The sequence below is a fragment of the Oceanobacter antarcticus genome (assembly GCF_044962685.1).
In the GTDB taxonomy this organism is placed as follows: domain Bacteria; phylum Pseudomonadota; class Gammaproteobacteria; order Pseudomonadales; family Oceanobacteraceae; genus Oceanobacter; species Oceanobacter antarcticus.
The window spans coordinates 1-56,341 of the sequence record NZ_JBBKTX010000028.1 but is presented as its reverse complement, the minus strand read 5'-3'; the positions used below and the strand labels follow the sequence as shown (position 1 = coordinate 56,341).

General features: G+C 52.8%; 46 protein-coding genes, 1 tRNA gene and 3 pseudogenes. 29 read left to right on the top strand and 21 right to left on the bottom strand.

The window, feature by feature from the left end:
* Positions 1-117: 117 nt before the first annotated feature.
* A complete protein-coding gene (locus WG929_RS18320) occupies positions 118-1,356 on the bottom strand; it encodes a dipeptidase (protein ID WP_416207230.1) in 1,239 nt (412 codons plus the stop codon).
* A 477-nt stretch (positions 1,357-1,833) separates the two neighbouring features.
* Between WG929_RS18320 and WG929_RS18315 the strand changes: the two genes are divergently transcribed.
* The 6 genes from WG929_RS18315 to WG929_RS18290 all read left to right on the top strand — a co-directional run bounded on the left by WG929_RS18315 (position 1,834) and on the right by WG929_RS18290 (position 9,733).
* Positions 1,834-2,433 carry a YceI family protein gene (locus WG929_RS18315; RefSeq protein ID WP_416207229.1) on the top strand — a complete coding sequence of 200 codons (600 nt, stop codon included), beginning with the start codon at positions 1,834-1,836 and terminating at the stop codon, positions 2,431-2,433.
* A 57-nt stretch (positions 2,434-2,490) separates the two neighbouring features.
* Entirely contained in the window at positions 2,491-4,101 is a 1,611-nt protein-coding gene (pvdP, locus tag WG929_RS18310) for a pyoverdine maturation tyrosinase PvdP (protein ID WP_416207228.1), read from the top strand.
* A gap of 131 nt (positions 4,102-4,232) precedes the next feature.
* Complete coding sequence (locus WG929_RS18305) at positions 4,233-5,573, top strand: lysine N(6)-hydroxylase/L-ornithine N(5)-oxygenase family protein (protein WP_416207227.1); 1,341 nt, start codon at positions 4,233-4,235, stop codon at positions 5,571-5,573.
* A 48-nt stretch (positions 5,574-5,621) separates the two neighbouring features.
* Entirely contained in the window at positions 5,622-6,455 is an 834-nt protein-coding gene (locus WG929_RS18300; protein WP_416207226.1) for a formyltransferase family protein, read from the top strand.
* 168 nt (positions 6,456-6,623) lie between these two features.
* On the top strand, positions 6,624-8,984 hold the full coding sequence (gene pvdQ / locus WG929_RS18295) for a bifunctional acylase PvdQ (protein ID WP_416207225.1): 2,361 nt from the start codon (positions 6,624-6,626) through the stop codon (positions 8,982-8,984).
* Positions 8,972-9,733, top strand: a complete 762-nt coding sequence (locus WG929_RS18290; protein ID WP_416207224.1) for a 4'-phosphopantetheinyl transferase family protein — start codon at positions 8,972-8,974, stop codon at positions 9,731-9,733. The genes pvdQ and WG929_RS18290 overlap by 13 nt, the downstream gene beginning before the upstream one ends.
* Before the next feature lie 24 nt (positions 9,734-9,757).
* Here the strand turns inward: WG929_RS18290 and WG929_RS18285 are convergent, their stop codons facing one another.
* Entirely contained in the window at positions 9,758-10,786 is a 1,029-nt protein-coding gene (locus tag WG929_RS18285; RefSeq protein WP_416207223.1) for a FecR family protein, read from the bottom strand.
* Positions 10,787-11,128: 342 nt separating this feature from the next.
* Here WG929_RS18285 and WG929_RS18280 point away from each other — a divergent pair, with 342 nt between their 5' ends.
* Positions 11,129-12,241, top strand: a complete 1,113-nt coding sequence (locus WG929_RS18280; RefSeq protein ID WP_416207222.1) for a histone deacetylase family protein — start codon at positions 11,129-11,131, stop codon at positions 12,239-12,241.
* A 228-nt stretch (positions 12,242-12,469) separates the two neighbouring features.
* A pseudogene (locus WG929_RS18275) lies at positions 12,470-12,739 on the top strand (helix-turn-helix domain-containing protein); the annotation flags it as partial.
* A 31-nt stretch (positions 12,740-12,770) separates the two neighbouring features.
* On the opposite strand, the pseudogene WG929_RS18270 reads toward WG929_RS18275, so the two are convergent.
* The 3 genes and pseudogenes from WG929_RS18270 to WG929_RS18260 form a co-directional block, all read right to left on the bottom strand.
* A pseudogene (locus WG929_RS18270) lies at positions 12,771-12,977 on the bottom strand (hypothetical protein); the annotation flags it as partial.
* A 266-nt stretch (positions 12,978-13,243) separates the two neighbouring features.
* The gene (locus WG929_RS18265) at positions 13,244-16,501 is read right to left on the bottom strand and encodes an efflux RND transporter permease subunit (RefSeq protein ID WP_416207221.1); all 3,258 of its coding nucleotides are present in this window, start codon (positions 16,499-16,501) and stop codon (positions 13,244-13,246) included.
* Positions 16,502-16,506: 5 nt separating this feature from the next.
* On the bottom strand, positions 16,507-17,583 hold the full coding sequence (locus WG929_RS18260) for an efflux RND transporter periplasmic adaptor subunit (protein WP_416207220.1): 1,077 nt from the start codon (positions 17,581-17,583) through the stop codon (positions 16,507-16,509).
* A gap of 345 nt (positions 17,584-17,928) precedes the next feature.
* On the opposite strand from WG929_RS18260, the gene WG929_RS18255 reads away from it, so the two are divergent.
* Positions 17,929-18,165 carry a GrxA family glutaredoxin gene (locus tag WG929_RS18255; RefSeq protein WP_369857900.1) on the top strand — a complete coding sequence of 79 codons (237 nt, stop codon included), beginning with the start codon at positions 17,929-17,931 and terminating at the stop codon, positions 18,163-18,165.
* 109 nt (positions 18,166-18,274) lie between these two features.
* Here WG929_RS18255 and nhaA read toward each other — a convergent pair whose 3' ends face one another.
* Positions 18,275-19,480, bottom strand: coding sequence for a Na+/H+ antiporter NhaA (gene nhaA / locus WG929_RS18250; RefSeq protein ID WP_416207219.1), 1,206 nt, complete (start codon positions 19,478-19,480; stop codon positions 18,275-18,277).
* A gap of 257 nt (positions 19,481-19,737) precedes the next feature.
* Here nhaA and WG929_RS18245 point away from each other — a divergent pair, with 257 nt between their 5' ends.
* The 5 genes from WG929_RS18245 (at position 19,738) to WG929_RS18225 (ending at position 27,963) form a co-directional block, all read left to right on the top strand.
* Positions 19,738-20,649, top strand: a complete 912-nt coding sequence (locus WG929_RS18245; RefSeq protein ID WP_416207218.1) for a methylenetetrahydrofolate reductase — start codon at positions 19,738-19,740, stop codon at positions 20,647-20,649.
* An 84-nt stretch (positions 20,650-20,733) separates the two neighbouring features.
* Positions 20,734-22,248 (top strand): Wadjet anti-phage system protein JetA family protein, encoded by a 1,515-nt coding sequence (locus WG929_RS18240; RefSeq protein ID WP_416207217.1) that lies wholly within the window; start codon positions 20,734-20,736, stop codon positions 22,246-22,248.
* Positions 22,249-22,251: 3 nt separating this feature from the next.
* On the top strand, positions 22,252-23,121 hold the full coding sequence (locus tag WG929_RS18235; RefSeq protein ID WP_416207216.1) for a DUF4194 domain-containing protein: 870 nt from the start codon (positions 22,252-22,254) through the stop codon (positions 23,119-23,121).
* A gap of 2 nt (positions 23,122-23,123) precedes the next feature.
* Positions 23,124-26,789, top strand: coding sequence for an ATP-binding protein (locus WG929_RS18230; RefSeq protein ID WP_416207215.1), 3,666 nt, complete (start codon positions 23,124-23,126; stop codon positions 26,787-26,789).
* Positions 26,790-27,639: 850 nt separating this feature from the next.
* On the top strand, positions 27,640-27,963 hold the full coding sequence (locus tag WG929_RS18225; RefSeq protein WP_369857906.1) for a rhodanese-like domain-containing protein: 324 nt from the start codon (positions 27,640-27,642) through the stop codon (positions 27,961-27,963).
* 100 nt (positions 27,964-28,063) lie between these two features.
* On the opposite strand, the gene dusA is transcribed toward WG929_RS18225, so the two are convergent.
* From dusA to WG929_RS18200, 5 genes are all read right to left on the bottom strand, one after another.
* Positions 28,064-29,044, bottom strand: a complete 981-nt coding sequence (dusA, locus tag WG929_RS18220) for a tRNA dihydrouridine(20/20a) synthase DusA (RefSeq protein ID WP_416207214.1) — start codon at positions 29,042-29,044, stop codon at positions 28,064-28,066.
* Positions 29,041-29,676, bottom strand: a complete 636-nt coding sequence (gene hflD / locus WG929_RS18215; protein WP_369857908.1) for a high frequency lysogenization protein HflD — start codon at positions 29,674-29,676, stop codon at positions 29,041-29,043. Before hflD ends, dusA begins: the two co-directional genes overlap by 4 nt.
* Complete coding sequence (gene mnmA / locus WG929_RS18210; protein ID WP_416207213.1) at positions 29,673-30,794, bottom strand: tRNA 2-thiouridine(34) synthase MnmA; 1,122 nt, start codon at positions 30,792-30,794, stop codon at positions 29,673-29,675. Before mnmA ends, hflD begins: the two co-directional genes overlap by 4 nt.
* Position 30,795: 1 nt before the next feature.
* Positions 30,796-31,245 (bottom strand): NUDIX hydrolase, encoded by a 450-nt coding sequence (locus tag WG929_RS18205; protein ID WP_369857910.1) that lies wholly within the window; start codon positions 31,243-31,245, stop codon positions 30,796-30,798.
* A gap of 102 nt (positions 31,246-31,347) precedes the next feature.
* On the bottom strand, positions 31,348-32,007 hold the full coding sequence (locus WG929_RS18200; protein ID WP_369857911.1) for a pseudouridine synthase: 660 nt from the start codon (positions 32,005-32,007) through the stop codon (positions 31,348-31,350).
* Between the two features lie 253 nt (positions 32,008-32,260).
* On the opposite strand from WG929_RS18200, the gene WG929_RS18195 reads away from it, so the two are divergent.
* Positions 32,261-34,495 carry an NADP-dependent isocitrate dehydrogenase gene (locus tag WG929_RS18195; protein WP_416207212.1) on the top strand — a complete coding sequence of 745 codons (2,235 nt, stop codon included), beginning with the start codon at positions 32,261-32,263 and terminating at the stop codon, positions 34,493-34,495.
* Between the two features lie 167 nt (positions 34,496-34,662).
* On the opposite strand, the gene WG929_RS18190 is transcribed toward WG929_RS18195, so the two are convergent.
* Positions 34,663-34,926, bottom strand: a complete 264-nt coding sequence (locus tag WG929_RS18190) for a cold shock domain-containing protein (RefSeq protein ID WP_369857913.1) — start codon at positions 34,924-34,926, stop codon at positions 34,663-34,665.
* A 188-nt stretch (positions 34,927-35,114) separates the two neighbouring features.
* Here WG929_RS18190 and clpS point away from each other — a divergent pair, with 188 nt between their 5' ends.
* Complete coding sequence (gene clpS, locus WG929_RS18185) at positions 35,115-35,441, top strand: ATP-dependent Clp protease adapter ClpS (protein ID WP_369857914.1); 327 nt, start codon at positions 35,115-35,117, stop codon at positions 35,439-35,441.
* 11 nt (positions 35,442-35,452) lie between these two features.
* Positions 35,453-37,717: an ATP-dependent Clp protease ATP-binding subunit ClpA gene (gene clpA / locus WG929_RS18180; RefSeq protein ID WP_369857915.1), complete on the top strand. Its 2,265-nt coding sequence runs from the start codon at positions 35,453-35,455 to the stop codon at positions 37,715-37,717.
* Between the two features lie 58 nt (positions 37,718-37,775).
* Here the strand turns inward: clpA and infA are convergent, their stop codons facing one another.
* The 3 genes from infA to aat form a co-directional block, all read right to left on the bottom strand.
* Positions 37,776-37,994, bottom strand: a complete 219-nt coding sequence (infA, locus tag WG929_RS18175) for a translation initiation factor IF-1 (RefSeq protein ID WP_028292799.1) — start codon at positions 37,992-37,994, stop codon at positions 37,776-37,778.
* A gap of 66 nt (positions 37,995-38,060) precedes the next feature.
* The gene (locus tag WG929_RS18170) at positions 38,061-38,762 is read right to left on the bottom strand and encodes an arginyltransferase (RefSeq protein WP_369857916.1); all 702 of its coding nucleotides are present in this window, start codon (positions 38,760-38,762) and stop codon (positions 38,061-38,063) included.
* Complete coding sequence (gene aat, locus WG929_RS18165) at positions 38,759-39,502, bottom strand: leucyl/phenylalanyl-tRNA--protein transferase (protein WP_369857917.1); 744 nt, start codon at positions 39,500-39,502, stop codon at positions 38,759-38,761. The genes WG929_RS18170 and aat overlap by 4 nt, the downstream gene beginning before the upstream one ends.
* Positions 39,503-39,552: 50 nt before the next feature.
* Between aat and WG929_RS21345 the strand changes: the two genes are divergently transcribed.
* From WG929_RS21345 to cysG, 6 genes are all read left to right on the top strand, one after another.
* Positions 39,553-42,357, top strand: coding sequence for a DNA translocase FtsK (locus WG929_RS21345; protein WP_435873326.1), 2,805 nt, complete (start codon positions 39,553-39,555; stop codon positions 42,355-42,357).
* 133 nt (positions 42,358-42,490) lie between these two features.
* Positions 42,491-43,150, top strand: coding sequence for an outer membrane lipoprotein periplasmic chaperone LolA (gene lolA, locus WG929_RS18150; protein ID WP_416207211.1), 660 nt, complete (start codon positions 42,491-42,493; stop codon positions 43,148-43,150).
* Positions 43,150-44,505 (top strand): replication-associated recombination protein A, encoded by a 1,356-nt coding sequence (locus WG929_RS18145; protein ID WP_369857919.1) that lies wholly within the window; start codon positions 43,150-43,152, stop codon positions 44,503-44,505. Before lolA ends, WG929_RS18145 begins: the two co-directional genes overlap by 1 nt.
* A 22-nt stretch (positions 44,506-44,527) precedes the next feature.
* Positions 44,528-44,914: a fluoride efflux transporter CrcB gene (gene crcB, locus WG929_RS18140; protein ID WP_369857920.1), complete on the top strand. Its 387-nt coding sequence runs from the start codon at positions 44,528-44,530 to the stop codon at positions 44,912-44,914.
* A gap of 98 nt (positions 44,915-45,012) precedes the next feature.
* A complete protein-coding gene (serS, locus tag WG929_RS18135) occupies positions 45,013-46,296 on the top strand; it encodes a serine--tRNA ligase (RefSeq protein ID WP_369857921.1) in 1,284 nt (427 codons plus the stop codon).
* Positions 46,293-47,666 (top strand): siroheme synthase CysG, encoded by a 1,374-nt coding sequence (gene cysG, locus WG929_RS18130; protein WP_369857922.1) that lies wholly within the window; start codon positions 46,293-46,295, stop codon positions 47,664-47,666. Before serS ends, cysG begins: the two co-directional genes overlap by 4 nt.
* A gap of 43 nt (positions 47,667-47,709) precedes the next feature.
* Here cysG and WG929_RS18125 read toward each other — a convergent pair whose 3' ends face one another.
* From WG929_RS18125 to tusD, 5 genes are read right to left on the bottom strand one after another with little or no spacing between them, the layout of a single operon-like run.
* Positions 47,710-48,732 (bottom strand): glycosyl transferase family protein, encoded by a 1,023-nt coding sequence (locus tag WG929_RS18125; RefSeq protein WP_369857923.1) that lies wholly within the window; start codon positions 48,730-48,732, stop codon positions 47,710-47,712.
* Complete coding sequence (locus WG929_RS18120) at positions 48,729-49,082, bottom strand: TusE/DsrC/DsvC family sulfur relay protein (RefSeq protein ID WP_369857924.1); 354 nt, start codon at positions 49,080-49,082, stop codon at positions 48,729-48,731. Before WG929_RS18120 ends, WG929_RS18125 begins: the two co-directional genes overlap by 4 nt.
* Entirely contained in the window at positions 49,079-49,357 is a 279-nt protein-coding gene (locus WG929_RS18115) for a DsrH/TusB family sulfur relay protein (RefSeq protein ID WP_369857925.1), read from the bottom strand. Before WG929_RS18115 ends, WG929_RS18120 begins: the two co-directional genes overlap by 4 nt.
* Before the next feature lies 1 nt (position 49,358).
* Positions 49,359-49,715 carry a DsrE family protein gene (locus WG929_RS18110; RefSeq protein WP_369857926.1) on the bottom strand — a complete coding sequence of 119 codons (357 nt, stop codon included), beginning with the start codon at positions 49,713-49,715 and terminating at the stop codon, positions 49,359-49,361.
* Positions 49,715-50,167: a sulfurtransferase complex subunit TusD gene (tusD, locus tag WG929_RS18105; RefSeq protein WP_369857927.1), complete on the bottom strand. Its 453-nt coding sequence runs from the start codon at positions 50,165-50,167 to the stop codon at positions 49,715-49,717. The genes WG929_RS18110 and tusD overlap by 1 nt, the downstream gene beginning before the upstream one ends.
* Before the next feature lie 318 nt (positions 50,168-50,485).
* Between tusD and proV the strand changes: the two genes are divergently transcribed.
* The 6 genes and pseudogenes from proV (at position 50,486) to WG929_RS18075 (ending at position 56,062) form a co-directional block, all read left to right on the top strand.
* A complete protein-coding gene (gene proV / locus WG929_RS18100) occupies positions 50,486-51,715 on the top strand; it encodes a glycine betaine/L-proline ABC transporter ATP-binding protein ProV (RefSeq protein ID WP_416207210.1) in 1,230 nt (409 codons plus the stop codon).
* Complete coding sequence (gene proW, locus WG929_RS18095) at positions 51,712-52,833, top strand: glycine betaine/L-proline ABC transporter permease ProW (RefSeq protein WP_369857929.1); 1,122 nt, start codon at positions 51,712-51,714, stop codon at positions 52,831-52,833. Before proV ends, proW begins: the two co-directional genes overlap by 4 nt.
* A gap of 11 nt (positions 52,834-52,844) precedes the next feature.
* The gene (proX, locus tag WG929_RS18090; RefSeq protein WP_369857930.1) at positions 52,845-53,843 is read left to right on the top strand and encodes a glycine betaine/L-proline ABC transporter substrate-binding protein ProX; all 999 of its coding nucleotides are present in this window, start codon (positions 52,845-52,847) and stop codon (positions 53,841-53,843) included.
* Between the two features lie 389 nt (positions 53,844-54,232).
* Positions 54,233-54,847 carry a peroxiredoxin gene (locus WG929_RS18085; RefSeq protein ID WP_369857931.1) on the top strand — a complete coding sequence of 205 codons (615 nt, stop codon included), beginning with the start codon at positions 54,233-54,235 and terminating at the stop codon, positions 54,845-54,847.
* A gap of 293 nt (positions 54,848-55,140) precedes the next feature.
* A pseudogene (locus WG929_RS18080) lies at positions 55,141-55,773 on the top strand (transposase); the annotation flags it as partial.
* A gap of 198 nt (positions 55,774-55,971) precedes the next feature.
* Positions 55,972-56,062, top strand: a tRNA-Ser gene (locus WG929_RS18075).
* A gap of 99 nt (positions 56,063-56,161) precedes the next feature.
* On the opposite strand, the gene WG929_RS18070 is transcribed toward WG929_RS18075, so the two are convergent.
* Positions 56,162-56,341 (bottom strand): hypothetical protein (locus tag WG929_RS18070; protein WP_416207209.1); only part of this gene is annotated, 180 nt, incomplete at its 5' end.

The following is a 56,341-nucleotide window of genomic DNA, read 5'->3' as shown; positions in this document are numbered from 1 at the left end:
TCAGTGATGTCGAGCACTTTGACTGGTCGTCCCATGGTTTGCCTCTGCCTGAAAATGCACTCCTCAAAGTAGACTATAACCACTCATATAAATTCTATTTATTTTTGTTAAGGGACACTAGTTGGTGCCTGAGATATCAACGGTTTTCTGGTGTGCCTGCACCTGTTTCCAGACACGAAAGAAATTACCGCCCCAGAGTTTTTCGATATCGTTATCCGAGTAGCCACGCAGCATCAGTTCGGCGGTCAGGTTACGAATATCACCCACATCCTCCCAGCCCACTACGCCACCACCGTCGTTAAAATCGGAACTGATGCCTACATGGTCGATGCCGATTTTTTTGACGGCATAGTCGATGGTGTTGGCAAAATCATTCAGTGTGGCTTTTGGTTCTTCCTCGACAATACCGTAAAGGGCGCTGGCGTACTCCGCGAATTTCTGTTCCGGCCAGATGGTAATGACCGGGTCGCCGGGCATATGGGCATAGGCGAGGTTTTCCAGGGTTTCCAATGGAGGGAGTTCAAATTTTCCCCGTAGTTGATTGAGTTTTTCCAGAGTTTGATTGCTTAAGGGTTTTAAATAGGTCGAAAAGCCCACAATTTGCACTACGCCTCCAGTATCTTTAATCAGGTGCAGCTCGCGATCACTCAGGTTGCGGGGAATATCCACGATGCCACGCACGGCGGAATGGGAGGCGACGATGGGGGCCTGGGTGAGCTGGGCAACCTGTTCCACCGCGCTAGTGGACATTTGTGATACATCAATGATGACGCCCAGACCATTGAGACGTTTGACCGCTTGCTTTCCCAGTTCTGAAAGCCCGCCCAGAGCGTCGGGCGTGTCGTTAAAAAATGCCATTGGCCGGGACGAGTCCGCCCAAGCGTTGTTGCCGGTAAAACTGAAGCCGAACATACGCATGCCGCGGGCGGCCCAGTGGTCGAGCAGGGAGATATCCTCACCCAGGGGATAGGCATTGAGCATGCTGATAACGATGGCAAATTTACCTTCATCCACCAAGCGATAGAAATCTTCTGGGTTATAGGCGATACCCGCACGGTTGGGGTAGTCGCGGGCGATGTTTTGAATGATGCGGTAACGCACTTCTTGTTCGTGGCGTGCGCTTTCTACCATGCCGGGAGTGGGGCGGTGGGGGCCGTTGGGGCCGTTCCACATTTCCGGCCAGGCAAAAATAGTCAGTGCCGCGCCGGACAGTCTTCCCTTGCCAGCTTTAACCAGGTCGAACTGATAAGGGCCGTCGGTATCAGCCTCCTTACCTTCAGTATTGAAGTCTGTGGGTATGTCGATATGACTGTCGAAAGCAAGTATTCGCTCATGCAATGCTTCGGCGCGATCCATAATCTCCTTCGGGTATTGGACTTCGCTCCATGGCCACCTATAGTGCCCGGTTGTCCAGGCGGTGCCAGCGGCTGCTAATACCAATAAGATCAACCAAAACCAGAGAGATTTTATGATATGGAGTGATTTCATTGGGGCCTCATATGTGCTCGTAGTACCGATGGTAACGAGTGGTTGTGGCAGAAATTTACTCGATGCCATCAACCCTGCAAAGAGTGGTGTGGATTGGTGGGTTTTGGATGGGTTCAAGGTTGTATCTGAAACTGTGGCTGGGGCCTGTTGACGCCGATGCAGGGATAAAATTTCCGCTGGTTTTAAATTCTCGTCAATTCTCTACGTTTACCCTTAATAACGTGAACTGAATAGTTGTGTCGGTTTGTTTGTGTGTGACGCGCTCATGCACTCGGCGATTCGGGATGCCAATATTGTGTTGATGTTAACGGGTCAAATTTTAAAGGCTATTAGGAGAGCAGAGCTATGTTAAGAAGCACCATAAGCAGTGGATGGAGAAGCGCACTGCAAAAATTATCTTTTGTGCTGATTGGTTTTTTCGGTTTTTCAACCCATTTGTTTGCTTCGGATTACATCATTGATCCGACGCATTCTTTTGTGGAATTTAGAGTTCAGCATTTGGGTTACAGCTGGTTGTATGGTCGCTTTAATACGTTGCAGGGGTCGTTCTCGTATGATTCGAACAAACTCGAACAGAGTTATATAAAAGTGGAGATAGCGGCCGATAGCATTGATACCAATCATGCTGAGCGAGATAAACACTTGCGCAGTGATGATTTTCTGGATGTTGCGCGTTTTCCCAAGGCTGTATTTACGGCGGCTAGCTATGAAGGCGATGCCAGTGAAGGAACAATAATGGGGAATTTGACGCTGCATGGTGTGACTCGCCAGGTTGTTATTGAGGTCTCTAAAGTGGGTGAAGGAAAAGACCCGTGGGGTGGGTATCGCGCGGGGTTTTGGGGGCGATTGATATTGACGCCGGGCGAATTTGGCATTGACTACGATTTAGGATCGGCTTCGGCCAGCTTGGAAATGGAATTGAGTATAGAAGGAACAAAGAACTAGAACCTTATCGGAGATTTGATGAATGCAATTTTTGTTATGCGTTGAGGTTCTGTCCGGATGAAGTTTTCCCGTAGAAAGTTTCTGGCGTCTATTTCTGCTGCCGGCTTGGTGATTCCAGGTATCTATTATGGCCAGCGGGAAATCAGAAGCAGGCTCATTAGCAATGATAAGGAGGTGACTCCTGGTGAAGCGGTAGTTGAGCCTGCCACTGACAACGGCGAGCGGTTGGCCGGTCGGCTGCGTGGTATTTGGGATTTTCGCTTGTTGGGTGGATCGGGGAGTTTGGGAAGTCTGTCGCAAGATGATCTGGAAATGGTGTTGGATGTGGGAGCTACGGGGCGAGCTTTGCGTGGTTATCTGGGGACGGCGGTAGCATTGCGTGGTGACAGTGAGCCTGATTACCGTATAACGGGAAGCCTGATCAATATAGAGGGTGCCAAACTTCGCTGGCTGATCTGTGAGAGCGATACTCCTCGGTATGAATGTGATGTCATCCTGGATGAGGTGTGGAGTAACTGGAGTAATGCAGGGGATGGTACTTTAAGTGGCAAAATGCGCGATCTCAATCGTTCTCTGCAGCTCCCGGACCGGCAATATGCCTTTATTGCTCGGAAGCATCGCTTCCCCGAGGCGAAGGAGCGTATCACTTACACGCCTGTTTTACAGGAATGGCTGGTGTCGGCGGAACATCGTTTGTTTCACCAAGTCTGGCATGCCTCTCGTGATAAATGGCACAGGCTGCCTGAGGAAAAGCGTGAAGCGTTGCGTGGATTGAACTGGCAGCCGGGGCCAGTCGGTAATGAGCGTGATGCCAGAGGAAAGAACAAGCATCGCAACGGTTCCGGTGAGGATTTTCTGTTTATGCATCGGGATATGGTGCGGCGGGCTCGGGCGTTGCAGCCGGATCTGATGTGCTGGTCCCGACTCCCGTCACCAGTACCGTTTATTGAGTGTGATCGCCAGGAATTTATTCGTTACTACGAAAACAGTGACGGCTGCTCCGTACCGCCGGCCTGGGAGCCGCAGAATGACGCGGAATACGCTCAGTGGTTACGTGGGGTGAAGGGTAGTGCAAGTTTTTATAGCAATTACCAAGTGTGGGAGTCGCTGTATCAGGACCCCGAGTATCTGAGTAGGATGACTCTGGGGGAGTTTGGCTCAGAGTTGGAATTGGGCATTCACGACTGGTTGCATATGCGCTGGGCTACCGTGACCCGCGACCCAAGCAATGGTATGCCGCTGTTTTGGGACCGTAACTATACAGACTTTTCCTCTCGTTGGTTTCTGCCGGAAAACGATTATCTCGGTGATCCTTTTTCCTCTCATGTTAACCCGGTGTTCTGGATGTTCCATGGCTGGATCGATGATCGCATTGAGGACTGGTTTCGGGCCCATGAGCGTGTTCATCCCGGTGAAGTGAAGCGACAAATAGTTAAAGGGGTGCCCTGGTTTGCCCCAGGTCGCTGGGTGCAGGTGGGAGATCCCTGGCTTGGAGCTGTGTTATATGGTTGCGTGCCGCCTGGTGAAGGAGGTGGTGCTGTGGCATTGAATACAGGGGAAATGAAGCTTGCATTGCGCATTGCGTTCAGTGGCGAGGAGGATGTGTCTAATTTATTGAAACGTACTCCGCGCAGGCCATGGTACGCCAGAAATTTAAAACTGGCTTAAATTTACGGGGAAACAGTTCGTTTCCTAGTTTATTAGAGGTGTTGACGACTCCTAGGAAAAAACACGCAATAGAAAGGAGAGTTGTGCTTCATCTCCCTAACTTAAAAAGTGGCTTAATAGAGGTATGACGCATGACACAAAAAACTGATCGCACGCTATACGATATGGTTGGCATAGGTTTTGGCCCGTCTAATTTGGCCTTGGCGATTGCTATGGAAGAACAGAGCGCCTCTTGCGGTTCAATGCGTGCATTGTTTTTGGATAAGCAGGAAGATTATCAATGGCATGGGAATACACTGGTTAGTCAGTCAGATTTGCAAATTTCATTTTTGAAAGATCTTGTCTCACTGCGTAATCCTGAAAGCCCTTACTCCTTCATTAACTATTTGCACAAGCACCAGCGTCTAGTGAATTTTATAAATTTGGGAACTCTTTATCCGTGTCGTATGGAGTTCAATGATTATTTGCGTTGGGCTGCCGGACACTTCAAATCATTGTGTCAATATGATCAGGAAGTGCGGGCCGTTGAGCCCATTGAGCGAAACGGTATTGTAGAGGCTTTACGAGTTGTAGCACAGGGTAAGGATGGTGTGGAACAATGTCACGAGACCCGCTCGGTTGTTATAAGTACGGGAGGCAAACCGCATATTCCCGAGCCTTTCAGGCATCTTGGTGGCAACCCGAAAATTTTCCATCATGCTAACTATAAGCCTTTTGTTAAGGCGCTGGAGATAACGCCTGCTGTACCGATGCGTATCGCAATCATTGGTGGAGGGCAGAGTGCGGCGGAAGCCTTTATTGATCTCAATGACTGTTATCCATCGGTGTCGGTGGACTGGATTATCCGTGGGTCTTCTGTGAAACCGTCGGATGATACGCCCTTTGTGAATGAGATATTTGATCCAGAATTCACAGACTTGATTTATCGGCAGGACCCCTCCGAGAGAGCTAGATATATACAGGAATACCAGAATACCAATTATGCGGTTGTTGACTTGGCGCTTATAGAACGTATTTACGGCATTTACTATCTTCAAAAAGTCGATGGTCAAGCGCGTCATCGCTATCGTCGTCTAATGGAAGTCGTACAAGCAGAGGCGGGCAGTGAAGGTGTAAGTATCGAGCTAAGAAATAAAGCAAGCGGTGAAGTTTGCAGGGATCACTATGACGCAGTGATTCTCGCAACTGGTTACGACCGGGATCTTCGTCATGAATTGTTGTCCGGGCTCGATCAGTATCTTGGTGAATATACCGTTGGTCGGGATTATCGCCTCCAGACCGACTCACGGTTTAAGCCGGCTATCTATATGCAGGGTTTTTGCGAGCTAACGCACGGTTTGAGTGACACGCTATTATCCGTCTTACCATACCGATCTGAGGAAATAGCAACTTCATTACATAATTACCTATATCATCAATATGCGCCTACGGAGGATAATGAAATGGCCATAGAGGCTGAAAAATTTGAATAACAAAAGTTGTGTTTCTTTTATTGGCGGAATGATGGGTGTGAAATTGTAATGAAAAATAAAAACCTTGTTTATATATGGTCATTGAGGAACGCTGCAGCGGATAGGGCTGGGCAGCACATAGATTATCGTGGTGAACGCCGCTATATGATGTCGCCGCTGGAGTATCTGGTTGGTCAACTGAATGATACAGCTTTGGGGGAGCAATACTCACTGAAAGCGATTATTCATGATGACGATGAACTCTCAGCAACGGATTGTAAAAAGCTTGAGGGTTATGGGTTTTCCCCTGATGAAAGAACGCAGTGGGTTTTCCCGCAAGATTTGTCTGTGTGGGGAGAGAAGTTGTGCGACAAGCTTTGTTCTATCCCCTCAGCTTACCGGCGTTACCCGGTGGGTGCGCCTGAGCGGATAGCGGGAAAACGGATTTTTGAAAAAAACTTGCAGGATAAGCTGGTCGAATTGGAGGCAGACGTGGTGGTGTTGGACGGCCTTTTGGTTATTCTTGATGAGCTGGTCCGGCCAGGCGGTCTGTATCGAGGCAAAATCGTTAATATCCATCCGGGTATTACTGCCCCGGATTCCCTGTATCAGCGCCGTGGTGCCTATGCAACACTGGATGCCCTGTACGGGGCGCGAGGGGAAAAGGTGGTGAACTGGGAAACAATGGAAAAGATCTCTGTTCCTCCGTTACTAAAAACCGGAGCGTCATTTCACTACGTTGATAACGGAATTGATTCCGGCAAGGTGATCATGGATATGCTCAACACAACCATTTCACCGAAAGACACCATATTCGAGTTGCGTTGGAATAATTTCCACAATAGTTTATTCCCAGCGCTTAGTCGTGGTCTTGAAATTATGGCTCAGGTGGGTGGAGCGTGAAACGTTGCCGGCGTTTGAAACGACCGATTGATCCTTATTGTGGATATAAAGTATCAGGTAAAACGTTATTCTGGGTGGCATTGTTCCCCCCGGGAAAGCAAGTCATAAATTTCTTTTCTGCTTGCTCGTTATCTGCCACAACGATGTCAGGAGAATAAGGGGACAAAAATGCCGATTAGTTCTTCTGGCTTTTATCGTTTAAAAACATTTCTTTCATTAATCATTGTCGTACTTCTAGCGGGATGTGCCGTCAATCCCACCACAGGTCAGCGGATAGCGGATATCCGCTGGACAACACACGGCATACCTCACATTCAGGCTAATAACGAAGTCGATTTGGGCTATGGCATCGGTTACGCGTATGCCCGTGACAACGCTTGCCTGCTGGCGCAGGAGGTGGTGACTGTGCGAGGAGAGCGCTCCCGTTTTTTTGGTGCCGAAGGAAAGTCATCCGCTGGTCTGAATAATCTGGCTTCTGACATCTTTTACACCTGGTTGAATACCGACGATGAGATCGATACCTTCTGGCGGGAACAGCCGGAACCTATCCAACAATTGCTTACCGGCTATGCTGAGGGTTTCAACCATTATCTGGCAGAGCTGACAACGGACACTATCAGTTGTCAGGGTGAAGCGTGGCTAAAGTCCATTGCTACTCATGATCTGGTCCGTCTTGTTCGCAGCCTGTTGGTTGAAGGGGGGGTGAAGCAGTTTGTTGGGCCTTTGGTCACGGCGAGGCCACCAGAGCCACAGCAAAACTTGTCTGGCCGAGCGGATGCCACTCAAATGCCTGGGCTTGTCGGATTTGATAAAGAGGCATTATGGGATAACAAAGCTTTCGGCAATACGTTCTTTGGCAGTCAATCCGTCTCGTCGCTCGGCAGTAATGCGATCGCTGTGGGCAAGGCGCGTTCAAGCAATGGCAACGGTTTGTTGCTGGCCAACCCGCATTTTCCTTGGGGAGCGGGAGCGCAGCGTTTTTATCAAATGCATCTAACTATTCCTGGGGAGTTGGATGTGATGGGCGCTGCATTGCCGGGACTGCCATTGATCAATATCGGCTTTAATCAGCACGTTGCCTGGACCCATACAGTCGATACTTCCAGTCACTTTACACTTTATCGATTGATGCTCGATCCTGACAATTCCATGCGTTATATCGTGGACGGCGAGTCTCGTCCGCTTAGGAAAAACACGCTGGAAGTTACGGTAAAGGGTGAAAAGGGCTTGTCCACAGTCAAGCGTGATATTTATGAATCGGAGTACGGACCGGTCATTGTTATCCCCGACATGCTCGAGTGGAACAAGGCAGTCGCTTTTGTGTTGCGTGATGCCAACCGGGAAAATACTCGCGTGTTGGCACAGTGGTATGCGGTAAACCAGGCACAAAGCAGCGATGCGTTACGTGAAAATGTGGCGTGGTGGCAGGGCATTCCCTGGGTTAATACGGTGGCAGTTGATAGCGAGGGCAAAGCGTTGTATATGAACCAGTCCGTCGTTCCCAATGTGACTGTCAACCAACTAAGTCGCTGCGCCGATCCGGCACTGCTTAATCACGGACTGGTGGTGCTCGACGGGTCAGTGCGGCAGTGCGATTGGGTCGTTGACGAGCGAGCAGTCCAACCTGGCATCGTGCCGACAGAAGAATTGCCGGTATTGATGCGTGAGGATTATGTTCAGAACTCCAACGACAGTGCCTGGCTAAGCAATCCCTCCAGCCCGCTGTCAGGTTTTTCGCCATTGGTTAGTCGGTCGATATTACCACTCGGGTTAAGAGCACGATTTGCCCTCAGCCGACTTCAGCAACCAGAAAATATAACTCCCTCCGAATTACAGGGATTGGTGATAGACAACCAAGTGTACTTGGCCGATTTGATTATGGATGATCTTCTTAACGTGTGCCGGTCACAAAATGACGGCGAAGCATTTGCGCGTGCCTGTGCCCGGCTGGCTCAGTGGGATGGTAAAGCTAATCTCAACAGTGGATCTGGCTTGTTGTTGTTTATGCAATTTGCTGAACATTTTGTGCAAATAAAAAATAGCTGGCGTGTTCCGTTTGATTCTAATGACCCGGTGAATACGCCGCGTGGTATCAACCTGAATAATCCCGCTGTGGTGAAAGCCGTGATCACTGAATTGGTTGCTGTGGAGAAAAAATTAGAAGAAAGTGGTCTGCGTGACAATATCCGTTGGGGGGATATTCAGGTCGCCGGGAATAACGATCACAGCATTCCCATTCCCGGGAGTTATGGTGAACTGGGTGTCTACAATGTCATTGAGTCCAAGCGCGAAGGTGAATATTACAGGGTGAAAAGTGGCAGTAGCTATATTCAACTGGTTGAGTTCACTGATGGCGGGCCGCAGGCCCAAGGGCTATTAACCTATTCCCAGTCCAGTGATCCGCTGTCTGAGCATTTCTTGGATCAAACTGAACTCTTCTCCCGACAGTATTGGCCCAAGCTGCCGTTTACCGAGGCGCAGATCAGGGCCGATCCAGCGCTTGAAAGTAAAACCCTGTGGAAGCAGTAAATTTGTCCGGGAGTAGCAGGGAGAATTTTATTACCCCGCTAGATCTGGTGGGCGGATGGCCGGGTGACGATGCGATTGTTCGGTCAGCCTGTTTCTATGATGTCGAACAATATGACGAATCGCTGTTTGATACGTTAGGAATTGTAAAACCGAAACAATTGCTGCGGGCAGTTACTAAGCGCAAAGCGGAGTTTTTGGCGGGGCGTTATTGTGCACGACGAGCGCTTGGCCAGTCAGGATTACCTAGTTACTGCATCGGTATCGGCCGTCACCGGCAGCCGATCTGGCCGGAGGGTATGTGTGGGGCAATCAGCCATGCCCGGCAGCTTGCCATTGCTGTGGTCACACGAGATACGGATATTTATGGTGTAGGAGTTGATGTGGAAGAAGAGATGACATCGGCTGCGGTGCTACAGATACAACCCTTTGTGCTGAATGCAGATGAGTATTCACTGCTGTCCCAGCACTTATTGCCCCCTGAACAACTCACCACTTTAATCTATTCCATTAAGGAGAGCTTTTTTAAGGCCGCGTTCCCGCTGGTGCAGCACTATTTTGACTTTGACGCCATTTCGTTGTTGGAAATAGATATCCATCAAGGCGTGTGTTGCTTTCGGATCAATGTGTCACTGCATCCTGTATTGCCGCAAGGGAAGCGTTTGCGAGGACAATTTAGCTTTCCTCGGGTTCGGGGGCTGGACACCTGTACTATCGCGACACTGGTCATTTTGACCAGGGAAACACGGTAACAGGATAAACCGTAGTGTATGTTGCTATTGGTGGCGGCTTGAGAGTACCAGACCGCCGAACAGTCGCTTCTCGACCGTTAGTGGCAATGCCTGGGGAAGGGAGTCAACAAGGCCATCCAGGTTGTCCGTATTATAAATGCCTCCAATGCGCAAATTGGCAACGGCGGCGTCATTCAGGGTGATCGAATGGTCGAGATAGCGATCAATCTGCGGTATGGCAACGGAGAGAGGCTGGTCGTCCAAGACCAATTTACCGGATTGCCAGGCTAGTGCCTGGTCGATATTGCCTGGTTCTGACTGAGGTGAATCGTGACCAGAGTATTCAGCTTGCATGCCGGGGGTCAGGTGAAGATCAGACGCGTTGTTGCTGACAATAACGGAGCCTGCTGCAACCGTGACGACAACGTCTTGCTGGTATTTCCAGACGTTAAATGCTGTCCCTGTGACCGTGATTGTGCCATTGGCGGCACTGATTTCAAAAGGATGTGTAGCGTTGTGAGCGACCTTAAAGAAAGCTTCTCCATTGCCACTGATATCGACGTGACGCCTATCCCGAAAATTGGCGTAAGTGATGTGGGTGTTGAGATTCATCTCTACCTGTGTGCCGTCGGGTAAGGTTACTTCCTGACGGACTTGATCAGTACTGTAACGATGGTATTCGTTGGGCAGCCAATTTAGTAGCCATCCCCCATACCCGAAGGGGATGAGAAGCAGGGCCGCGAGCGATAGTAGCCTTGCATTCTGTTGCCATTGCCAGCGAGGAGGTTGTTGATAGGGGGGGAGCTGGACGATACCCGACGTCTCGGCAGGGGGGTTCTCCTCTTGCCTCGCCTCGACAGAGGAGGGAACCAAGTGCTCGCTCAGCAACCAGACCCGGAGAATTTTGTTATAGGCCTGTTCATGTTCCGGATTCTCTTGAAGCCACTGTTCGAAGGCTGCTCGGTCCAGTGGGCTGCACTCATCTGATTGTATGCGCATGCACCAATCTGCTGCGGCCATCTTTATGGTGCCAGTATTGTCAGCTTTCTGTGGGGTATGTGTCTGCGTGTTCATGATCGTGATTTTACCTTAAAGCCCCCGTATTAGCACAGCGATTACATGTTGCCGTTTCCTTTTGGGTAGTTATTGGTATTCTATAAGTAATTGAAAATATTACAGTTTTTAGTGATTTTAAAGTTGTTTTTAGACACGGATTTTGTTGATCCTGAGCATGGGGGTGGGGTTAATCGCGTCTGATTTCAGCGGTAGTTTCCGCAGTTAGACCCCCATATCCACTTGTGTGTTCCGTGGAGTTTGGACGGGCTTCCCTGGGCTGTCTAAACCTGACCGGCTTTCGTGCGTTACCCACAGGGTAGGTTGATACTGGGGGTTACAGCCATGTGACTATACATATGGTTGTCGTACCAACTGATGAATAGAATGTTTTTTGAGGGACAGATTCCCGCTATGATCACTTTTTTCAATCCAAATCACGTAGCGCATGCAGGCCAATTGGAAATGTACCGTGGTGAACTGGTGCCGTGTTTTGAGGTGCCATCAAGAGCGGATAGGGTGCTGGCCGAACTCGAGCATCGCCAGTTGGGATCCATCCAACCGGCATCCTTAATTGACGGTTCGCTACGCAGTGTACTGGAAAAAGTACATTCATCGCGCTACCTGCAGTTTCTGGAACGGGCTTGGGGGGAGTGGATAAAACTGGCTCCAGAGAATAGTGAGAGGGATGCTCTGCCATCGGTGTGGTCGGTACGCGGTATGCGCAGCGACAGATTACCGTCGAACTTCGCGGCTCGTATGGGGTTATTTTCCTTTGATATGGGGACGCCGCTGACGGCGGGTACCTGGCAAGCTGCGATTGGCGGCGCCGGCTGTGCTTTGTCTGCGGCCAATCGGTTGTTGGCCGGTGAGCGCGGGACGTTTGCATTGACGCGGCCGCCGGGGCATCACGCCGGAGCGGATTTCTTTGGTGGGTACTGTTTTATCAATAACGCTGCGGTCGCAGCCCAGGTGCTGCTTGATGGTGGTATGGCTCGAGTAGCGATACTCGATATCGACTACCACCATGGCAATGGTACACAGGCGATTTTCTACCGACGCTCGGATGTCATGTTTGCCAGTATTCATGGTGATCCTTCGTCAGAGTATCCTTTCTTTCTCGGTTACGCTGATGAAACGGGCGAGGGTGATGGGGTGGGGTATAACCATAACTTGCCTTTACCAAAAGGTAGCGATTTTGACGTTTGGGGGCAGGCGCTAACGGAAGGGCTGGATAGCATTTTCGGCTTCAAACCGGACGGTTTGGTGGTGTCGCTGGGTGTGGATACATTTATCGATGATCCCATTTCAGGATTCAGATTTCTTGAGGAGGATTATTTGGCTGTGGGGCGCCAGATTGCCAATATAGGACTGCCGACCGTGTTTGTTATGGAAGGGGGCTACGCTCTGGAGGCTATTGGGCGCAACGTGGCCAACGTATTACAGGGGTTTGATACGGGGAAATCTACGGTCTAGAGGTGGCTGTGCGCCTTAAATTTCGATATTGAGTTCAGCTTTCCTGCCGATCAGCTACACGAATATCAGGGGCCAGAGGGCAGTGCCCCGATTCCGGTTGTTAACGGCCATTTAAAGTGACTCACCTCTGGCCATTAAATTTGATCCACCTTTGCGTGGCCTTCGGGCCACTTTAACCCTAACGTTCCCGGTTTTCTCTGGCCGGGGATTCACGTGAAGGACTGGATTGTGATTCATAAAATCAAAGCACTGCACGACAACGGCAATGGCCTGTCCAAACGAGCCATCGCCAAGGAACTCGGAATTGCCCGCAGCACCGTTCGCAAGTACCTCAGAATGGATGAGCAGGCGATTGATCAGCAGCAACAAAACCCGGAGCGTTCAAAGTCGCTCGATCACTACCGCTGGTTACAGCGTTATCCCAACCTCCGTGCCGTCAAACTGATGCGCCGACTGCGGGATCCGGTACCCGACCTGGCGGTGTTGGATCGCACCATCCATCACTAACGGCCTCAGCATGACGACGGTCTCAGGCCGAGTATCTGAAGGACGCCGGATAGCTGTGGCAATGGCACGTCCCCTCTGCTCCGATGCGAATAGCGACGGTGACTGTCGACGCTGAGGGGCTGTTTGAGGACATCAGAGTAATAAAGGCGACTGCCTGCTGATTGGCGGTGCTGACGCCCCGCAGACGTTTGGGCCAGTACTGGAACGTGGCGAGTTTGAGGTTATTGGGCTGACAGAATACTTTTTAGGTCAGGCTAAAAGCCTGCCAGGTCTCGAGGTGTTACTGCCGGAGTGTCTGTTTGTCGAGAGAAGTCATGGAGTCTCCCAAACCGTGAAACTGGAATCAGGATGCGTGGCCAGAGAATGGGGTTATAGATGGGGTTAATGGAGCGGTTACTAATGGTGGAGTGCGGCTCGAAAAACTCGTGATTTTAGCTATTAGACCCCAAGCATGGGGCCTAATAGCTGGTTGACCGTGTCATAACGCGATGACGTTTATGATGTTGCCACTTCTCCCCGCAGTTGTTCGCCCAGGTTTTTGGGCATCAGCGAGAAGTACAGCAGTGGAATTACGATCAGGGTCAACAGCGTTGAAATCATGATGCCGAAAATCAGTGAGATCGCCAGGCCATTAAAGATTGGATCATCCAGAATAAAGAATGCGCCAATCATGGCGGCGACGGCGGTCAGTACAATAGGCCGTGACCGTACTGCGGCGGAGGTGATTACGGCGTCTTCAAAACGCATGCCTTCTTCCAGCTGCTGATTGATGAAGTCGACCAGCAGGATGGAGTTACGCACGATGATGCCCGCCAGTGCGATCATGCCGATCATGGAGGTGGCAGTAAACTGGGCACCAAACAGGGCGTGGCCCGGCATGACGCCAATCACGGTCAGTGGAATCGGGGCCATAATGATCAGCGGCACCAGGTAGCTGCGAAATTGGCCAACCACCAGCAGGTAGATCAGGATCATGCCGACGCCGTAGGCAATACCCATATCGCGGAAGGTTTCGTAGGTAATCTGCCATTCGCCATCCCATTTTATGCTGATGTCGTCAGTGAGAGCAGGTTGCTGAATAAACCATTGTTGCCAGTTGAGTCCGGCATCTTCCATTCCAAGCGAGATACCAAACAGGCCGTAGAGCGGGCTGTCGAGTTCTCCGGCCATGTCGGCGGTGACAAACACCACCGGTTGCAGATTTTTGTGGTAGATGCTCTTGTCGGTGATGGTTTTGCGGATGCTGACTACGTCGGCTAACGATACCAGGCTGCCGTCGGCGGCTTTGACTTTCATGACCAGCAGCTGGTTCAGGCCGACCTTGTCGCCTTCGTTGAGTTCAAGTCGAATGGGCAAGGGGTATTTGCTGTTGGCGCCGGGGTGGTCTTCGGCATCGGCGTGGGTGTGTAGATAGCTGACGTCTTCGCCACCCAGGGCGGTGCTGATGGCCTGGACGATGCTGGCCTGGGCAACGCCGAGCAGGGAAGCGCGCTGGCGGTCGATATTCACAATCCACTTTTGCTGATCGGCTTCAATGTAGTCGTCGACATCAACAATATCGGTGGTGGTTTCAAACAGGCCACGCAATGCTTTGGCGGCAGTGATCTGGCGACTGTATTCCGGGCCGTAGACTTCGGCCACGATCGGGGCCATAACTGGTGGGCCAGGTGGCACTTCAATGATCTTGACGTTGGCATTCAGTCTGTTGCCAATGGCTTGTAGCGGTTCCCGTACCGAGCGGGCAATGTCGTGGCTTTTACGGTCACGATGATGCTTGTCGACCAGGTTTACTTGAATGTCGCCCTGATTCGGTAAGCCCCGCAGGTAGTACTGACGCACCAGGCCATTGAAGTTGATCGGCGCGGCCGTACCGGCATACAGCTGGACGTCGCGGATTTCCGGTACTTGCATCAGTTCGTCGGTCAGTTCATCCAGCACCCTCAGGGTTTGTTCTACGGGGGTGCCTTCCGGCATGTCGACGACTACCTGGAATTCTGATTTGTTGTCGAACGGCAGCATTTTCAGTACCACCAGTTCTGTTGCCGGTAACGCGACGGCAACCACGATCAGGCCGGTAATACCAACGAATAACAGGATGCGTTTTTTCGTCGCGCCAGCGCCTTCAAGAAACGGTGACATCAGCTTCTGGAAAAACCGGTGCAGCTTTGAGATGGTGGGTTGTTCTTCATCATGAGCGGCAGTGCCTTCCGGTAAATGGCGCTTGAGCAGCTTGTAAGACAGCCAGGGGGTTACTACAAAAGCCACCACCAGCGAGATCAGCATGCCGGTTGAGGCGTTGATCGGGATGGGGCTCATATAGGGGCCCATCAGGCCGGAGACAAACGCCATGGGCATCAGGGCGGCGATGACGGTGAAGGTGGCGAGAATGGTCGGGCCACCGACTTCGTCAACGGCGCAGGGGATGGCTTCCAGCAGTTTTTTGCTGCCCATGTGCAGGTGCCGGTGAATGTTTTCTACCACCACAATGGCGTCGTCAACCAGAATGCCGATGGAGAAAATCAGCGCGAACAGCGACACCCGATTCAAGGTAAAGCCCCAGACCCAGCTGGCAAATAGGGTGATCGCCAAGGTGATAAAAATAGCGCCGCCAACAATGATGGCTTCGCGCCAACCCATGGTGGCCAATACCAGAATCACGACGGCGGTGGTGGCAAACAGCAGCTTGGCAATCAGTTTGTCGGATTTGGCTTTGGCGGTGATGCCGTAATCGCGGGTAACGTCGGCATCTATATTGTGGGGGATCACGCGTTCCTTGAGGTCAACCAGGCGCTGCTCAATCGATTGGGTGATGTCGATGGCATTAGTGCCGGGTTGTTTGGCTATGGCAATGGTCACGGCGGCCTTGCTGTTGCTGTCGCCCAGATCCCGATGCATGACAAATTGCTCAGGAGTGTCGGCTCCTTGGTGAATGTCGGCGACGTCGGCCAGGTAGACCAGTCCGGCAGCGGTTTTGCCGACAATCAGCTGGCCCAAATCGGCGCTGTTTTGCAGGAATGCCCCGGCCTGTATTTGAATGACTTCGTTGTTTTGCACCAGCGGCAGGCGTTGACCTCCGGCATTGGCACTCATCAGCGCGTTACGGACATCGTCAAACGCCAGGCCGTAGCCATTCATGCGGGCCGGATCAAGTTTTACCTGCACCACGGCAGAGTGTTCACCAATACTGTAGATGTCACGGGTGCCGGGAATACGTTTGAGTTCGGTTTCCAATGCGTGGGCGACCTGGGTCAGGTCGGCGGCAGCAACGCTGTTATCGTCCGAAGACAGGGTAATGGCCATGATCGGCACGTCATCAATGCCCATGGGTTTGATGACGGGCTGGCTGACCCCCAGATTCTCAGGGAACCAGTCGGCGTTGCTGTGTACCTGGTTGTAGAGGTTGAGGATGGCGGTTTCTCGTGGCACGCCGACCTTGAAGGCGATCGTCAGAATCGCTTGGCCCGGCTGGCTGATGGAGAAAATGTCGTCGACATCCTTGATCTCCGACAGTACCTGTTCTGCCGGAATGGCCACCAGCTGTTCCACTTCATGGGCGCTGGCACCCGGATAACCAATAAAGACGTTGGCAAAGGTTACGTCGATTTGCGGCTCTTCTTCTTTCGGGGTGATCATCACCGCGAAGAACCCCAACAGCAGGCCAACCAGCGCCAGTAAAGGCGTGATGGCTGAATTCTGGAAAGCGCGGGCGGTTTTGCCGGAAATCCCCAGCATTGCTGACTTATCTGCGGACATGACGTTTATTCTCCAGCGTGGTTGGAGGTAGCCGCTACGGCCTGTTGGGCAATGGCAGCCAGTGCCGCGTAGCCGTCGATGGCGATGATGTCACCTGCCACGAGGCCCGCCAGAACTTCTGCTTCGCCGTTGCGGCTGTTACCCAGGCGCACCTGACGCATTTTTAACTGTTTGCCGTCCAGAATATAAACCGAGGTCACTTCGGAGTGCCTGACGATGGCGCTTTGGGGGATCAATATGCCTTCACGTGCACCTGCGGGCAGGCGAACCCGTGCCCACATGCCAGGGTATAAATGACGATTGTCGTCTGCCGGTAACTCGGCCCGCAGACGGACACTGTGATAACGGGCATCGGCATAAGGATAAAGTGTGATTTTGTCGGCACTGATCGGGGTCATCTGGTCACCGACAAGTACCTGAATGGCGGTTGCTGCCTGACTGGCTTGATCACGACTGGCTTGAAAGTGGCTGGCGATACTCTGGGGCAAATCGGCCACCGCACGTAACGGCTGTAATGCCAGCCCTGTCATCATTGGTTGACCCGGATTCACCAGTTCGCCGACCTGTACCATGCGTGCCTTGACGATACCAGAATAGGGCGCAATGACGCGGGTATAGGACAGCTGGGTGCGGGCCTGGCGAACGTTGGCATTGGCTGCAGCCACCGCCGCAGCGGTGCTTTTGGCCTGGGCTTCGGCGCTATCGAACAGGCCCTGGGAAATGGTGCCTTGTTTCAGTAATCGCTGGTTACGTTTGAGCAGAATCTGGGCGTCTTCATTTTGAGCTTCTGCCTGGGCTAGCTGGGCTTCTGCCTGAGCCAATTGTGCTTGTTGCTGGGTGTTGTCGATTTCGATCAGCAAGGTGCCCTTTTTAACGCGGTCGTTTATATCAACATGGACAGCCTGGATAGCACCGCTGGTTTGGGCCGATATGGTACTTTCGTTAACGGCTTCCAGCGTGGCTTCGAGATCGTAAAACACCGGAATCTGGCTGGTTTGCAGTGTGCGGGTTTCCAGAGCGTCGGCAGGCAGGGCCAGCAGGGCAGTCAGGCCAAGGCTCAGCATCAAACGTGAAGTCAGCATAGATGGCATCCTTTGTTAACTTTTGGGGCGGCGGCAGAAGCCCCGCAGAATTAATATTCCTGTATTAGAATATACTAATATTTGAATTGCAACCGGGTTGATGCCGCCTGTAGTGATTCACATCACCGGGTTCATTGGCCAGATTGGTCGGGTGTATTGGCTATCTGGGCAACTATCTGGATGGCTATGGTTGTTATAGTAAATTTTGATTTAACGCTGGGTGTTCTATCGCTTTAGACTATGGGCATACTTTCTACTACGGACTGGCCCTGGTTTGTACCTGTTTTATACTCATGCAGGTACTGAGTTGGGCAGCCATTACCTTTGCTGCTGGAGAACATACTTATGAAACGTGTCACTATTTTTGGTCGTGAAGGCTGTGGTTACTGTCGTCGTGCCAAAGAACTGTGTGAAATCAAAGAACTGGATTTCAAATACATTGATATCAATGTGGAAGGCATCAGCAAGGCGGATCTGGAAAAAACCGTCGGCAAGCCAGTTGATACAGTGCCGCAAATATTTATCGGCGCCGAGCACGTTGGCGGCTACACTGAATTTGCTGCTTTGATCAATGCCAGATAATCACGCGATTACATTATAACCATCGAGTTCCTTCAGTGCCCTGGAACACCTCAAAAAAAGCCCGGTCAGGATGACCGGGCTTTTTTGGTTTAAACATTGATGCTGATGTTTAGCTGTTAGCTGTTACTGCAGGCTTGCCCAGGCTTTTCCTCAGGATCAGAAAGCCGACAATGCCGGATGCCAAAGAACCTACAATAATACCCAACCGTTCATCAAAGGTGTTGTCGATGCCTCCGCCTTCAAACGCCAGCGAACCAATAAACAGACTCATGGTAAAGCCGACGCCGCATAGCGTGGCGGTGCCGTAGAGCGTTAGCCAGGAAACACCGGTCGGCAATTTGGCCCAGCCGACTTTGATGGTGAGCCAGCAAAACGCAAAAATACCCAGCTGTTTGCCGATGAACAGGCCTGCCGCAATACCGACGGGCACCGGGTGCAGCAGCTGATCCATGCCGATTCCGGTGAGGTTCAGTCCCGCGTTGGCGAAGGCAAAGATTGGCAAAATAAAGAATGCCACGACCGGATGCAGGTCTTTTTCCAGCTGGTGGGCGGGTGAGTAGTCCGGACGGCGATCCAGTCGCATAGGCACAAACATCGCCAGAATAATGCCCGCCAAGGTTGCGTGTACGCCAGACTTCAACATCGATACCCACATAATGGCGCCCAACAGCATGTAAACGCTTTTGGATTCAACCTGAAATCGATTCAGCAGGAACAGCACCGGCAGGCACAAGGCGATAACACTGAGCGCTGTCATGGAGATATTGTCGGTGTAGAACACGGCAATAATGACGATGGCGCCAATGTCGTCGAAAATGGCCAGCGAGGTCAGAAATATTTTGATGCTGGCTGGGACGCGGGAGCCAAGCAACACCAGGATACCGAGGGCAAACGCAATATCGGTGGCGGCCGGGATGGCCCAGCCCTGAATATCAATGGCGTTTGCGTGGTTGAAGTAAACGTAAATCAGTGCGGGCACCAGCATGCCGCCCAAGGCACCAACGCCGGGTAATACCACGTTGCGCTTGTCTTGCAGTTCACCTTCGAGCCATTCGTACTTCAGTTCCAGGCCAACCATAAAGAAGAAGATGGCCATCAGGCCGTCATTAATCCACAGCAGCAGCGGTTTGGCGATGTGCAGTGCACCAATTCGGACTTCTACCGGCGTTTCCAATAGCAGGTTGTAAAAGGGCTCCAGTGGGGAGTTGGCAAAAATAATGGCCAGCAATGCGGCAAACATCAGCAGAATGCCACCGGCGGATTCCATCTTTAAAAATTTGTTCAGCGGGTTTGGCCGTGTTGAGGGTATGTTCATGGGTAGTGAATAGGCTTCCTGTCGTTCAGAGGTGTTTACCCTACCATTCAGGCCGCCTGTCGGGCCAGTACGATCGGTCTATATGTATCCTTCTGCATGGAGTACCCGAGAGCTGCTCCGGTTCCCCTGGATCTGCAAAATCAGTTGTCAATTCAGGGGTTTAGCGCCTCAAGCCAAGCTGGGTTAATATGTCGGCTTTGTTTGATCTGCCGACTGCGCCGGTGGATTATGAGATCACTGGTTCTGGAATCGTCATTATGCTTACCGAAAAAATCCGCAACAGGGAAAGCGGCATTGTGCTGTACGGCATAGTGCCACCGAAAAAAGGCACTGATCCAGAACGGATTGTGGAAATAGCCAAGCTGCAAATGCAACGGTTGCAGTCGCTGCCAATAGACGGGTTAGTACTGTACGACATTCAGGATGAGGCGTCGCGGACGTCAGCAAGGCGCCCGTTTCCATTTATCGAAACCCTCGATTGTTTTGATTATAGCCGTCACCAGCTGGCGGCTCTGGATCTGCCCAAAATCATTTACCGCGCCGCAGGCAAATACTCGCGTGAGGAACTAAGCGGTTTCCTCAAGCAAGCCTCTGCCACAAACAATATGACTGTGTTTGTCGGAGCGGCCTCAAAAGATCAGCCGGTCAGTATGACCATGTCCGAAGCTTACGATCTTAAACAACAGGTACGGCCAGAGTTGCTGATGGGTGGAGTGACGATCCCGGAGCGCCATCGCGCCAAGGGCGACGAACATGTGCGGGTGTTCGAAAAAATCCGTCAGGGCTGTTCGTTTTTTATTTCCCAGGGTGTTTACGATCTGCAGGCGTCGAAAGATTTTCTGTCCGATTATTATTACGCTGGTCGTGAGCAGGGTATTGATTTGGTGCCAGTGATCTTCACACTGACTCCCTGTGGTTCCGTACAAACGCTGAATTTTATGAAATGGCTCGGGATCAGCATTCCACGCTGGCTGGAAAATGAACTGCTGCATGCCCACGATATTCTCGAACAGTCAGTTAATTATTCCGAAGCTAACTGGCGCGAACTGAAAGCCTTTGCCGATACTCTGGGCGTGCCGGTGGGCTGCAACATTGAAAGTGTTGCCGTGCGCAAGGTGGAAGTCGAGGCCGCCATTGAATTGCTGAACCGCGTATCGCGCAGTTTCTGATTCCGCTATTTTTGATTTGGCCGTTTAACCCTCGGGCGTCAGGCTATACTTGACGTCTGTTTTTGGTATGGATCCCGCTAACACATGTTTTTTCTACAGCAACGAGAACATTTTTTTCGCCCCTTGACGGGCAAATACCGCGCCCAGGTGGTCGCATGTTTGAGTGAGCTGTATCAACGCTCGTACAGCTCTGCCAACGCGGATTACGGCCATGCTCTGGTGCGTGACCAGCTGGTCGAGATGTTTCAGGAAGTGCTGGTGCGCAAGCCCCAGCTTGCCAGTACCGATGATCTGGGTGATGAGGGTGAAGAAACCGACAAGGATCAAGCCGGGTTCCGGGGCACGCGGGAACAGGCCGGCTGGATTCTCAGCCTGTTAATGGAGCATGGCTGGATCGACAAGCAGGTGGATCAGGCGACGTTACACAGCACGTTTTCATTGACCCGGTACGGCCGCGAGTTTACCGAGCCTTTTGTGAACGAATCCCGCGCTACGGCGCGCACCCGGCATCGTAATACCCGCAACACCCGTAATGCGCTGGAAAGCTTTGTTGAGCGCGGGGATGTGTATGATTTGCTGGATGCCTTTGAATATTCCGAACGTATTATCAGTGATTTTACCGATGTAATTGCCGAACTGGATGAACGCAAGCGCGATCTGGTGCGGGAAATGGAAGACCAGTTGCTGGTTCAGCATGCCAGTGATGCCTTTTTTGATTTTATGGAAAACCGCTTTCAACCGGATCTGTCGGTGCGGCTGTCGGCGGATAATGTCGAGCGCCATCGTGACCGGATTGAGGGTTTGATTCGTACCATCCGGCGCAAGGATGACAAGTTCAAGATCGCCACCGAAAAACGTTTACGTGAGTTATTACCGGAGCAGGTGCAGCCCGGCCAGTCGCTACTGTGGTGGATTCTGGATGGCATTGAGCAGCGTTTGGGTAATGCCTCGGAAATCATGCTGCCGGCGTTACGGCGTGCGCTGCAGGGATTTACCAAGCGGGCGGATATTATCATGCGGCAGATGAGCTATCTGGCATCGCAGCGGCACAATGATGTGCTGGCGGTGTGCAAGCGACTGGCCGAGTTGCCGCAGGCTCGACAAGATGCGCTGTTGGCCCTGGCCGGTGAACAAATGGCGGTGCCCACCATCGGCTTTATTGATCCGGCCCAAGTGCGGTTGGCACCCCCTCGCAGCCGTCAGCGCATGGCTGCGATACTGGATCCAGGCCGGGGTGAGGTAGACATGGATGCGCGTAAAAAAAGTTATATCCAGCAGCTGCTGGATCAGGCATTTCTGGTGAATCAGCAAGCGCTGCGCCGGTATTTGCAATCACACCTTGGCTCCGGCCAACGGGTTTCCACTCGCGAATTACCGATTCACAACGCCGCTGATTTTATCGCTGTCGCCCATGCCATCAGTCTGGGTGCGGCTGACAGCGCGGTTGCCGATAGCAGCAGTGAGTTCCGCTTTGTCGTCAGCCAGGAGCGGCCCGAAGAAGCGGCCTTGCCTCCCGGTGATGCCGATCACTATTTTATCGGTAAAGATCATTTTATCTTCGAGCTGGTGGCGAAAGACCAGCCTCAGCCAACGGAATAACGCATGTTGACTTTGATTGAAAAACAGCTGGAAAAGGCCGGTATCAGCCTGCGCGACTTTTCTGAAGTATTGATGCGGCTACTGGATTACGGCGTGATTTGCCGAGACGAAAGCCAGATTGAACAACAGCTATACGACCGGTATTTACGTGTTGATGAGCTGGTGCAGGATTACTTGCAGTTGATTGGCATGCGGGTATTGCACGACCGACGTTTCTGCTTTTTACGGGTGATTCCTCCTGGTGCCGTGGTGCCGGGTATGGCCGAGGATGTTGGCTTTGAACACAGCCAGGCTTTTCGAGTGCGGCTGAATCAGCATGAAGTTGCCTTGACACTGGTACTGCGCGCCCAATATGACAAGGCCTTGAGAGAAGGTGCCGTGGATGAGCAAGGTTGCGTTATGGTGCCGCTGGAGGCGTTGGGTATCGCCATGAAAAACCTGCTGAAGCGGGCTCTGCCAGACAATCTCACCGAGCGTAAGGCGCTGTTCCGGCGCTTGCGCCAACTGCGGCTGGTGCATTTGAACAGCGATGAGCAGTTGTCGGATGGCGATACCTGGTTACGTATTCGGCCGATGATCATGAGCTATGTCTCCGATGAGGTACTGTCTGCCTTATTAGGTGATGAGGTGTTAGGTGGCGTGGTGGTCGGTGACGAGGTGCTGGACAGTGAGAAGCCTGCGCCAGACCTTGCCGGTGCTGCCGTCGATGACCAGAACCCGAATTGCCCGAATCAAGACACACCAACAGCCGACGACAGAGAGCAAGGGTCTGGCCCGAGTCTGTTTGCTGAGATTGAAACAGCACCTGGCGACCACCTGGCCCGACATGACGCCAGCCAGCCGAAGGTCAGCCGGCAGGGCAGCGAGGAATAACCATGTTTCTGAAAAAATTTATCTATGTGAATTGGGGCAATATTCCCGCGACGGAATTTGAATTTGGCCCGATTAACCTGCTCTCTGGTGGTAACGGTTCCGGTAAAACCACGGCTGCGGATGCGATCCAGACGATTATGACTGCTGCCCACGATACGCTGTTTAACTACAATCCCGGTCAGGATGAAGCCACCCAGCGTGGCCGGGGTAAAAACGTCCGCACCTTGGCCAGTTATGTGTTGGGCTGTGATGACGGCAGCTATGCCAGGCCTGATGGGGCGGTGGGGTATCTGGCAGCAGTATTTCATCCGACCGGCAATGAGCCGGGCGAAGCCTTTACGGCAGTAGTTGGCGTGTCGGCATCCCTCGACAAAGCGGGCAGTCAACCGATAGCGCGTCAGAATGACATCCAGTTTTACATCGTTGCCGGTGAGCAGCTGACGCTGTCTGACTTTCTGCAAGACGATCTCGATGGCAATCGGCTGGTTGTGCCCTTAAACCGTCTCAAACAGTGGCTGGGGAATCGCCTTACCGGTGGCAAGGACAGTGCCACGACGCTAAACATCGAACAATACGACACAAAAAAACAGTATCTGCGGCGTTTGTACGGGGCGTTGCGTGGCCGCTTTGATGCTGTTGGCGAGCGCGAGGCTATCAATGCTGCGCGCACATTCTCGCGCTTTATGGCTTATAAACCGGTCAAGAGCATCAATGGCTTTGTTGCCAACGAAATTCTGGAAGCCCGTGATCTCGGCGATGCGATTCGATCCGTGTCGGACTTGATGAAAACCATTCACGCCATGGAAGCAGAATCAAAATCCCTCGCCGCTACGATTGAGCGGCTGAATCGTGGACGAGTGTCTGCGAGTCGTTATATCGATCAGTGGCTGGAACATCAGGTATTAACATACACCGCGGTCAAAAGCCGGTTTCTGGCCGATCAGCGGGATTACCTCAGCGCCAAACAGCAACAGCAACAGTTAGGCTCACGCCTGCAAGAGGCCGAGCAGGAGCGTGAACTGGCGCAGGAGCGCCGCCGTGCCTTGCGTGAACAGCTGATTGCCATGGAGGCGCGCCGCTTGGGCATCTGTGCCTTGCAAGACAAGGACGCTGCCGAGCAGGCCATTGCCATGCACCGTCGTGCATTACAGCAGCAAGCGTTACCACTGCTGGAGCAGGATCAGCAATTACAAACCGGATTCAAGGCAACCGGGCAGGTTTATAGCGCCATGCAGCGCAGCAGTATCAGCGTGGATGTTCCGTCGCTGGCCGAGCGCAGCCTGATGGGTCAGGCCAGGGCCGTGCTGGCACTGAACGATGACAGTAGCATCGATTTACAGCGCTTGCTGGGCAAGGACTGGATCGATCTGTCACCGCTGGAGCAACATCTGGATCGCGCCCGTGAACGGCAGCGGCTGGTGAATGACTGGCGTCAGCGCTTTCTTGATGAGTCGCTGGAACGTTCAGGCCAGAGTATTCGCGATCAAGTGTCGCGGTTGGCAGACCGTCGTGAACAGAAGCTGCAACAGCTGCAGCATCGGATCAGCCAGAAGCAGGCCGATATCGACAGTCTGGAAACTCGTCAATTAAATTATCCCGGCTTCGTCCGTCAGGCACTGGAGCTGATCCGGCGCGAATGTCCGCAGGCGGATCCAAGGGTGCTGGCCGATTACGTCGAGGTTTCGGACTCACAATGGCAAAGCGCTATTGAGGGTTATATCGGTGGTGCACGTTTCTCCATCATTGTTGAGCGCGAGTTTGAAGCCGAGGCGGCGCAGCTGGTGCGCAGTATTCCAGGCGGCAGTCGTGCCCGTGTGGTGCAAGGTGAAAAGGCGCGCAAGGACTGCGAGCGGCTGACCTTGCCGTCCAATTCCATTATTCAGCTGATGACGTTTGAACACGCCACCGCCAAAGCGTATCTGCAAGCCAGCTATGGCATGGTAGAGCAAGTGCCCGACAGTGAGGCATTGCGGCGCACCCGTCGCGGTGTGACGCGTGAAGGGCTGGGTTCCGGTGCCTATTCGATTTACCGCTGTGATCTGGATGATGCTGAACTGGTCTTTGGTGTCGGGGCAAGAGATCGGGCGCTGGCGGCCAAGCAACAGGAGCTGACGGGGCTGCTTGATCAGGCCAATGAGGCTCAGGCCAGTTGGCAAGAGTCGCTACAGCTACTTGATGCCATCAACCTGCTGCGCCCTGTGTCGTTTGCCGACCTGATGAAAGAGATGGTTGATACCCACTATCAGCTCCAGCAAGCCGAGCAGTTGCTGGAGCGGGTTGATCTGACCGATTTTGCTGATGTAGAGACGGAGTTTGAACAGCTGCAGCAAAAGGCCGAAGCACAGGATGTTCGTATCCGTGATCTTGATGGCTCTCTGGGGCGTTTGACCCAGCAGCTGAAAGACAGTGAAGCGACGTGCAAGAGTCTCAGTGCCCGCCAGGAGGTCACCAGTGACCAGGCGGAGCGTGCCGAAGTCGCATTGCGTCGGGTCAGCGCCTTGTGGCCGGAGATGGACGTAGAGCAGGTGCTGGAACAGGCTGACAGTGACGCTGGCAGGGTATTGGTCGATGGTATTGAAGCGCAGGCGCGGGAGTTGTTGCAGCAACTGAACGGATCCGCCTATGACGTTGAACGTCAAATTGCCGAGCACAACCTTAACTGCCAGACCCTTGATGCCATTGTTTATAACCCGGATTATCGCCAGGAACACAGCGATGGCTTCTTCAAGTCGTTGTGTGAGTTATTGCGGGAGATTGATCGTATTCATAATCGCCTCAAAAACAATATTCTGGTGGCGAAGCAGCAGCAATTATCGACCTTGCGGGAAAGTTTCAATAATGCATTTGTCAGCAATCTTTGTCATTCAATCTATCAGTCCATTAACGATGGCAAACGGGTACTGGAAGACCTGAACAAGGAGTTGGCACACCATCGTTTTGGTGCCGACCAGGAATGTTACTGGTTTGACTGGGAGTGGGTGCCGGAATACAAGGCATACTGGCAGTTTTTTGAAGAAGTGATCAAAAATCCAACCCTGGGAGAGGGGGCGACGCTGTTTGATGCAGACTTGCCGAAATCGGCGTTACGGGTGCGTGATCAGTTGATGGCCATGCTGCTGGACGACGACGAACAGCACGCGATGCGGGAGCTGGAAAGGATCTCGGACTACCGCAATTATCGCAGCTATGAAATTTACAAACAGCCTGCCAACAAGGAACCTATCGCCCTGAGTCAGTACGGTACCGGCTCTGGTGGTCAGCTCGAAACGCCCGCTTATATTATCCGCTCAGCGGCGATCACTTCGGCCTTCCGTTTTAACGACGGTGACACGCATTTACGTATGGTGCTGGTGGACGAGGCTTTTTCGAAAATGGACGAGACCCGCTCCAAGGAGGTAATCAACTACCTCACCGAAAGTCTCGGCTTGCAGCTGCTGTTTATTATGCCAACCAGTAAATCCGGCCCATTTATGGACATGATTTCGAATCAGTTTGTATTCAGCAAGATTCCGTTAATGGCGGGACAAAGGGCGGGGCAGCTACAGACCCGAGTGTTGGTGGACCGTCAGCAGTGTCATCAGCAGCGGGTGAAAGAATTGTGGGCTAATCATCGCAAGACCATTCGTCACCAGGCGGGGCTGGATTTTATGGCCGGATTCTCAGATTGAATCTGGCTTGACGTACCCGTCGGTTCCGCCACGATTGCTCGTGGCGCAGTGTCAATCCGATCTCGGGTTGTTGCGGGTTGGGTTGTTACGGGTTGGGTTGTTACGGGTTGGGTTGTTGCGGAGTTGGTTTGTTTTGGCGCTTGCCTGAAAGGGCTTTAACACCCTGATTAATGCTGAGTGTCGGAGATCTTGCTGGTTTTTATAGCGGTCAGATCTGTCGCTGCCGGGCTGGCTGGTACTGTAGCAACTAATTTGGTGACGGGCTTGCGAGGGCCAAAGCGTGGGGCTGGCAGGCTGGGTGTTCGAAGAGCACGATGCGCCTGAAGTCGAAAATTGGGTTTGGGCATGATGATTCCTGTTCAGTCTGGATGGGCCTGGTTCAACAATAAACCGCTGTCATGGCGGGCTGTTGAAGCCTGTGTGCGTAGAGATTGCTGCGTTAAAAATGATAAAGAGGTGGTCAGATTCTAAGACGCCATCATATAAAGCGCCGCAGTTTTCAGACCTGCCTTTTAGTTTACCATAGCTGAGTATTATATGATTAAGGTTTGGTTGCGAGTTATTGCCCATTGCCGGGATATAACCCGAAACACCCTGGAACTTGCTGTTTCACCAGTTGTTGGGGACAGATGTTTAGGGGGGCGTTCTCGATGATTAAACCGAGCCCCCTGACAGGCCCCGTGTCAAATAATTGAGAACGTCCCCTAAGCATGGCCCAGTAGATGCAGTGCTAAAGACTATCGCTGTGGTAAAAGAAAAAGTACGGTTGAATACTATTTAGGCTGTGTTATTTATGCCTTTATAGTTATGCTTGAATTATTGATATGTCTTACTTTGTGCAGGAAATACAATGAAAAAATTATTGATTGTACCGCTGCTGCTGACAGCGTCGTTGACGATGGCGGATACCGTGTTTGTGGATGTACGTACCGATGAGGAATTTCAGCAAGATCATCTTGAAAGCGCTGCACATATTCCTTTTCAGCAAATAGCCGCAGAAATTGGCAAGTTGAATCTGGCGAAGGATGACGAAGTGGTGCTGTATTGCCGCTCTGGTCGGCGTGCCGATATTGCTGCTGAAACCCTGGCGGGGATGGGATTCACCCACGTCAAAAACGTCAAGACACTGGATGGCGCCCGGTCGTATCAATCCACGCTGACCGCCAAACCTTGAACGGATTGGTTAGGTAAGTCCTTATAAATCAAAAGGTTGAGTGTTTATTTGCAACCAATGACAGAAGCTGAGCTGTATTCGTCATTGGTTGTCCTTAACGCTATTCGACAAACGCCAACGCCTGTTCCATGACTTCCGGCCCGGCACCTTTCTTGTGAGCGTTTTCACTGAGATGGCGGCGATACAGTCGTGCGCCTTTCTGAGCATTAAACAGGCCCAGTGTATGGCGGCTGATATGGTGCAACGTTGCCCCTTTACCCAACTGCTCTTCAATGTAGGGGTACAGGCGGCGAATCACATCGGCTTTTGATACCGGGGGCTTTGGGGCTGCAGCTGCACTTTCGAAATAGAGCGCATCGACATCCAGTAGAATGCCGGGGTTCTGGTAGGCCTCCCGGCCGATCATTACGCCATCAAGGTGTTGCAAGCATTGTAATGATTCTTCGTGGGTTTTCAGACCGCCGTTAAGGAGAATTTCCAGCTGCGGGAGTTCCTGTTTCAGCCGGTAGACGTAGTCGTACTTCAACGGTGGCACTTCGCGGTTTTCTTTTGGAGAGAGTCCCTGCAGGATGGCTTTGCGGGCGTGAACAATAAATACCTCACAGCCTGCTTCGGCGACGGTGGCCACGAAGTCGCGCATATGTTCGTAGCTGTCCTGATCATCAATACCGATGCGATGCTTGACGGTAACGGGAATATCACAGCTGTCACGCATGGCTTTGACGCAGTCGGCGACCAACGGTGGGTGACCCATCAGGCAGGCGCCAATCATGTTGTTTTGTACCCGGTCGCTGGGGCAGCCGACATTCAGGTTGACCTCGTCGTAACCCCAATCCTGGGCGAAACGGGCACATTGGGCCAGCTCATCCGGGTTGCTGCCGCCCAGCTGCAGGGCAATCGGGTGTTCAATGTCGTGGTATTGCAAAAAGCGCTCACGATTGCCATGAATCAGGGCACCGGTTGTCACCATTTCGGTGTACAGCAGCGCCTGGCGGGATAGCTGCCGCCAAAAAAAACGGCAATGAGAATCACTCCAATCCATCATCGGCGCAGTACTGAAACGGCGATTCAGTGCGGTCATTGGTTGTCACCCTCTGGCCGCGCTAACTGTTCCAATGCGTTGAGGTATTGCTTGCGACGTAATAGCAGATGCCAACGGCGTCCGCCAACCTGACGCCAGAGAATGGCGGCGCGGATGCCGGACAGCAGTAATGCACGCACCCGGTTGGCGGTGTGTTCGTTTTGCAGGTGAGTCGGGTTGCCGGTAACGTGAATGCGAAAGCTGAGGTTGCTCAATGTCTGTTTGTAGAGTTCGGCCAGAGCAGCAATGGTGTTTTCGTGGCTGATGGAAAAGTGCTCCACTTGGCGGGAAGCTTGCTGAATGCCATTACCAAGGGCAGTAATCATGTTTTGATTGCGGCGTAATTTGCTTTCAAGGTGCAGGATGGCCACGGTATAGCGGGTGATGTCCGGGCTGAGGCCGCCGCCCTTGCCGGAAGCCAGGGTCAACAGGGTGTTGATACCCAGGTTCAGGCTGTGACCGGGGTCGCCGTAGATAGCATCAAACGACTCCGGGTTTTGCTCAAACAAGCTGGACAACAAGGGGGTTGCATCGGTGAGCGGTATGTCTCCGGTGCGAGCCAGTTGCTCCACCAGGGTGGCCGCCTGAACGACGGCGGCAATGGCGATGGCTTGCTGGCGACGATCGGTCATGTTGGCTTCCTGTTGTTTTGTGTGGTTTCGATGACGCCACCACCGAGGCAGGTTTCATTAAGATAAAACACCACTGATTGACCCGGAGTGATGGCGCGTTGTGGGCTGTCGAATACGACCCGGTAGCCGATCTGGCCATGGTTGTCCTGGCGTTCAATCACACAAGCCTGGTCATCCTGGCGATAACGCACCTTGGCGGTACAGCGTAGTGGCAGGTTTTCCGGCTCCTGGTTGACCCAGAAAATAGCGCCGGTGGTGAGGGTGTCGGTAAACAGTAATGGGTGATTTTTGCCTTGTACGGCAATCAGTACATTACGTTCGAGATCCTTGCCTGCCACAAACCAGGGCTGATCCGGATGGTTGGCAAGCCCGCCAATGCCCAATCCCTGGCGCTGCCCCAGGGTGTGGTACATCAACCCCTGGTGCTCGCCAATTTCCTCTCCTGTGGGCGTTTCTATGCGTCCGGGTTGAGCCGGGAGGTATTGTTTGAGAAAGTCGCGAAAGCGTCGTTCGCCAATAAAGCAGATACCGGTAGAGTCTTTCTTGTTCGCGGTAACCAGCCCGTTGGCTTCGGCAATTTTACGTACTTCGGGTTTTTCCAGTTCGCCAACCGGAAAGAGTGTCTGGGCTATCTCGGTGCCGCCAACGGCATGCAGGAAGTAGCTTTGATCCTTATTCGGATCAAGCCCCTTGAGCAATTCGGTTTGACCGGTAGCCGTGTCGCGTCGACGCACGTAGTGACCGGTAGCGATCAGCTCGGCACCCAGTACCTTGGCGTATTCGAGAAAGGCTTTGAACTTGATTTCGCGGTTACAGAGAATATCCGGGTTGGGGGTGCGCCCAGCCTTGTACTCAGCGAGAAAGTATTCGAAGACGTTGTCCCAGTATTCGGCGGCAAAGTTGGCCTGATGCAAATGAATCCCCAGGGCATCACATACCTGCTGGGCATCAGCCAGGTCGTCTTTGGCGGTGCAGTATTCGGTGCCGTCATCTTCATCCCAGTTTTTCATAAACAGGCCTTCGACCTGATAGCCTTGTTGCAGTAGCAGCCAGGCAGAAACGGATGAGTCAACACCGCCGGACATGCCAACAATGACTTTGGTGTTCTGGTTTGACATCTTACGGGTGCTCAACGATTGCGTTTAACGGAAATAGTTTGCCAGCGAGGTAATCTTCGACGCAGGATAGAACCATGCTGCTACGAAGATTGGGGCAATTACGCAGTTCTTCAATGGTCATCCAGCGGGGGCCAAGGATGCCGTCATCCAAGGGGCTGTCTGGCAGGTACTGGTCGGCGCTGGCGCTGAAGCAGTAACGGTGGTAAGTCACGCCGTTGGTGGGAGCTGTGTAGGTGTAAAGGCCAATCAGGGCGGTGGGGGTGACTTGCCAACCGCTTTCTTCGAGCGTTTCCCGAATGGCGGCATTGATAATGGTCTCGCCCTGTTCGATATGCCCGGCAGGCTGGTTAATCACCGTTTCGCCAGCGCAAATCTCTTCAATCATCAGAAAACGTTGATCCTGCTCAACAACGGTGGCAACGGTGGCGTGGGGTGTCCAGCGACTCGGCATGGTGGCTCCTGGCGTTAGCGAGGGCAAATGATAAACGATTGTGACGGCAACCCCAAAACCTGCTGAGCTTTTGTGGTGTGATCAGGGTGTCGCTGCTCCGTTTCAGGGCTTGCGTTTGGCTTTGGGTGCGTGGGCGTTGCTCAGCTTGCTCCTTGCTGGTTTGTGCGCTCGGTTGTGCTTGTTGCTGTTGCCGCGAGCAGGCCGTGCCGGTGTTGCTGGCATATGAACCGTTTCGCTGCGGTATTGGCCTGGCGGCAACGTGCCGAGTGCCCAGGGGCCTATGGCAGCCCGAACCAGCCGCAAGGTTGGATGGCCTATGTGGGCGGTCATGCGGCGTACCTGACGATTGCGGCCTTCGGTGATGCGTATTTCCAGCCAACTGGTGACATCGTTGGCACGTTGGCGAATAGGCGGGTTACGGGGCCAGAGTCGGGGTTCTGCAATCTGCTCGGCGTAGGCAGGGCGGGTTGGCCCGTCTTTCAGAAGAATACCCTGGCGCAGTTGTTCCAGTTTGTTTTCGTCGGGGATTCCTTCTACCTGTACCCAGTAGGTTTTTTCCATTTTTTGTGCCGGATTGGCAATTCTGGCCTGTAATTGACCATCATCCGTGAGCAGTAGCAGGCCTTCGGAGTCATAATCCAGTCTGCCTGCGGGGTAGACCTTTGGGATGTCGACTAAAGTAGCGAGGGTTTTTCGTCCCTCAGTATCGGTAAACTGTGACAAGACGTTAAAAGGTTTGTTGACAAGAATAAGCAGGGCCATATGCGCTCATTGTTCTGTAGGAAAACTACCTAACTGATAGTCTAGCTTGCAATTTCTGTAGAAAAACTACAAATTATGCGCCGTTTCACGATTGGAATATCGTCGGAGTGGGCGATATTCCGGCGAATTCGGGTAATCCCCGCGTTCGTTTTCATCTTTGTCTGCGGGTTCCTGCCAAAGTATAACTGCCAAAAGTGGTTGTAAGGGAATCCGAGCGCTATAGCAATTTCAGCACAATACAACAGGAGTAAGAATGTCTATCAATAATCCTACCATTATCTACACCGACACCGATGAGGCCCCGGCACTCGCGACCTATTCCTTACTCCCAATTGTTAAGGCTTTTGCCGGGCAGACTGGCATTACAGTTGAAACCCGCGACATCTCTCTTGCTGGCCGCATCATTTCCCAGTTCCCGGAATATCTGACTGAAGCACAACGTCAGCCGGATGAGCTGGCTTACCTGGGCGAGCTGGCGAAGCAGCCAGATGCCAATATCATCAAGTTGCCAAACATCAGTGCGTCGATTCCTCAGCTGGAAGCTACGGTTAAGGAACTGCAGGCGAAAGGTTACAAGCTGCCTTCCTATCCGGCTAATCCGCAGACGGATGAAGAAAAAGACATTCGTGTTCGTTACGATCGCATCAAAGGCAGTGCAGTAAACCCGGTGCTGCGTGAAGGTAACTCTGACCGTCGTGCGCCAGAATCTGTCAAAGCTTATGCTCGCGCCAATCCGCACTCCATGGGTGAGTGGAGCAAAGACTCGAAGTCCAGTGTTGCTTATATGCAAGACGGTGATTTCTATGGCAGTGAGTTGTCTGTAACTATTCCTGCAGTGACCGACGTTCGTATTGAATTGGTGGACGAGGCGGGTGAAACCACGGTTCTGAAAGAAAAGCTGTCGTTACTGGCTGGTGAAGTAATCGATTCCTCTCGTATGGATGTTGCCAAGCTGCGCGAATTCTACGAAGCCGCTGCGATCGAAGCCAAAGATAAGGGCGTATTGCTGTCACTGCACTTGAAAGCCACCATGATGAAGGTGTCTGACCCGATCATGTTTGGGCACGCGGTGTCTGTTTATTACAAGGATGTGTTTGCCAAGTACGCCGACACTTTCGAAAAGCTGGGTGTGGATGTGAAGAATGGTCTGGGCGATGTTTACGCCAAGATCAAGTCTCTGCCAGATGCCGAACGGGAAGCTATCGAAGCTGATATCGCTGCGGTGTACCAATCTCGCGCTGACCTTGCCATGGTGAACTCCGACAAGGGTATCACTAACCTGCATGTACCAAACGATGTGATCGTGGATGCATCCATGCCAGCGATGATTCGTTCTTCCGGTCAGATGTGGGGTGCCGACGGCAAGTTGCACGATTCTCTGGCAATGATTCCTGACCGTTGTTATGCCGGTGTTTATCAGGAAGCCATCGACTTTTGTCGCGAAAATGGCGCGTTCGATCCACGTACCATGGGTACTGTGCCGAACGTCGGTCTGATGGCTCAAAAGGCCGAAGAATACGGTTCACACGACAAGACGTTTGAAATTCCTGCCGCTGGCACTGTGCGCGTTGTTGATGCCTCTGGTGCGGTTCTGATGGAACACAGCGTTGAATCTGGCGATATCTGGCGGATGTGTCAGGCCAAGGACGCTCCTATCCAGGATTGGGTGAAGCTGGCTGTTAGTCGCGCGCGCGCAACCGGCTGGCCGACAATCTTCTGGCTGGATGCTGATCGTGCCCACGATGCTGAGCTGATCAAGAAAGTGAACGCCTATCTGCCACAGTATGATACTGACGGTCTGGATATTCGTATCATGAAGCCTACCGATGCGACTCGTTTCTCGCTGGCGCGCATGAAGAAGGGTGAAAACACCGTTTCTGTCACCGGTAACGTTCTGCGTGATTACCTGACGGATTTGTTCCCGATTCTGGAACTCGGTACCTCGGCCAAAATGCTGTCGATTGTGCCGCTGATGAGCGGTGGTGGCTTGTTTGAAACGGGTGCTGGTGGCTCTGCACCAAAGCACGTTGAACAGCTGCTCAACGAAAACTATCTGCGCTGGGACTCGCTGGGCGAATTTATGGCGCTGGCTGCGTCTCTGGAGCACCTGGCCGAGTTCGCCAGCTTGCCAAAAGCCAATGTATTGGCCAAGGCGCTGGATGCCGCGACAGGCAAGTTCCTGGTTGAAAACAAGTCGCCTGCTCGTAAAGTAGGTGGTCTGGATAACCGTGGCAGCCACTTCTATCTGGCGATGTATTGGGCCGAGGCGCTGGCAACTCAGGATGAAGATACTGAATTGAAAGCGATCTTTACGCCTGTTTACGCGGCACTGTCGGAAAGTGAAGATAAAATCGTTGCTGAGTTGGCTGCTGTTCAAGGCAAGCCAGTTGATATTGGCGGTTACTACAAAATGAATAAAGCCTTGGCTGAGGCTGTTATGCGCCCCAGTCTGACGCTGAATAGCATTGTGGATGGCTTGGCCAAGTAATGGCTCAGACATAAAAAAACCGCCGAAAGGCGGTTTTTTTATGTCTGCTGATTGGAAGTCAGCGCATTTTTAGGCTGGGCATGGAATGCATAATTCGCTAAATGTAACAAATCAGTGATAGTCCGCTTTGCTCGCTTAGGTCTCTGTCTTGGTGTCTGTGGGCCAGTTCAGGCAGATACAGGCGGACTATTGTCATCTGCAGATAGCGGTATGTCATTAGGGGTGTCATCGAGGGCGCGGATGTTGATGGCGTGGGTGCCTTTATCGCTTGGTTTGGTGTCGAACTGTACGGCCTGGCCGGCCTTGAGAGTGCGGTAACCATCCATAACGATGGTGGAGTGGTGGGCGAACAGATCTTCTTTGCTGTCGTCAGCAAGGATAAATCCATAACCTTTTGCATTGTTGAACCATTTGACCGTTCCGGTTTTCATCGCAATACCTCCTTGTTTTTTGCCCGCATGTTGGTGCAGCAATCATTACGACGTGGCCAATACAGTACTGATAGCGGTGTCAGGCGTCAAGCCGCTAGAGCATCCTCGCTTGCACGGGTATCATGAAATCAAATTTCAAGATCATCAGTGCTATGTACCTTACTTCCGAAACTCAACTAGAATTAAACATGAGCAATCAGCCTGGGGACGATCGCGAAGGCGGGGTGGCAGTTGAAAATGCCAAACCTGCCCTCAAGAAACCCCCTATGTACAGTGTGATCATGATGAACGACGATTACACGCCCATGGAATTTGTGGTCGACGTGCTGCAACGGTTTTTTAACAGAAGTCCAGAGCAGGCCACACAGATTATGTTGACAGTTCATACCAGGGGCAGTGCAGTATGTGCCATCTACACTCGGGATGTTGCTGAAACTAAAGCTGAGTTGGTGAATCAATATGCTAGAGATTGCCAGCATCCATTGCTGTGCGAGGTAGCACCAGCTGACGATTAGGGGGACTATCAATGCTGAACAAAGAGTTAGAGCTTACTCTGAATGAGGCTTTTAAAGACGCTCGCTCAAAACGGCATGAGTTTATGACCGTAGAGCATTTATTGTTGGCATTGCTCGACAATGATGCAGCGTCAGCCGTACTTGGAGCCTGTGGGGCGGATGTTCCGCGCTTGCGCAAGGAGCTGACGGATTTTGTGGATGCAACAACGCCACTGATTCCGGATACCGATGACGAACGTGAAACCCAGCCGACCCTGGGGTTTCAGCGTGTGCTTCAGCGCGCTGTATTTCATGTGCAGTCGTCCGGCAAGGCAGAAGTTACCGGTGCCAACGTTCTCGTTGCTATTTTTAGTGAGCAGGAGAGTCAGGCGGTTTATTTTCTCAAACAACAGAATATTGCCCGTATTGATGTGGTCAATTACATCTCTCACGGCATTTCCAAGGTGTCTGGTCAGGATGATGAGTCCGGCGCAGCCGGTGCATCGGAAGCAGCAGACGAAGATGGCGAAGCATCTGCCAGTAATGCGCTGGAAGGGTATGCGACCAATCTCAACAAGGTGGCTCGTGAAGGCAAGATTGATCCGCTGATTGGCCGTGATCATGAGGTTAGCCGACTGATCCAGATTCTGTCCCGTCGCCGCAAGAATAACCCGCTGCTGGTAGGAGATTCCGGTGTCGGGAAAACGGCGATTGTCGAAGGTCTGGCCAAACGTATTGTCGATGGCGAAGTGCCTGACGTGATTAATAACGCCGTGGTTTACAGCCTGGATATGGGGGCCTTGCTTGCTGGCACCAAATACCGGGGCGATTTTGAAAAACGCCTGAAGGCCCTGTTGGCAGAACTCAAGCGCCAGCCTCACGGCATTTTGTTTATTGATGAGATCCATACCATTATCGGCGCGGGTGCCGCTTCGGGTGGTGTCATGGATGCCAGCAACCTGTTGAAGCCAATGCTGAGTTCTGGAGAGATTCGCGTCGTGGGTTCGACGACGTTTACTGAGTTTCGCGGGATTTTTGAAAAAGACAGTGCATTAACACGACGTTTTCAGAAAATTGATGTGGCTGCGCCCTCCGTTGAAGATACTTACAAAATCCTCAAGGGGCTGAAATCCAGATTTGAAGATCACCACAACGTCAAGTACACAGACAAGGCGTTGCGTGCCGCTGCAGAGCTGTCTGACCGTTACATCACGGATCGCAATCTGCCAGACAAGGCGATCGATGTGATTGATGAAGTGGGGGCGTTGCAACAGCTGTTACCTGTCAGCAAGCGCAAGAAGCAGATCAATGTCACCGAGATAGAACAGGTGATTGCGGCAATTGCCCGTATTCCGCCCAAAACAGTATCTGCGGATGACAAAGAGCTGCTGTTCAAGCTTGAAGATAAGTTGCAGATGGTGGTATTTGGTCAGAATGAGGCAATTCAGACCTTGTCGACTGCGATCAAGATGTCCCGTGCGGGCCTCAGTGCACCGCAAAAACCGATTGGTTCATTTTTGTTTGCCGGGCCGACAGGGGTGGGTAAAACCGAAGTATCGCGTCAGTTGGCCAATGTGATGGGAATGGAACTGATCCGGTTTGACATGTCCGAGTATATGGAACGTCATACGGTTTCACGCTTGATTGGTGCGCCTCCAGGGTATGTCGGCTACGATCAAGGTGGGTTGTTGACGGAAACGGTTAACAAGACGCCACACTGTGTCTTGTTGCTGGACGAGATCGAAAAGGCGCATCCAGAGGTCTTTAATATTCTGTTGCAGGTGATGGATCATGGCACGCTGACGGATAACAATGGTCGCAAGACCGACTTCCGTAACGTAATTCTGATCATGACCACTAATGCGGGCGCTGAGCGCATGAGTCGCGCCAGTATCGGCTTTACCCACCAGGATCATACGGTTGATGGTGCGGAAGAATTGAAAAAGTTCTTTACGCCAGAATTCCGTAATCGTCTGGATGCGACCGTGCAGTTTGCGGCGTTGGGTCGAGACACGATTCTGAATGTGGTCGACAAGTTCCTGGCTGAGTTGCAGGGGCAGTTGGATGACAAGCGCGTGATGTTGCATATCGATGATGATGCACGTTTCTGGCTGGCAGAGCATGGCTATGACGAAAAAATGGGTGCTCGCCCAATGGGTCGTCTGGTGCAGGAAAAGGTCAAGAAGCCGTTGGCAGAAAAGATTCTGTTCGGAGAATTGGCGCGTGGTGGGGATGTACTGGTTCAGGTCGAAGACGGCGAGTTAGTGATTGTCGTGCCTGAAGAGGTGCCTGCCTGAAGAGGGGGGTAGTCTGTGCCCCTGCCTGTTAAGGCAGGGGCACAGATATCGCTACCGATTAACGGGCGCGATAGGTAATTCGGCCTTTACTAAGGTCGTAGGGAGTCAGCTCAACCTTGACCTTGTCGCCAGTCAGGATGCGGATGTAGTTCTTGCGCATCTTTCCGGAAATGTGAGCCGTAACCACGTGACCGTTTTCAAGTTTTACGCGGAACATGGTATTAGGCAGAGTGTCTATAACCTCACCTTCCATTTCAATATGATCGTCTTTCGCCATTCATCACCTGTTTAGAGAATATACAGAGCGGGCGCATTCTGCCCTAATTCCCTTCAATAATCAAAGTTATACGACAGAATAACTACACCAATTGCCACTAACGAACTGTTCCAGTGGCTGGAAGTCGGTTTTGTATTCCATTTTGGTACAGCCAGGCACCCAGTATCCCAGGTAATGATGCGGCAATTTCAGTGCTGCCGTCAGTCGGGTCAGTTGCAGGATCATAAAGGTACCTGGTGACTCGCGGGTCAGTGCCGGGTCATAAAAACAATAAACAGATGATAAACCATCCATAAACACATCAAATACCAGGCAGGCCCTGAAGTGGCCGTTTTCTCTGGCAACTAGGAAAAAATGATTGTTGAAGCCGTTGACGAGGAAGTCGTTAAATTGTTCTTTTGATGGCGGATACATACTGCCGTCGGCATGGCGTGCATCAATGTAGGCTGCGTAATCCGGGTACAAATTCATCGCAGGTGTTTCTACACTGAGTTGCCAGTGCTTCAGGCGTTGTAATACTTTGCGGAAACGACGTTTGGGTGAAAATCGATCAACCGGAATGCGCACCGACGTGCAGGCGTTACAGTTTGGGCAGTCCGGTCGATAGAGGCTGCGACCACTGCGGCGGAAGCCGTTCAGGTTGAGTTGGCTGAGCAGGAATTCATCCGGAACTATCTTGGGATCGACATACAGGCTGACGGATTCCTGATTGGTCAGATAACCACAGGGGTGAGTTGATTGTGGTTTGAGTAGCATGATTCGGGTCACTGTGGCACCTCCGAAGGGCTGGTGGAGCCGGTTGTTGCTGGCTTATTTAGCCAGGTTGGCAACAAAGGTCTGGTAGGTATACGTTGAATCGCCTGGTGCAGGTGGCTTTCGAACTGACGGCGGCTGAGAGTGACAATGCCGAATCTGGCCAGGTGCTCGGTATGCATTTGGCAATCGATTATTTTTATACCGTTATCTATTAGCTGTGGTGCAGCACAGGCAAATGCCAATTTTGCGGTGTTGGGTTGGCGGGAAAACATCGATTCACCAAAAAAGGCCACGCCAATCCGGATGCCATAAAAACCACCAACCAGATCACCTTTGTTGTTCCAGCATTCAACGCTCAAGGCAAAACCGGCAGCAGCCAGGCGATGGTATTCATCGATCATTTCTGGCTGGATCCAGGTGCCTGAATGTTTGGCGTGGGTTTCTGCGCAAGCGGCCATTACCTGCCTGAAGGCCAGGTTGCTGGTAAAGCTCAGTGGGCTGCGTTTCAGTTCTTTGCGAATGGTGCGCGGAATACGAAAAGTGTCCGCCAAAATGACGGCTCGGGGCGCTGGTGTCCACCACAAGCGAGGCTCGTCATGGCCATGCCACGGGAATATACCTCTGGAATAGGCATGATGTAGCCACAGAGGGGTTATTTTTCCTCCGGCAGCCAACAATCCATTGGGATCGTTCAAAGCGTTCGATGTATCCGGAAATTGCGGATCAGCGCATTCATCCAACCAATCAATCATGTTTTAGCCGTGGTAAACTCAGGTCTTTATTGATGTCGCAGGGTATTGATTTGTCTAAGGATACACCGGAAATGGCCGATGCCGTTGATGCTAATTCCGGAGCTCAGGCTGCAGCCGTATGGAGCCGTCGTCAGGATGCCTTGTTTTTGCTGCTGACGCTGGCCTGTTTGCTGCTGTTAATGGCGTTGTCCAGCTATTCTCCATCAGATCAGGGCTGGTCTGCCAGTGGCTCCGGGCCTGCGCATAATGCCGTCGGAAAAGTAGGTGCCATTGTTGCCGATATTCTGTTTCATGGCTTCGGCTATCTTGCCTATGGTTTGCCCGCTTTACTACTGGCGAAGCTCTGGTTGCTGTTCCGTAAGCCGGATCGAGCGGGCTGGGTCATTTGGTTGTTACGGGGCTTCGGTATTGTCCTGACGCTGTCCGCTTTGTGTTCACTGGCGCACCTGAGTATCTGGCTCGGGCAGGAGTTGCCAGTTGGTTCTGGTGGTGTCCTGGGAGTAACGGTTTTTGGCTTTCTTTCACCGCTGTTTGGCTTTTCTGGCTCGGTTGTAATTCTTGTAGCGGGTTTGGCGTTGGGGTTGATGCTGTTCCTCGAATTTTCGTGGCTGGCGTTATTTGACCGGATTGGCGGAGCACTGCTGGCCTTGTTCTCCCGCAGGAAAAAGTCTGATCTGGCGGTTAGTGACTGGCAAGATCATTCGATGCCAGCTGCAGTGTTAGGCTCGAGCGACAATGACAGTGATGATGTCAATTTACTGGATGCGCAGGGCAATGATATGGATGTTGATAGCCCAGCAGCCGGGTTCTGGTCACGCTTGGGTATCGGTAAGAAAAAGGGCGCGGGTAACGACGAGCCGGTCAACGCTGGTGAGGTCGATCCAGAGCGGAAAGCCGATATGGCCACTGCTGCGGCGCGAAGTGGCGGGCGCTCGGAACCGGTGCTGGGTGATGCCGGTTTGCTGGATGTATTTCCCTCTGCTGTTGCTGACGATGATGCCGATGATAATATTTTTTCTGCCGCGTCTGAAATGCCGCTGGTAGCGGTAGCGCCGGAGCCAGTTGTTGCGGCAACAGCAGGATCGAACCGTCGTCCATCGTTGCCGCAAGAGGATGATGCGGATATTCCATGGTTGACCGAGCCAGACACCTCGACACCTTCGCCGCGTGTACCCGCTGCACCAGCGGCTGCAGCAACATCCCGCAACCCGGAGGAAGCAAGTCGGGTGAATGCTGCAGCCAAACCGGCGAGTGTTGTTGCAGAAGACAAGGTGATTCCCATTCAGCCGCTGGAAAAAAAAGACACGGGGGTTAGCGAACGAGCCAAGCGCGATTTGCAAGGTGCGCTGTTCCAGGAAAAATCCCCCTTGCCTTCGATCGCGGTACTGGATCCTCCGCGTACCGATCAGAAAAGTGGCTTCTCGTCGGAACGATTACATGAGATGTCGAAGTTGCTGGTGCAGAAGTTGGCAGACTTTGGCGTCAAGATTGCTGTGGTTGCCGTTGCGCCCGGGCCGGTGATTACGCGCTTTGAAATCCAGCCAGCGCCTGGGGTCAAGGCAAGCAAAATTACCAACCTGGCAAAAGACCTGGCCCGCTCCATGGCAATGATCAGTGTTCGAGTGGTGGAGGTGATTCCCGGGAAATCGGTCATGGGGATTGAGGTTCCCAACGAAAATCGCGCGATCGTGTCATTTTCCGAAGTCCTGTCTTCCAACGAATTCGACAAATCAAAATCGCCATTAACACTGGCGCTCGGGCATGACATTGGCGGTAACTCGATTGTGGCGGATCTGGCGAAAATGCCTCACCTTCTGGTGGCAGGTACTACCGGTTCGGGTAAGTCGGTGGGCATCAATGCCATGATCCTGAGCATGCTCTTCAAAGCCACACCGGAAGAGCTGCGCCTGATCATGGTTGACCCCAAGATGCTGGAATTGTCTGTTTATGAGGGGATTCCACATCTGCTGACGCCGGTTATTACCGATATGAAAGAGGCGGCTAATGGCTTGCGTTGGTCCGTGGCCGAAATGGAGCGGCGCTATCAGCTAATGGCGACCATGGGTGTGCGTAACCTGGCGGGCTACAACAAGAAAGTACGTGACGCGATTGCAGCCGGTGAGCCGCTACTGGATCCGCTTTGGGATATTTCGCAGTCGTACGACACGACGCCACGAATGATGGAACCCTTGCCTTATATTGTGATCGTGATCGACGAATTCGCTGACATGATGATGATGGTGGGCAAAAAGGTTGAAGAGCTGATTGCCCGCATCGCCCAGAAAGCTCGTGCCGCAGGCATTCATATGATACTGGCAACGCAGCGGCCGTCGGTCGATGTGATTACCGGGTTGATCAAAGCCAACGTTCCGACACGTATTGCCTTCCAGGTATCTTCCCGCATCGATTCCAGAACCATTCTGGATCAGGGCGGGGCAGAGCAACTGCTGGGCCATGGCGATATGTTGTTTATGCCACCGGGGCTGGCTTTGCCGGAACGGATACACGGTGCCTTTGTCGATGATGATGAGGTGCACCGGGTTGTGGCAGAGTGGAAGTTGCGTGGTGAACCAGATTATCTGGAGGAAATTACCCAGATGTCGGAGGAATCACAGTCCGTCCTGGCCGCTGGAGAAGGCGGCGACGAACAGGATGAGCTGTTTGATCAGGCCGTCGCCTTCGTGACGGAATCGGGTAAATGTTCAACCTCATCGGTACAGCGCAAATTGCGTATTGGTTACAACCGCGCGGCGCGCCTGGTTGAAGCGATGGAAGCTGCCGGAGTGGTGAGCCCTCCGGCCCATAACGGCAGTCGTGAAGTCATGGCTGCGCCGCCGCCGGATCGGCCTTTTTAATGAATCTCAAAAGCAACAAGTTACTTCGGTGACGTTCTCAAATATTAAACCGATCCTGCTGACAGGCTGTGGCAAATCATTGAGAGCGCCCCCTGGTGTTGTTACAAATTCTGGAATATTTGAGGATGTCTTTTTGTCTCTGAACCGTTTTTTTCATCCGTTGCCGAAGGTGTTTTTGACACTGCTGGCGGCTGTTTTTTATCCTCTGGTGGCGGCTGCCGATGACGCTGCCCTGACGTCTTTTGTACAGCGACTGGGAGGAACGACGACGCTGGAAGCTGATTTTGTTCAGACCGTCCAGGATCAACAAGGGCAAGTGCTGCAACAAACCGAAGGGCGTCTGGCGATTGCCAATCCTGGAAAATTACGCTGGGAAACCCGTCCGCCTTACGAGCAACTGGTGGTCTCGGACGGCAAGGTGGTCTGGGTTTATGATCAGGATCTGGAGCAGGTCACCATCCGTAATCTGGAGATGCGGGTGCAGGATACACCTGCTTTGCTGCTGGGTGGGCGGCAAGCAGATGTTGCCAGTAACTTTGAGGTTAGCCAGTTCCAACAGGATGGCTTGCGCGTATTTCATTTGATTCCGCATGATAAAAGCCAATTGTTCGAGTCACTCGAATTTGCCTATCAGGCTGATCAGTTAGTGTCGATGACCATTGCCGACGCCACCGGTCAGGTGACGGATATTCAGCTCAGCAACGTTGCGCGTAATCAGCCGCTGGATGGGATGGCCTTTGTGTTTGATGTGCCAGAAGGTGTTGATGTGATTGATGCCCGTGCCGGTTTCTGATGGCTTCAGGCTCTGCTGATCTGTTTGCCCAGCCAGGTGGTTATGAACCGCTGGCATCTCGCATGCGGCCGCAATCACTGCAGGAATATGTCGGCCAGACCCATGTGGTTGGTCCCGGCGCGCCATTGCGCCGTTCGCTGGATGCAGGGCAACTGCATTCGCTGATTTTCTGGGGGCCTCCAGGTGTCGGTAAAACCACGCTGGCGCGGCTGGTTGCCAGTTATGTTGATGCCCGATTTATTTCTCTGAGTGCGGTGATGTCGGGTGTCAAAGACATCCGGGCGGCGGTCGACCAGGCCCGTATGTATCGTTCCCAAGGCATCATGACGGTGCTGTTTATTGACGAAGTGCACCGCTTTAACAAGTCCCAACAAGATGCCTTTCTGCCTCATGTCGAAGACGGAACGCTGCTGTTTATTGGCGCCACCACCGAGAACCCCTCGTTTGAACTGAACAACGCCTTGCTCTCTCGCGCCCAGGTATACGTGCTGCGCAGCCTGAGCCAGGACGAGGTGTTGCTGGTATTGCAGCAGGCCGAGCAACGTTTGCTGACAGCGGGCGAGTTATCCGCTGTTGCTGAAGCCGATGCCCTGCAACGTATCGCCCTGGTGGCCGATGGCGATGCTCGTCGAGCGCTGAATAACTATGAATTTGCTTTGCAGTTGGCTGCTGGCCAGGCACTGACTCCCGCAGTGATTGATACCCTGCTGACTCAGCCAGGGCGTCGCTTTGACAAGGGCGGCGAAGCTTTTTATGACCAGATTTCGGCGATGCACAAATCGGTTCGTGGTTCTGATCCGGATGCGGCCTTGTACTGGCTGGTACGAATGTTGGATGGTGGTTGTGATCCGCTGTATCTGGCCCGGCGTATTGTGCGGATGGCCAGTGAAGATATTGGTAATGCGGATCCACGTGCGTTGGGGCTGTGTATGAGTGCCTGGGATACTCAGGAGCGCCTGGGCAGCCCGGAGGGCGAATTGGCATTAGCCCAGGCCGTGATTTATCTGGCCTGTGCGCCCAAAAGTAATGCCGTTTATAAAGCTTATAATGAGGTGCGCGCCCTGATTGCCTCACAGCCAGGATTTGAGGTGCCGCTGCATTTGCGTAATGCACCAACCCGGCTGATGAAGGAGCTCGATTATGGTGCGGAATACCGCTACGCCCATGATGAACCGGGTGCATTTGCGGCGGGAGAAAATTACCTTCCGGCTGAATTACGCGACGCCTGTTTTTACCATCCGGTAGAGCGTGGACTGGAGAGTAAAATCGGTCAGAAACTGGAACACCTGAAAGAGTTGAATCGTCAGTCGCCGATTCAGCGTTACCATCACAATCATTCGGATCAGCCCGAATAGACAAGATAGAAGGAGAATGATCATGGCCCTGTTATGGATCGGACTGGGCGGCGCCCTGGGAGCAATCTCCCGCTACTGGGTGGCCAGCACCGTATTCCGCTGGATGGGCAAGGCGTTCCCGTATGGCACGCTGTCAGTGAACCTGATAGGCTCCTTCGTGATTGGCTTGGCCTTTGTTTTGCTGGTTCAGCAGCAGTGGGGCAGTGAGCACCACAAGCAGTTGGCCATGGTTGGTTTTCTGGGGGCCTTTACCACGTTCTCGACGTTTTCTCTGGAAAGTGTGGCCTTGTTGCAGCAGCAGCGATATAGCGCATTTGCAGCCTACATCGGCGTTTCCGTCATTGGCTGTTTGCTGGCAACCGGTACTGGTATGGTGCTGGCCAACAGTCTGCTTAAAAGCCATAGCTGATACGGAGGGCAACTCTGCAAACGCCTGTTCTCGACAGGGTCTTGCAGGATGTGCCCCGAACTCAATTTAGACGTTTTACATATCCGGACTTTATTCACATGCTCGACATCAAGTTTATTCGCGACAACCTGGAAATCGTAACGGCAGCACTGGGGAAAAAAGGCGTTGAATTTGACGCTGCCAGTTTTTCCTCCATGGATGAGCGTCGCAAGTCCGCATTGACCCGCGCCCAATCCTTGCAGGCCGAAAAGAAAAAAGCCTCCAGGCAGGTGGGTGTGTTGATCAAGCAGGGAATGTCGCCGGACGCCGCCAAGAGCCAGGTGATGGGCGGCATTGACTCCGATATCTCCGTTGCCGAAAGCGAAGCCAAAGAAGCCGAAGCGGCCCTGCACGACTGGCTGATGGCCATTCCGAACGTACCGCATGACGACGTTCCTGCTGGCAAGGATGAAGACGACAACATCGAAGTTCTGACCTGGGGTGAACCGGTCAAACTGGATTTTAGCGCCCGTGATCATGTGGATCTGGGTGAGCCGCTGGGAATGAGCTTTGATGCTGGTACGGCGGTTGCCGGTTCCCGTTTTGTTGCTCTGAGTGGCCAAATCGCCCGGCTGCATCGGGCACTCGCCCAGTTTATGCTCAATACCCATATTGAAGAACATGGTTATGAAGAAACCTATGTCCCTTATCTGGTGAATAGAGAGGCGCTGGAAGGCACTGGCCAGTTGCCCAAATTTGCGGAAGATCTGTTTTGTATCCCGGCAGCACAAGGCGACAAGGATTTTTATTTGATCCCGACCGCCGAAGTACCAGTGACCAATCTGCTGCGTGACAGCGTGGTTGAGGCTGAGTTGCCGATCAAAAAAGTGGCTCATACGCCTTGTTTTCGCAGTGAAGCGGGCAGCTATGGTCGCGATACGCGCGGCATGATTCGTCAGCACCAGTTCGACAAGGTTGAGCTGGTGCAGTTTGTTCAGGCGGGCCAGTCTGAAACTGCGCTGGAAGAACTCACAGGCCATGCCGAAGCAATTCTGCAGAAGCTGGGCTTGCCGTATCGCAAGGTGATTCTGTGTGGTGGCGACCTGGGATTTTCGGCGGCCAAAACCTATGATCTCGAGGTCTGGTTGCCAGGACAGGACAAGTATCGCGAGATCTCATCGTGCAGTAACTTTATGGATTATCAGGCGCGTCGTATGCAGGCGCGCTGGCGTAACCCGGAAACAGGCAAGCCCGAGCTGCTGCATACCCTGAACGGTTCCGGCCTTGCCGTTGGCCGTACGCTGGTTGCAGTGCTGGAAAACTATCAACAGGCTGACGGCAGTGTGATCGTGCCGGATGTCTTGCGCCCGTATATGGGTGGCCTTGAGGTACTGAATCCATGATGACATTGCCGCTGGTTCTGAAAGGAGACATTCGGCCATTTTATGTGGTTGGTGGCGGTGCGATTGCCAGTCGCAAGGTTCACACTCTGGTTCAGGCGGGGGCGGCAGTGACCGTGATAGCGCCAACAGCGGGGGTGGATATCGCCCGTCTGGCACAGCAGGGTTCGATTCAGTTGCAAGCTCGTGAAGCCAGTGAACAAGAGGTTTTTACTCCCGGCGCTTTTGTTGTACTGGCAACGGATAATGAGATTCTGAATGCGGTGCTCGCCAGTGCTGCTCGCCAGCAAGGGTGTTTCGTCTGTCGGGTTGATAATCAGGACGACAATGATTTTATCTTTCCGGCGGTGATTGATCGCTCGCCCGTGATGGTCGCGATTTCCAGTCGTGGTGCCTCGCCAGCATTGACGCGCCATTTGCGTCAGCGTCTGGAGGCGTTTTTGCCACAGGAATACCGTCAGCTGGGTGAAATGGTTGAAGCCATGCGTGGTCAGGTAAAAGACCGCCTGGCTGCTCCGTTGCGAACGGCATTCTGGCGCAAATTCATGCGCAGTAACGTGCCCGAGCTGGTGCTGGCGCGTCAGCCAGAGCGTGCCCAACTGCTGGCCAATCAGTTACTTGCCGGTCAGGAAGCCAGCATGGGCGAGGTGTATCTGGTCGGGGCTGGGCCAGGTGACCCGGATTTGTTGACGTTTCGTGCCTTGCGCCTGATTCAGTCTGCGGATGTAGTCTTTTATGATCGCCTGGTCGGGCCGGGTGTGATGGCGCTGATTGCGGGTGACGCTGAACGCATTTATGTTGGCAAGGCAAAAAGTGATCATGCGGTACCACAAGAAGAAATCAATCAGCGGCTGGCGGATGAGGCGCGTAAAGGCAAGCGGGTATTGCGGCTGAAAGGCGGTGACCCGTTTATCTTTGGTCGTGGCGGTGAAGAGATTGAACTGCTGGCGCAGTATGGCGTTCCCTTTCAGGTGGTGCCTGGTATCACTGCTGCCAGCGGCTGTGCTGCTTATGCCGGCATCCCACTGACGCATCGGGATCATGCCCAGAGCGTTCGTTTCGTGACCGGGCATCTGCGCGATGGCAGCTGTAATCTGCCCTGGTCCGAGCTGATTCACCCGCACCAGACGCTGGTTATCTATATGGGGTTAGGCGGCATCGCGGAAATCTGTCGGCAGCTGGTTCAGCATGGCATGGATGCGACAACACCAATCGCCTTGGTTGAGAAGGGTACGTTGCCCGATCAGAAAGTGCACATCGGCACATTGGCCGATATGCCTGACTTTATTGCTGCCAATGAGGTGCAGGCACCGACATTGACGATCATCGGCAGCGTCGTTAGTCTGCATCGCAAGCTGGCCTGGCGCAGCTGATGAGGCACTTTAACCGCCTGATCTTCAGATCAGGCGGGTGTCATCACTCCCTGTTGTTGTCCAGCCTGGTTTTGTCCCGTGCTTGCCATGCGGCATGACACTCTGCAATCAGGGCCTCCAGTTGCTCTGGTTGCTTGCGAATGGTCACCAGCGCCAGTGCAGCGGTGTGAATGACCGCCTGTAAGGCGTAATCGCTGGTCAGCTGACCTTGCCACAACCGTGTCAGCAGGCTGCTCTCTATGCCTTCCGGTTTATCGGCAAAATGGCTTTGCTGGTTGGTAATGACCAGTTCCCCGGATTGACCATTCAGATGATAACGGGCACGACAGGCTCGCTCCGGATTGACCTCAAACTCACCCCCTTCGCCCTTGATGACCAGCATGTCGTTGCCATTGATTGCGGCGGCACCGGCGTGAGTGATGGCATACCCCGGGTGGAATATCCCCTGAACGCTGGCAACTCCGCTCGGTGCAATGGTTTTCAGCAAGGTATTGATGGGTGAACGAACACCGAGGATAGCCTTCAGTGACAGCCAGCGTTGAAACACCGGATTGATTTCTGCGCAAGGCAGGTAGGCCAGGCTGGGGCCGTGATTGATCTGTTCCAGTGTATTGAGGGTGGGGAGGTTGAGTTGTTCAAAAACTTCGTGCAGGTACACCCTGCCTTCGGTATGCGCGGTACTGCCATGGAACAGAATGCGATAGCCCATTTGCTCCAGCAGCAGTGCGGATAACAAACACCAGAAAGGCTGACGGCGCTTGCCAGCATAGCTTGGCCAGACCAGGTCATACGCCATTGCGCCTTCAGCAGCAGCGGGCCATTGGTCGTTGATGGCGGCAGCAAATCCGGCCAGTTCTTCCGCCGTCTCTTCCTTTACTCGCAGCAGCATCAGGATTGCACCCAGTTGTTCCGGTTCAAAACGACCGGCAACCAATTCGCCCATAGTGAATTTGGCTTCATCAAAGGTCATGCTGCGGCTGGCATTTTTACCACGAGCAAAAATGCGGACAAAATCCGCCAAAGGGTGCTTGTTTTTATAGCTGACGGGTGTGTTTATCTGGGTCACAGGCAATTCTCCGGGCGTGGCAGCCCTGCTATTTTGGCGGCGATTTTGGCGGGGCTTCCAGGAAACAGCTTGAGTAAATAAATGCTGCTGGCTTGTTCGGCACCGAGGTGGGTTTTGATGTATTTGGTCAGCGGGCGCATGGCGGGCGACAGGTCAAACTCGGCATGAAATTGCCGTAGCAGTCGCAAGATTTCCCAGTGTGCATCGGTAAGCTGGATGTTTTCTGTCTGGGCCAACTGTGCTGCCATGGCCGGATTCCAGTCGTCAAGATTCACCAGAAAACCGTCCTTATCGAGCAGCCGAGCGTCGAGTAATTGAGGGCTGAGTAGGCGATTGTCAGTGTCAGTCATGACTGTTTCCAAGTGAGAAGGCGCTGATGCGTCAGGGTCAGTTTAACCCAAGCTTCGTCATCTATAGGAATAGCTGGAGAATAGCGGGTATCGAGACCTCGCTGGTCGGCATCCGGGCGGCGATAGTACGTGACAATGGCCGCTGGGTTGGCATTGAGCTGAGGCAGCAGATAAACGCCATCACCGGTCAGCAGCAAGCTGTCTTGCGGGTTGGCAAAACGCAGCAGGCGTTGCAGCACATCAGGGTTGGCCAGGTTCAGGGTATGCAAGGTCATATCAGAAACTCAGACAATGGTGGCTGGAGGCGATCAGAGTTCTGATGACGTCATCCGTGGCAGCGGTTGCCAGTCTGGAGAGCTGCTCGGCATTCAGGCATAAAGGCTCCAGGTCACTGGCGGCATAATAGATCGCTTCGCATTCGTACATCGGCAATGCTGCCACCAGGCGAGACGGAGACTTGCCGCCAGGCTTGCGCGCCTGCTGTCCATTGATCAGCCAGTAGATACCTTGGCCCAGAAAGAGCATCGTGGTGGGTTGATCGAACGCCGCCAGCGCCAGCGCCATATCGATCGGTTCGGCATCGGCGACAGGTGCTGCCGTAATCATAATGAGGTTGTGCTGATCCGTTGACATCAGAATTCCACCAGGCGATCGGAGTTAGTGGTGGCGTCAGCCATTTCGCCAAGACCCGCCAGTTCAAAGCCGGACTTGATAGTGGCACCCGACAAGCCGTAACGCTCGCTTTCCTGTGCGTCGACAATACCCCTGCGAATGCTGTTGGCAATACACAGTTGCAAGGGAAATTGCCCGACCTTGGCAAGTTGCCGCCACTGCTCACCCACATCCTGCTGTCCTTGGGGGGCCTGAATGCGATTGTTGCCACAGAGCACCGCATCCTGATAGAAAAATACCCGCTGAATCTGATGCCCCAGCGCCAGCGCGGCACGAATAAAATCCTGCGCCTGTTGGTGGCTAGTGCCGGGGAATGGGCTTTCGGTGAGCAGTAAGGAAAAACTGGCCATAAAACTGAAGTTCTGGATATTGGAGTAGCCGCTAATGGTGCGGCTTTCCTGGCATCGACGCAATAGGGGGCGTGCGCATAGAGGGCGTCTGGATTCCCAGTAGGTGCAACGCTATCGAAGAGCTGTGCGAAGGTATTTGGGTACTCCTTAGAGTTGAATGTAATAATTCGGTTATCCTGCTGATTCTCGCGGAGGTGATGTCTTTTACTCCGGCTTTAGGAGTGACTGAAAAATCGTTCTTGCGGCTTTGAAATCGTCTGTTTGGCCTTGTTTTCCGGCTTTAAGGCATCTTTGCCTCTAGTCTCGTCAATGGCCCGATGTTTTGAAAATACGGCTAAAGTTCTGTAAGGTGAAAATACTTACAGCTATAAATAAATAATCATGACACCCCCTGATAGAGCATCCATCAAACTCGAAGTAAAAAACCTCTACAAAGTGTTTGGTGCTGATCCCGAACAGGCACTGGCGCTGGTTGATCAGGGGATCGGCAAGGACGAAATCTTCGCTCTCACCGGACAGACAGTTGGCGTCAAAGAGGTCAACCTGAGCATCTGCAAAGGTGAAATCTTCGTCATTATGGGCTTGTCTGGCTCCGGTAAATCGACGTTGGTACGGCTACTGAATCGATTAATAGAGCCGACCCGTGGACAGGTTTTGATCGACGGTGAGGACATTGCTGTGATTAACCAGCAACAGCTGCGTGACGTGCGGCGTAAAAAAATCAGCATGGTATTTCAGTCATTTGCCCTGATGCCTCATATGAGTGTGCTGGATAACGCCGCCTTCGGTCTGGAGCTGTTGGGTACTGGCGTAAAAGAACGCCGCCGTAAGGCACAGGCTGCGCTGGAACAGGTGGGGCTGGCTGCGCACGGCCGTTCTTATCCAGACGAACTGTCGGGCGGCATGCAGCAGCGAGTGGGTCTGGCACGGGCGCTGGCCAACAACCCGGACATTATGCTGATGGATGAGGCTTTTTCGGCGTTGGATCCGCTGATCCGCACGGAAATGCAGGATGAACTGGTGAAGTTGCAAGCTAATCACCGCCGTACCGTTGTCTTTATTTCCCACGATCTCGACGAAGCCATGCGTATTGGTGACCGCATTGCCATTATGCAGAACGGCGAAGTGGTTCAGATCGGTACTCCGAGCGATATTTTGCAAAATCCGGCCAATGCGTATGTGAAGTCCTTCTTCAAGGGCGTGGATATTGCCAATGTCTATGTCGCCCATCATGTGGCAGAGGTGCTGCCACAGACTACCATCGACAGCTCGGCCAGCGTGGAAGGCGCGGTGCAGCAGTTGATGGAAAATGGTATTGAATATGGTTATGTGGTCGATGACGAACAGCAGTTCGTCGGTGTGGCATCACTCAGTGAACTGGAAAAAGAAAAAGCCAGTGCCACGGTGGAGCATTACCTGACCACCGCTGCCGATGCCACAACGGTTGATGCCGGAACGCCTGTGCGCGAGTTGATTGCGACGGTTGCCCAGTCTGACTATCCCGTTCCGGTGGTCAGGGGCGGTGAATTTATCGGCAGTATTACCAAAACCCGCCTGCTGGAGACCCTCGACCGTGCGTCAGGAGATGAAGAAAGGAGTCTGCCCTCATGAGTGACGACAGCAATCCCTTCGTCGCAACACCGAACAACCCCCAAGGTGAGCCAAAAGGTGAACCAGAGGATAATCCATTCGCTTCTGCGGCGGATAATCGTGCCGAAACCAATCCTTGGGGTAATGCGGAGCCAGCATCTGATAACGATCAGACCGAAAGCTGGTTGCAGGACGACAGTGTCAAAGAGGCTGTGGAATTCACTTTGGCAGATCCTTTTCCAGAAGCCTGGGTGCCGCTGCAAGAGTGGGTGGAACACGGACTGAATTGGATGGTGGTGCATTTTCGGTCGTTTTTTATCGGCATTAAAGTGCCGATTGATGCCACACTGAACGCCATCGATTTATTGCTCAACAGCACCCCACCGCTGCTGATGATAGGGCTGTTTGCCCTGCTGGCATGGCAATTGGCTGGCGGCCGCCTGGCGATCGGTACAGCACTGGGGATGGTTATACTGGGTGCCATCGGCGCCTGGAGTGAAGCCATGACGACGTTGTCGCTGGTACTCACCTCGGTCTTTTTCTGCATCCTGCTGGGGTTGCCGTTGGGCGTTTTGATGGCCCGTAGCAATGGTTTAAACCGCATGCTGCGGCCGACACTGGATGCCATGCAGACCACACCGGCATTTGTCTATCTGGTACCCATCGTGATGCTGTTCGGCATCGGTAATGTTCCGGGCGTGGTAGTGACCATTGTGTTTGCCATGCCGCCAGTGATCCGCTTGACCAATTTAGGTATCCGTCAGGTTCCAGGTGATCTGATTGAAGCGTCAGCATCCTTTGGTGCCAGTCCGCGCCAGCTGCTGTTTAAAGTACAGTTACCACTGGCGATGCCCACGATTATGGCTGGGGTCAATCAGACGTTGATGCTGAGTCTGTCGATGGTGGTGATTGCCTCCATGATATCTGTCGGCGGACTGGGACTGATGGTACTGCGGGGGATTGGCCGATTGGATATTGGTCTGGCTGCAGTGGGCGGCATCGGCATTGTGATTCTCGCCATTATTCTCGATCGACTGACCCAGGCGCTGGGTCAGGATGCCCGCGCACGCGGCGCACGTCACTGGTATCAGGTCGGCCCTGTCGGCCTGCTGCTCAGACTGATCAACAGAAACCCATAACAGGAACGACTATGAAAACCAGATCTTTGATGGCTGGCTTCGCTACCAGTGTGGCTACCCTGATATTGAGCAGTGTTGTTAACGGGGCTGACCTGCCCGGCAAAGGTATTCGTGTGCAGGCATTTCACAGCCCGATCGCGGAAGAAAAATTCCAGACCGTCATTGTCAATAAAGCACTGGCCAAACTGGGTTATGACATCAAGCCGATCAAGGAAGTGGATTACAGTGTCGGTTATACCGCTATTGCCAATGGCGACTTGACCTACACGACCGTGAACTGGTATCCGCTGCATAACACCATGTACAAAAATGCGGGAGGTGACGAAAAATTCTACCGCCAGGGCACCTATATCAACGGTGCTGCTCAGGGCTACCTGATTGATAAAAAAACCGCAGAAAAATACGGCATCAGCAAAATCACTGACCTGAAAGATCCCAAGTTGGCGCAACTGTTCGACACCAACGGTGACGGCAAGGCGGATCTGGCTGGCTGTAATGCCGGTTGGGGTTGCGAAGGCGTGATTGAATACCAGTTGGATGTATTCAAGCTGCGTGACCGTATCAGCCACAATCAGGGGCAATACGCTGCCATTATTTCCGATACCATCGCCCGTTATAATGAGGGCAAGCCAGTTCTGTATTACACCTGGACCCCATATTGGGTGTCTGGCAAATTGATACCGGGCAGGGATGTGGTGTGGCTGGAGGTGCCTTACTCTGCCAATCCGAATGGCACGGATACCCGGCTGGCGAACGGCAAGGACTACGGTTTTGATATCAACGCCGAGCGCATTGTGGCAAACAAAACCTGGACGGAGAACAACCCGGCTGCGGCGAAACTGTTCGCCGTTATGAAATTACCGATCAATGCCGTCAGTGCGGAAAACAGAATGATCGCCAATGGTGACGACTCGGTTGCTGATATCGAACGGCATGCCGACCTGTGGATCAAAGCTAACCAGAAGACCTTTGATGGCTGGGTGAAAACGGCGCTGGCGGCGGCTGAGTAACCCATCTGGGACTATCTATTTAATCCGGTGCCCGTGCTGGGCTCCGGATGGCTTTCTGCCATCCGTGTCTGTTTCTCTCCTTTATTTATTCTCACCTTCCTCTGTATGGCGCGTATATAGCGCGTCATGTGTGTTTTTTCTGCTCTATAGGCTTTACCCATCGCTCTTATGAATATTTGTATATTTAAATATAACTAATTGGTTATATTATGGCTGCAGATAGGCGGCCGATGTGAGTTCCACGGCGCTAATCGAAGAGCTGTGGCAACAGGCTGCGGCACCAAGCAGAGGAGAACGTTATGAGTTGCGATACACCGCTCAAACCACGTAAGCCAAAAAAGCCTGAGCAGGCTGATGCAGGAATGACTAATTTTGAGGAGAAAAAGACGATGAGTTCAACCATGGTACGTCGCGAAATGCCGGAATTCACTATGGATGCGTATGATGCCAAAAGCGGGCATTACACTACTGTATCCAGTGAAGACTATAAGGGTAAATGGGCCGTGATCTGTTTCTATCCGGCAGATTTCACCTTTGTTTGTCCGACAGAAATTGCGGCAATGAATGCTAAATACGATGAGTTTCAGCAAATGGGCGTCGAGATTCTGGCTGTTTCGGTGGATTCCAAATTCTCGCACAAGCGCTTTGTCGAGACGGAGCCGGTTCTTGCCGGTCTACAGTTGACCATCGGTGCCGATACAACTCAGGAAGTCAGTCGTGACTTTGGTGTGCTGATTGAAGAAGAAGGCGTGGCATTACGCGGTCGTTTCCTGTTTAACCCGGATGGTGTCTGTGTGGCACAGGAAGTACAGGCTGATTCGGTTGGCCGTAACGTTAATGAGTTTTTGCGTCAGGTAGAAGCCTGGCAGTATGCCACTAAAACGGGCGAGGTCTGCCCGGCAGGCTGGAGACCAGGCAAGAAAACGCTGCCGGTTAATACCGATGCTGAACAGATGACTGGCCGTGTGGGTGACTACATCACCATCGAAGAAATACTGAGCTGACTTAAAGCATTGGGGAATGTCAGATGGGTATGACTGATTGATGTCATGCCCTTCTGTTACGACTAAAATATTTGACCGGCGACCAAAGTGTCAGGCATCGTTGGCAATCTGCGGCAATCGGAAAACTTCTCAGTGATCGAGGCGGCTTCGGGTTCGAATGCTGTAATAAAGGCCTGACGTTATTGATCATAAGTGCCTTGTTCTTTGGGAAATGCATCATCAGGTGTCTAGCAGCCTGTCGGACTTAACCAAGCAGAATCGAAGTGAGATAATCGGAACAACGCACGCCACCGCTGGAGTTTAATGATGGGACATTTCGTCATCGCCGATCGGGACACCTGCTTCCACCATCCATTCAGGACTGGTTACCTGAGGATCATCTGGCCCGGTTTGTCGTCGACGTGGTTGATCAGCTCGATCTGTCTGAGCTAACCCGACAGTATGCTGGGCGCGGCTCACGGGCCCATCATCCTGCCGTATTACTCAGTTTGTTGATTTATGGCTACGCAACTCAAGGCCGAAGTGAGCGCCCTCGCCGTCCAGGCGGAGGATCAGGCATCTGTGGTTGATGGTGGTATGGATATCCCCGCCGAGATTGCCCGGCGTGAAGCGCTGGTTGACGCCAAGCGTATCATAGAGGCGCGAGCGCAAGAGCGCTTCGAACAGGAGCAGGCCGACTACCTGCAAAAAGAGGCCAAACGGCAGACTCAGAGGGACGCTGGAAAAAAGCCCCGGGGCAAACCACCGCAGCCCGGCCCTCGGGATACTGATCAAGTCAATCTGACGGACGACGAGTCTCGCATCATGCCGTCTCCGGCGGCGGCTTTGAGCAGTGTTATAACGCTCAGGTCGGGGTGGATGCCGAGACGATGCTGATTGTCAGCACCCACCTGACCCAGGCGACAAACGACAAACGACAAACAGCAGATCGTTCCAGCACTGACCAGGATCGAGGCATTGCCGCAGACTTCTGGGCACCGTCACGGATCTACTGGCCGACACGGGTTACTTAGCAAAGCCAACGTTCAGCTATGCAGGGAGAAGAACATCTATACGTCTAAGCCATTGATTTAATAGAAAAGTGTTGACGGAATAAAAATACAATGTAATATAAGCCCCTGTTCGGAGGGATGGCTGAGTGGTTGAAAGCACCGGTCTTGAAAACCGGCGTAGGTTAATAGCCTACCTAGGGTTCAAATCCCTATCCCTCCGCCATTATTTCAAAGCCTTGGCTCGTAAGAGCCAGGGCTTTTTCGTTTCAGGCAGCCGTAACGCAGCCGTAACTATAGTGGTCTACTACTAAATCCCGGATAGTCATAGAGGTGGTAACCTTGCGCCAAAAAGGTGTTCCATGAAAAGACAACGTCGTTTCTTACGGTAGTTTTCAACCCAGTTGTCCAAAATACTGCGTTTAAGCAGCACATTTATTCCGTTCAATCTCCTGCAGTTTTGCAGGATTGAGTGATACCGCTCCTGCAACGTTGCAGTTTCGGG

Coding starts and splice junctions, on each gene's coding strand:
- WG929_RS18320 (WP_416207230.1), bottom strand. CDS start 1,356: ATGGATCGCGCCGAAGCATTGCATGAGCGAATACTTGCTTTCGACAGT.
- WG929_RS18315 (WP_416207229.1), top strand. CDS start 1,834: ATGTTAAGAAGCACCATAAGCAGTGGATGGAGAAGCGCACTGCAAAAA.
- pvdP (WP_416207228.1), top strand. CDS start 2,491: ATGAAGTTTTCCCGTAGAAAGTTTCTGGCGTCTATTTCTGCTGCCGGC.
- WG929_RS18305 (WP_416207227.1), top strand. CDS start 4,233: ATGACACAAAAAACTGATCGCACGCTATACGATATGGTTGGCATAGGT.
- WG929_RS18300 (WP_416207226.1), top strand. CDS start 5,622: ATGAAAAATAAAAACCTTGTTTATATATGGTCATTGAGGAACGCTGCA.
- pvdQ (WP_416207225.1), top strand. CDS start 6,624: ATGCCGATTAGTTCTTCTGGCTTTTATCGTTTAAAAACATTTCTTTCA.
- WG929_RS18285 (WP_416207223.1), bottom strand. CDS start 10,786: ATGAACACGCAGACACATACCCCACAGAAAGCTGACAATACTGGCACC.
- WG929_RS18265 (WP_416207221.1), bottom strand. CDS start 16,501: ATGTCCGCAGATAAGTCAGCAATGCTGGGGATTTCCGGCAAAACCGCC.
- WG929_RS18260 (WP_416207220.1), bottom strand. CDS start 17,583: ATGCTGACTTCACGTTTGATGCTGAGCCTTGGCCTGACTGCCCTGCTG.
- WG929_RS18255 (WP_369857900.1), top strand. CDS start 17,929: ATGAAACGTGTCACTATTTTTGGTCGTGAAGGCTGTGGTTACTGTCGT.
- nhaA (WP_416207219.1), bottom strand. CDS start 19,480: ATGAACATACCCTCAACACGGCCAAACCCGCTGAACAAATTTTTAAAG.
- WG929_RS18245 (WP_416207218.1), top strand. CDS start 19,738: ATGCTTACCGAAAAAATCCGCAACAGGGAAAGCGGCATTGTGCTGTAC.
- WG929_RS18240 (WP_416207217.1), top strand. CDS start 20,734: ATGTTTTTTCTACAGCAACGAGAACATTTTTTTCGCCCCTTGACGGGC.
- WG929_RS18235 (WP_416207216.1), top strand. CDS start 22,252: ATGTTGACTTTGATTGAAAAACAGCTGGAAAAGGCCGGTATCAGCCTG.
- WG929_RS18230 (WP_416207215.1), top strand. CDS start 23,124: ATGTTTCTGAAAAAATTTATCTATGTGAATTGGGGCAATATTCCCGCG.
- WG929_RS18225 (WP_369857906.1), top strand. CDS start 27,640: ATGAAAAAATTATTGATTGTACCGCTGCTGCTGACAGCGTCGTTGACG.
- dusA (WP_416207214.1), bottom strand. CDS start 29,044: ATGACCGCACTGAATCGCCGTTTCAGTACTGCGCCGATGATGGATTGG.
- hflD (WP_369857908.1), bottom strand. CDS start 29,676: ATGACCGATCGTCGCCAGCAAGCCATCGCCATTGCCGCCGTCGTTCAG.
- mnmA (WP_416207213.1), bottom strand. CDS start 30,794: ATGTCAAACCAGAACACCAAAGTCATTGTTGGCATGTCCGGCGGTGTT.
- WG929_RS18205 (WP_369857910.1), bottom strand. CDS start 31,245: ATGCCGAGTCGCTGGACACCCCACGCCACCGTTGCCACCGTTGTTGAG.
- WG929_RS18200 (WP_369857911.1), bottom strand. CDS start 32,007: ATGGCCCTGCTTATTCTTGTCAACAAACCTTTTAACGTCTTGTCACAG.
- WG929_RS18195 (WP_416207212.1), top strand. CDS start 32,261: ATGTCTATCAATAATCCTACCATTATCTACACCGACACCGATGAGGCC.
- WG929_RS18190 (WP_369857913.1), bottom strand. CDS start 34,926: ATGAAAACCGGAACGGTCAAATGGTTCAACAATGCAAAAGGTTATGGA.
- clpS (WP_369857914.1), top strand. CDS start 35,115: ATGAGCAATCAGCCTGGGGACGATCGCGAAGGCGGGGTGGCAGTTGAA.
- clpA (WP_369857915.1), top strand. CDS start 35,453: ATGCTGAACAAAGAGTTAGAGCTTACTCTGAATGAGGCTTTTAAAGAC.
- infA (WP_028292799.1), bottom strand. CDS start 37,994: ATGGCGAAAGACGATCATATTGAAATGGAAGGTGAGGTTATAGACACT.
- aat (WP_369857917.1), bottom strand. CDS start 39,502: ATGATTGATTGGTTGGATGAATGCGCTGATCCGCAATTTCCGGATACA.
- WG929_RS18145 (WP_369857919.1), top strand. CDS start 43,150: ATGGCTTCAGGCTCTGCTGATCTGTTTGCCCAGCCAGGTGGTTATGAA.
- crcB (WP_369857920.1), top strand. CDS start 44,528: ATGGCCCTGTTATGGATCGGACTGGGCGGCGCCCTGGGAGCAATCTCC.
- serS (WP_369857921.1), top strand. CDS start 45,013: ATGCTCGACATCAAGTTTATTCGCGACAACCTGGAAATCGTAACGGCA.
- cysG (WP_369857922.1), top strand. CDS start 46,293: ATGATGACATTGCCGCTGGTTCTGAAAGGAGACATTCGGCCATTTTAT.
- WG929_RS18120 (WP_369857924.1), bottom strand. CDS start 49,082: ATGACTGACACTGACAATCGCCTACTCAGCCCTCAATTACTCGACGCT.
- WG929_RS18115 (WP_369857925.1), bottom strand. CDS start 49,357: ATGACCTTGCATACCCTGAACCTGGCCAACCCTGATGTGCTGCAACGC.
- WG929_RS18110 (WP_369857926.1), bottom strand. CDS start 49,715: ATGTCAACGGATCAGCACAACCTCATTATGATTACGGCAGCACCTGTC.
- proV (WP_416207210.1), top strand. CDS start 50,486: ATGACACCCCCTGATAGAGCATCCATCAAACTCGAAGTAAAAAACCTC.
- proW (WP_369857929.1), top strand. CDS start 51,712: ATGAGTGACGACAGCAATCCCTTCGTCGCAACACCGAACAACCCCCAA.
- proX (WP_369857930.1), top strand. CDS start 52,845: ATGAAAACCAGATCTTTGATGGCTGGCTTCGCTACCAGTGTGGCTACC.
- WG929_RS18085 (WP_369857931.1), top strand. CDS start 54,233: ATGAGTTCAACCATGGTACGTCGCGAAATGCCGGAATTCACTATGGAT.